Below are 55,045 nucleotides of genomic sequence, written 5' to 3' on the forward strand. Positions count from 1 at the left end.
TCCGCTAATCGCATTCTGCTGCAGCGCGCCATCGACCGTGGCGAGATTTCGGCGCACTCCGACATCGACAACCTCGCTCTGCTCAGCCAATCCATGGCCATCTATCGCGTTCTCGTGTTGCAGAAACCGGTCAATCGGGACTTCTTCATTCAGCTCATCGACGGCGTGGTGCTTCCCGCGGTCGGGCTAGGTCGCCCACTCCCCCCGGTTGACGGGTCGAACAGCGCGCCTGACACGTGACAGTGACCACAGAGACTCGCGTTCTCGCGGCCACCGAATGGCGAAGCCTCGAACAGGACCACGAACACCGCGCCGACGCGCTCACTCAGGCCAGGCGCGAGCGAGCGGCGACCGGCCAGACGCATCCGGTCGACGATTTTCTATTCACCTACTACCCGTTCCGGCCGGGGCTGTTGCGTCGCTGGCATCCCGGCGCCGACGTCGTATTGCAGGGCGCCGCCAGCCTGCCCCGTGCCAGCTGGAAGTGGTATCGCACCGAGGTCGCCGACAGCCACGTGGATGCCCCGGCCTTTTTCGCGAAGAATGAGCGCGTCATCCGCTTCATTGGAACACTCCTCACGGCCACGCGGCAACGGCCAGCCCACTTCGGCTGTTTCGGCCTGCACGAATGGGCGATGGTCTATCGCCAGGGGGAGCACCGTCACGTCGCGCCGCTGCGCCTCGGACAGAACGACACCGACGCTGTCGTCGCCGACAACCGCATCACATGCAGCCATTTTGACGCTTTTCGATTCTTCACTCCCGCAGCCCTGCCGCTCAATCAGCTGCAGCCCACGCGGGAGAACCAGCCGGTGCTGGAACAGCCCGGCTGCCTGCACGCTGGCATGGACGTCTACAAGTGGGTGATCAAACTCGGCCCACTGGTTCCGGGCGAGATCTTGCTCGACTCCTTCGAGCTGGCCCGCGACATTCGCCGGCTTGACATGGAGGCATCCCCCTACGACCTGAGCGACTGGGGTTGTGCGCCGGTCGAGGTCGAAACGCCCGCCGGCAAGGCTGAGTATGTGCGCCGCCAGCGCGGTTTCACTGAGCGCAGTAACCTGCTGCGCGACCGGGTCGTGAGCCTTCTGGTCTGAAAGTCCTTGCGCGATTGCTCGGGTGGAGCGGTTGCCAGCCTTTCCACAGGTTCCACAGCAGCAGCCAGCGGATGCCGCTCATGGCGGCGTTCTCATCGCGCCGCACGGAGTGCGCCGCCCATTTGAAACGTCTCGTGGCACCCATTTGGGGCACGGTGACCAAACCAGATCGTTCAGTGCTCCGGACCACTATTGCGGCCCGAGATCACATCGTGGCCGGAACAGAACATCGAATAGGAGCTCTCATGAACACGATCACGAAGCACACGAACATTCGCAAGATCACCGCGCTGGGTATCACCGGCGCCGCGGCATCCGCTCTCATCATCGGCGGTTTCGCTGCCCCCGCCATGGCTTTCGACGGCGATCGCACCAGCACGTCAACAAGCACGAGCACTGACAGCTCGTCCGAGGAAAACCGCCTCGACCTCATCGGCGACCTGTTCAACCTTTCCGGCAACGACTCGACCGGCAACGGTGTTCTCGGCAACGACACTTCTCTCGGTGGCGTGGCCAACGGCGGCCTGGTGAACGGCCCGCTCGTTTCAGACTCCCTCAACGGCGATGTCGCCTCGGGCAACGAGGTCGGCAACGACATCGGCAACGGCACGTCGGTCGGCAACGGCAACGACGTGGTCGCACCGATCGAGGCCCCCATCACCGCGCCCGTTGACGCCGGCAACGGCACCGACGTCGGCGGAGTCGAGGGTATCGACGGCGGCGACATCAACAGCGGCGATATCGACACTTCCGTCGACTCGATCGTCAACGACGTTCTCGGTGGCCTCGGTCTCGGACTCGGCCGCTAACCAACCCACCAACAGCAAGGGCGCCTCCCACTCGGGAGGCGCCCTCTTTGTGTGCGGTCGGTACCGGGGGCAGTCAGTCGCGCGGGAACGACTCGATGATCTCGCGCATACGGGGCAGGCCGAACTGGTCGGCGATGGCGATGCCACTGTGCGTGCCGAGGCTGGGGTCGGCATCCGCTTCGAGGAGCAACCGCAGAATTGCCTCGCTGTTACGAAAGACCGCGCACGAGATGGCGGTCTGGCCCATGGCATTCACAACGGATGCGTCCGCCCCGCGCCGCAGAAGCTCCGCGACCGTCTCCGGGTGCTGCTGGTACGCCGCGACGATCAGCAGGGTGTCGCCGCGCGGGTTGAGAACGTTGAGGCCGACTCCGGCATCGATCATCTCGCCCAGCGGCTCGGTCTGGCCGTCGCGGGCGAGGTCGAAAACGCCCTCGATGACCTCGGGGCTGAGCCCGGATGTGTTCTCGTTCACTGCACTGCTCTCGCTCGATTTACCGTTGGCCCAGCGTAACCGGCGCGGAGCGGTGGTGAGCGATTGTGGTAAAACCGGGGCGGAAACATCCGTGGTGAAATAGGGGGATGTTGCACCGAACCGCGCCCGAGCACCGTTTCGTTCCGTCCCTGGACGGCGTGCAGTTGGCTACCTATGAGCTCGGCGATCCCGAGAATCCGACCGTTTTCGTCGTGCACGGCTTCGCTTCGAGCGCGATCGCGAACTGGCACGCCACCGGCTGGACTCGCGATCTGACCCGCGCCGGCTTTCATGTGATCGGCATCGACCAGCGCGGCCATGGCGCAAGCGACAAGCCGCACTCCCCCGACGCCTACACGATGGAGCTGCTGGTCGGCGACGTCGAGGCCGTGCTCGACGCCTACCTGCTCACCGAGGTGCGCTACGTCGGCTACTCCCTCGGCGCCCGCGTCGGCTGGCAGGCGGCGCGCGAAATGGGCGGCCGCATCACACACGCGGTGCTTGGCGGCATTCCCGACGGTGATCCCCTGAAACGTTTTCAGATAGCGGATGCCCGCGCCCACCTCGAGCACGGCACCGAGGTCACCGATCGCCTCACCGGCATCTTCCTCGAGATGGCGAAGGCCCAGCCGGGCAACGACCTCGCGGCGTTGGTCGCCTTGGTTGAGGGCATGCGTGGCGGGCCGCAGCCCGGACCGACCAACGCGCCGACCCAACCGGTGCTGTTCGCGACTGGAAGTGAGGACAGCATTCTCGACGCATCCAGGGCGTTGGCCGAGGCCACACCGAACGGTGGTTTCTTCGAGATCCCCGGTCGCAATCACTTCAATGCGCCCACGTCGCGGCCGTTTCGCGAGGCGGCGATCGAGTTTCTGAAGGCTTAGACGTTAGCCCAGCGACACGGTTCCGTCGTCATCGACGTGCCAACCGGGGTTGTGCGCGATCTCCCAGATGACACCGTTCGGGTCGGCGACGTGGCCGTGAAAGATGCCGCCGAAGCCGCCATCCTGGGCGGGCTTGAGCACGGTTCCGCCGGCGGCTTCCATCGCCGAAATCGTAACGCTGACGTCGCTCCGGCTTCCGAGATTGTGCGAGAGGGTGATGCCGGTGGCACCGGTGGTCGTGTGTTCGCGTTGTAAGTCTTCGTCGAACTTCCGAGCGTCGAACAAGCCGAGCATGAGTCCGGGTCCAACCTGGAAGAAGACAATCTCACCGGGAACGTCCACGAGGGGAGTCCAGCCCAGTCCGTCACGATAGAACCTGCGGACCGCGTCCAGGTCGCCGGTGGCCAGGGTGATGAAATTTACGCGTTGTTCCATGAGACCAGTCTTTCAGAGGCACCCGTGTTTTAAGGGGCGCCCCGAACTAGGCCCGCGGCGTGACCGCGGTCGACCGATTCCAGACCGGTCCGAGGCCAACCCTGCTGGCCTCGGCCACATCAAAGGTGTACGCAGTGCCGTTTTTCAGCCCGGTCACCACCGCCGATTGCACCCGCCCGACCACGAGTTTGGTGGTCGTCGAGACGCGGCTGGCCGACGAGTTGGGACGGGCGATCGCCTGAGGTTCCGCGTGTCACGGGTTGGTGACCTTTGCCTTGGTTCGCACTGGGTCGACTTCTCATGCGCGTACCAGGGGCGAGGGCGTCACAGCGCGGACGAGCGCGGTGTCGAACCTCGGCGGTGCCCTAGGCTCGAAACGAGTCCGGTTCCGCGGGGGCCGGTCAGGGGCACGTCGATTTGTGGCAGAGGATGCTGATGCCGACTTTGCGGGTGACTGATTCGGTGCTGGACGACCTGTCGACGACCCTGTCCGGGGCTGCTGCACAGCTGAGCTTTTCCGACTGGATATTTCGGTGGCCGGAGGGTGCCCTGCAGAGCGACTCGGTCGCGGCTGCCTTGCGCGACGCGACGTCCCAGCAAAGCGCACGGGCCGACCTGGCCGCGCTGGCCCTGACCGCGCTCGGCGACTTCCCGAGCACCGTGGCTGAAAATTTTCACGCGACCAACTCCGCCCTCGGCCGGCAGGCGAACTGACCATGTGGACAGCCGATTCAACCACTAACTACGCCGACTTCTCCTACGAAGACATCCTGCAGGTCGCGCAGGGCACTGGTGGAGTCGGAGGCGGCAAGCTCCAGTGACGACTTCCACTTTGGTGCGTTCTATCAGGGCCCAGAGCCCGCGTACACGAAAGATTGGCAGGGGGCACCCATACTGAACTTCGGAGTGTTGACGGAGAACCACAGCCTCGTTGCCGCGGACGATGCGAACAATATCGACGTGCTTGTGGACCTGGAAAGGTGGATTTACCGTTGAAACCGATGATTCTGGCCCGGTTGGGCGCTGGTGTGTTCGTCGTCACCCTGGCGCTGACGGCTTGCGCAGCGCCTCAGAACTTGCAGAAGGAGACCAGCATGGACCTGCAGACCGCCGAGGGAATCGCCCTCGCGATGGAGGACGAGATCGCTGCTCTGCTTCCCTCCGAGAACGTCGGCGACCAGACACAGCAGCAGACTTCTCCACTGCTCAAGTGCGCGGACGACCGATACCGCTGGTCGGGCCGAACCGTTGTCACGTTCACCGGCGAGGTCGATACTCAAGGCATCGTCGACGGCATCGCGGCGGCCTGGAAGCTCGAGGCGGGAGTCAACGTTGAGGAGGGTGACGCCACCGGCGATGATGCCGAAGTCGACCTGCGAGTTGTGGATGGTGGGTCCTACAACGCGGCCATTTGGAATTCGGGCACGCAGCTCTACATCACTTCTTTCTCGCCGTGTTTCGAGCTGGAGGAGGGGCAGCATCCGTCGGATGAATATTGACCGGATACGACCCTTCATCTACCCGCGCTGACGGCGGCAGGGAGCGGATGCGGCGGCCGCCGCATCCGCTTTCACGGTCGCCGGACGAGCCTTTACGCCGCGGGCGAACTCTTCGACTACCGTTGTACTATGACCGCACCAGACACCACAGCGCAGAACGAGGCAGAAACTGCCACTGCAACCAAGACATTTGCCGATCTCGGACTCAATGACGCCATGCTCAAGGCGCTTAAAGTCGTCGGCTACGAAACCCCCTCGGCCATTCAGGCCGCCACAATTCCCCCACTGCTGGAGGGTCGCGACGTCGTCGGACTCGCCCAGACCGGTACCGGAAAGACGGCCGCGTTCGCGCTGCCGATTCTGAACCGTCTCGACCTGTCGCAGAAGAACCCGCAGGCACTCGTACTCGCGCCTACCCGCGAGCTCGCCCTGCAGGTCTGTGAGGCCTTCGAGAAGTACGCCGCCCACATGCGCGGCGTGCACGTGCTGCCCGTCTACGGCGGACAGGGATACGGCCAGCAGCTGTCGGCTCTGCGTCGCGGGGTGCACATCGTGGTCGGCACACCCGGCCGCATCATGGATCACCTGGCCAAGGGCACCCTCGACCTCACCGAGCTGAAGTTCCTGGTGCTCGATGAGGCCGACGAGATGCTGAACATGGGCTTCGTCGAGGACATCGAGACTATTCTCGCCGACACCCCCGACGACAAGCAGGTCGCCCTGTTCTCGGCCACGATGCCGGCGCAGATTCGCCGCATCTCCAAGAAGTACCTGCACGATCCCGAAGAGATCACGGTCAAGAACAAGACCACGACCAGCGCCAACACCACCCAGCGTTACCTGATGGTGTCGTACCCGCAGAAGCTCGACGCGCTCACCCGCATCCTCGAGGTCGAGAACTTCGAGGGCATGATTATCTTCGCCCGCACCAAGAACGAGACCGAGCTGCTCGCTGAGAAGCTGCGCGCCCGCGGCTATTCTGCCATGGCGATCAACGGCGACGTGCAGCAGGTGCAGCGCGAACGCACCATCAACCAGCTCAAGAGCGGCAAGCTCGACATCCTGGTCGCAACGGATGTCGCCGCTCGCGGCCTCGACGTGGAGCGCATCAGCCACGTCGTCAACTACGACATCCCGATCGACACCGAGTCGTACGTGCACCGCATCGGCCGCACCGGCCGGGCCGGCCGCTCGGGCGCAGCGATCAGCTTCGTGACCCCGCGCGAGCGTCGCCTGCTCACCGCGATCGAGAAGGCTACCCGGCAGCCGCTGACCCAGATGCAGCTGCCGAGCGTCGAGGACGTCAACGTGACGCGCCTGACCCGTTTCGACGATGCCATCACCGCGGCCCTCGACGAGACCGACCGTATCTCGAAGTTCCGCGACATCATCGCGCACTACGTCTCGCACCACGATGTGCCCGAGGTTGACGTGGCCGCGGCCCTGGCCGTGGTGTCGCAGGGCGAGACCCCCCTGCTGCTGTCCGCCGAGGATGTTCGCGCCCAGCAGCGCATCGAACGCGACGAGCGCGTGGAGCGCTCGGAGCAGCGCGGCGATCGCCCGGAGCGTGGCGGACGGTCCGACCGCCCCGATCGTTTCAATCGCGATGACCGTGGCGCAAACCGCGAAGACCGCGGCAGCTACGGCGCCCGCGACGACCGTCCGGTGCGCAGCGAACGCCCGGTGCGCTCCAGCGGCAAGCCGATGGCGCAGTACCGCATCGAGGTCGGCAAGCGTCACAAAGTGGAGCCGCGTCAGATCGTCGGCGCCCTCGCCAACGAGGGTGGCCTGAGCCGCGACGACTTCGGTCACATCAAGATTCTGCCGGAATTCTCACTGGTCGAGCTGCCCGCCGACCTGTCGGGCGACGTGTTCTCCAAGCTGGAGAACACCCGCATCAGCGGCAAGCTCATCGAGCTGCGTGCCGACAAGGGCGGCGCTTCACGCTCCGCCGAGCAGAATGATCGCCCGCCGCGCGCTCCGCGCCGCGAGTACTAAGACCTGGCAGAAGACGCCCCCACGTTGGTTCAACGCGGGGGCTTCTTCGTGCTCGGGTCAGTTCGCGGATACGTCGATGAGTACCTTGCCGGTGGCGCCGTTCTCGACGAGGGCGTGGGCATCCGCTGTCTGCGCCAGGTCGAAGCGGTGCAACGGTAGACCGGCATCCGCTCCGATGGGCAGCGCGCCGTCGACGAGCGCTTCGTTGATGGTCGCCGCGGCCTGCTGCACGACGTCGATGCCAACCGTGTAGAGCAGCAGAAACTGGTAGCGCACGTTGAGGCTGAAATGCTTGCGCACGTCGAGGGTCATCAGGTCGCCGCCGTTGTTGGCGTAGACGGCGATCGAGCCGCGGTTGCGAATGACCTTAAGGTCGAGGTCGGAATTCTGGGCCGGGGCCACCTCGACGATGAGGTCGACTCCGTCGGGTGCGATGGCTCGAATTTCAGCGGCGACATCAGAGTCGGTGTAGGTGACGACGTGGTGGGCGCCGGCGGCTGCCGCGAGGGTCGCTTTGGCCGGCCCGCTCACCGTCGTGATCACCGTCGCTCCGGCCCAGCGAGCAAGTTGGATGGCGGCGTGACCGACGGCGCCGGCGCCGCCCGCGACGAGCACGATCTTGCCGTCGAGCGCGCCCGGATGCAGACGCCGCGGCCCGTCCTCGGCCACGGTGAGCGCGCGGTAGGCGGTGACGGCCGGCACTCCGAGGCTGGCGCCCTGGTCGAAACTGGCCGCGGCGGGCAGCAGAAACACACGTTCCGCGGGGACTACCGCGTATTCCTGGGCGGTGCCGCTGTTGGCCCGCTGATAGGCGGCGAGGGCGAGCCAGACGCGATCGCCGACGGCCACGTTCGACACTCCGGCGCCGACGGCGTCGACGAGTCCCGAGCCGTCCTGATTCGGCACCACGTCGGGAAAAGCCAGAGCCTCTCCCGATTGTGAGCCACGGCGCGACTTCCAGTCGGTTGGGTTCACCCCGCTGACCAGGATGCGCACGCGCACTTCGCCGGCTCCGGGTTCGGTCACCATTCGATCGACAAGGTGGAGCACGGAGGGGTCACCGGTTTCGCTGTACACAATGGTCTTCATGTGAGACCCAACGCGATGCGCGCCAGATTGTTCCCTCTACTCGGTCACGGCGAGACGTCGACCCATTCCTGACCGAGCACTTCCAGGGCAGCACCCCCGGCCGTTGCCTGGGCTACCAGCGCCCTCAATCGCTCGGCGTCATCGTCAGCCAGGCGCAGCACTGCTTCCCGACCGTAGTCCGTACACAGGATGCGCACACCGTATTGGCGCAGTTCGGCTTCGATGCGTCCGGCCTCCGCGTGGGCCAGGGCAAGGCTGAACAGGTCCCTGCGTTGCCGCGCCACAAGGAGCCCTCGGGACTGCGCATCGTCGATCGTGGTCAGAACCGCATCCGAGTAGGCGCGCACCAGTCCGCCCGCCCCGAGCAGCGTGCCACCGAAGTAGCGGCTGACCACGGCCACGCTGTCGACGAAGCCCCGTCCGGCGAGCGCCTCGAGCATGGGCCGGCCAGCGGTACCCGAGGGTTCACCATCGTCATTGGAGCGACGCACCTGGTCGGGGGCGCCAGTTGGCCCGATCACGAATGCTGAGCAGTGGTGACGAGCACTCCCGTGTTCTTTGCGAGCTTCGTCGACCACAACGCGCGCAGCTTCCTCGGTTTCGGTTCTGACCAGGCGGCAGAGAAACCGCGACCGTTTGACCTCGATCTCGGCATCGACACGACTTCCCGGGCCACCCTGCAGAGTGAGATCGACCATCCCTCCAGTCTCTCTCAATTCGCCCATATCATGCGCCACCTCAGGGGGCCGGTGAATTCGACTCCGGTTCGGCGGTCTCGGCCGCTTGGGCGCTGCGCACACCCTCGGGCCGCCCGGACCGCACCCAGATTTGATGCAGGACGGCCGATACCACCAGCGCCGCTCCGAGGCTGAGCAACGGCAGCCCGCGCGACAGGTTCATGATCAGGGTGAAGAGTACGACCAGGGCACCGACCAGATTCAGCATGAGGGAAGCAGGTCGGCGCTCGCGAAATGAGAATCGGGCCATGGCGAGCAGACCTCCCAAAAAACTCAGGAACACGGCGACGGCATAGTACAAGACGAGGCTCTGATCGTCACCGCCCGCAATGATCGTGATGGTCACCCCGAGCACCGCGAACAACGCCACTCCCCAGATCGGTGTGTGTCGACTGTTGGTGCGGGCCAGGGCCGCGGGGAGGATACCCACGCGTTGCCCGTCGGCACGGGCATGGCGAGCGAGGGCTTTGAGCATTCCCGGCCCGGCTTGGAAAGACGAACTCGCGGCGGCGAGCAGCAGCAGAGCGGTGGCCAGCTGGAAGGCAGCGAACAGCGGTGCCGGTGCGGCTACCCGGGCGAGCTCGGCGATCTGGGTTGTGTCGGGCCCGGGGATGCCGATGCGCAAGTGCACCAGTTCCACCGCGAGCCCGATCGTTGTGGTGCCGACAACCGCCAGGGTGAACCACAGCGTGAGCCGTCCGAATCGCCGCCGCCCCGCGTCGTCCAGCTGGCCGAGTTCGGCAATCGCCGTGGACGGGGCCTCCACACCGGTGGCCAGGGCCATGGCCACCGGAAAAGCGAGCAGCACGGCCACGATGGGCAGGTGGGGAACGGTCTCCGTAATTGTTCCTTGTGCCTGCGGGGTGACCCCGATGCCGTAGATAAGAACGGCCGCCATGAGGGCGATGAACGTCAGCGTCATGACAGCGAAAATGACCCGACCCAGATGGCCGAACAACGTCGCAACACCGACGACCAGCAACAAGGCCACGGCAATCTCCATGCGCCACGGAGCCAGCGCTGGAAAGTAGGCGATTGCAGCAGATGCCCCGGCCGAGACACTCACCGCAATCGTCAACACGAAGTCCACTACCAGGGCGCCGATGGGGATGAAGGACCAACCGTCGCCGAATGCCTCACCGACAGCGGCTGAGGCGCCGCCGCCCTTCGGGTACCGCGAGATGAGTTGGCGGTAGTTCACGATGACGAGGGTGATGATCGCCACCACGAGACCCATCGTCGCCAGCAGCAGAGACAGATCACCGCCCAGTGCCCGCAACGCCGCTTCAACCGCATAGGCGACCGAGGATACCGGGTCGGCCATTACGGAGAAGGCAAAAGCGATGAGAAGCACACCCCGGGAGGCGAACATCCGGTGAAACCGGGTGAATGGAGGGCGACGGGGCGATCGGACGAATTCGGGCACGAACAACCCTCCAGTTGACGCTCAGCCCTGCAAGCTTAGGACTCTACGACAGGGAACTGGAGCCATTGCATCCGCTTAGTTCATTGTGAACGCGCGCGGCGGCGTTCCCGCCAAGTCATGGCGGCGAGCGCCGCGGCCTCGCGTTCCCGCTTCAGCCGGGCCTCCTCGATGCGGGTAGCTCGGCGCTCCCGCCAGAGCACGAGCTGTTCGTCCACGTCCCGAGTTGGCGTGACGACGGGCGGCCCGCCCTGTAACTGCCGCCGTGCCGCCGCCACTCGGCTGTTGAAATCCCTGAGGATCTCGGTGACCGCAGCCTCAGACTGCGCGCTGTCCAGCCGCGCGTCGAGTTCGGCGTTCTCGGTGCGCAGGATGAGGGCCGACAGCCCGAGCCCCATGATCTTCTCGCTCTCGATCTTCTGGCGAATCCACCAGTCCGGGTCATACCCACGATCGAGGTTTGCGAGCGGCTTGCCCGCACCCGGCAGGTCGTCGAACTCGCCGCGACGAATGGCCTGCTGGATGGCCATTTCCACTTACTGGGCGCGCGCTTCCATCATGGATTGCCCGGCGGTTTTCGGCTCGGGGTCGTTGTCGGTCGGCGCGGGCGTGTCGGCCGGATCGGGCGGAAGGATCCGCTTGAGTTGGTATCGAGCCACGGTCAGTCGGGCGTCGGTGGGTGACCCGTCGTAACGCTCCTTCCCTTCGACCTCCGCAATCGGTTCGTGAACGAGCTGTCCTCCGGGCAGACCCAGTTACTGGCGGTGGCCACGGCCCTCGTGCGGCCCTTCGACGTTCTCATCCTCGACGAACCGGAGCAGCGGCTGGATGCGCACCGCCGGGATCTCATTGCCGCGGCGGTGCGCCGAGAAATCGACCGCGGCGCATCCGTTGTGATCGTCAGTTACAGCGCAGAGCTGGTGGCCCACCACCCGCAAAGCGGGGCGAATGGTATGTTATTGAAATGAGCGAGATCAGCGTGCCGAGCCCAGCGACGCTTCCCTCGGGCTGGCTGCGACTGGACCGGGCCGGTTGGTGGGGCACCTTCGCGGTAACTCCGCTGAACGGCATCATGCTGGGCATCGTGCCGATCAACCTCGGTACCACGACCGCTCGAAGTTTCGATATCTCTATCTGGTGGGGCTTCCTGATGGCCCTTGGAGCCATCGTGCCGGTGTTCCTAGTGCTCTACCTCGTGCAGCGACTGCGATATCCACAGCCCTGGGTGAATTTCGACAGGAATGAACTGCGGGCCGGCCGCCGAGTCGTGCCTCTGACCGACATCGTGTGGGCCCGCCTCGATATGTTCGACCGACAGCGAGCCCACACCCGCATGCTCGCGCTACGGTTCGGCGCGGAGGGCGGTCCACGGGCATCCGTTCGCCTGCGCGGTCGTACAGGGCAGACACTCCCCGCCGAGGTGACCGCGGTCGTTGCGGAGATCATCCGCCGGTCGTTGGTTGCCGTGCCGCAGACCCCCAATGACCCGAGCGGGCGCTTTGCCCGCTACAACTATCCCGGTTCGCTCGGCCGTGCCAACGCCCTCGAGGTCGTGCTGAACCCGCCGACCATCGACGACCGAGCCCCGGTGCTGATCGCCTAAGCGGATGCGGCGGCCTTCGCCTCATCAGAGGCGGCGGCCGCGTCGCCGTGCCCGTCGCCGTGCCCGTGCGGCAGTTCCGGCTCGTCCGGCGGCAGCGCCTCGGCGGCCAGTTCGACGCGCTCCTCACCCACAGCGGCGATGCCACCCAGAATCAGGAGTCCGCCGAGCAACTGCAGCGGCGTCAGCACTTCGCCCAGTAGAAGCCAGGCGAAGAGCGACGCGAAGATAACCTCGAGCAGACCAACGAACGAGGCGAGCCTCGACCCGAGAATTCCCGCAGCCGTGATGCCGGCCGCATAGGCGATCGCGGTACTGATAATCGCCAGGGCGAGCAGCGGCACCCACCACGGCACGACCGTGCCGAGCAGGGACAGGTTACGAAGCGATGCGGTGAACGGGAGCAGGCCCGTCAGGCCGAGCAAGCCCAGCACCCCTCCCCCGACCAGCAGCCCGAAGGCTGCCAGCGCGATCGGCGGCAGGCCCTGAGCTGGGCGGGCGGCCACCACGAAGAACACCGCGCAGGCGATGGCCGCGCCGAAGGCGAACAGCACCCCCACCGGGTCGACGGCCCGAATGGCACCGGGTCCGATTACGAGCAGCAGCCCGGTGACGGCGAGAGCCGAGCCGAGCAGAACCGTGCGGCGCGGCATCCGTTTTGACGTCACCCAGACGAAGCCGACCAGGATTAGCGGTGCGAGAAATTCGATCAGCAGCGCGGTCGAGATCGGAATGGTCTGCAGGGCGGCGAAGTAGGCCAGTTGCGTGCACGCGACACCGACGATGCCCATTCCGAGCACCCGCCAGCGGCCCAGCCACAGGGCCGCCCAACGCCCGCGCAGCGAATATAGCGCGAGCGGCAGCAGAATGAACCCGGCGGTCAACGCGCGGGCGGTCACGGCGGCCGTGGGTGACCAGCCGGCCTCGAGCATGGGCTTGACCAGTGCGCCCGAGGTGCCGAACGAAATGGCAGAGCCGGCGGCGACGATCAGGCCTCCCGGCAGGGACGAGATCTTCATGCTTCTCCTTCGGACGACACGGGCCCGTCATGGTCTAAACTGGCCTGTGCCACTGACAGTAGAACCGTTTTGTTAAGGAGTCAACTTGCATTTTGCCCCTGACACCGAGGAAGCTCTCGAATTCGTGGTTCTGCTTGGCGACACGGATCCCGGGGCTTCGCGCAGCGGCCGTGACGAACTCGAAACGCTCGCCGACTTGGCCGCGCTGCTCGCGCCGATTCCGTTCACCGGTCGCATCGACGGCGACGACGCAGAACTGTTCGACGTGCGGCAGACCCGGGCGCTGCTCCGGCGGGTCTGGACCCTCGACCGCGATGATGCGGTCACCGAGGTCAACCGCATCCTGCGTGAGGCCAAGGCTCTCCCCCAGCTCGCCCGCCACGACGTGTCGGACTGGCACCTGCACGCGACGGTGCCCGAGGCGCCCCTCGGCGAGCGGATGCGAGTTGAGGCTGCCCTCGCACTGATCGACGTGATTCGCAGCGACGAAATGCGGCGCCTGCGCATCTGCGAAGCGGATGACTGCACCGGCCTGGTTCTCGACCTCTCCCGAAACGGGTCCAAGCGTTTCTGCAGCGTGCGCTGTGGCAACCGCATGAACATGATCGCGTTCCGCGAGCGTCAGGCCGCCGGGACTGCTGCTGAGGTCACTCCTCGCGCACAAGAATGACGACGTTACCGATCTTTTGGCCGGCCGCCACGTACTCGTAGGCTTCACGAATCTGCTCGAGCGGGTAGCTTCGATCGATCACCGGCCGAAATTCACCCGAGGTGACCAGCCCCTGCAGGAACAGGGCGTCCTCGCGCATGTCCCGGGGAATGGGAAACAGCACTCGCTTCCGGCGCAGCAGGGGCGTTGTAAGCGCCAGAACGGGGTTCTGCCACAGAGTTCCGAGCTCCGACGAAACATAGATTCCGCCCGGAACGAGGATGCGCCGGCACCGTCCGAAGGAACTCTTGCCGACAGCGTCGAGTACCACGTTGAATTCATTGTCGAGAGTGGTGAAGTCCTCCCGAAGGTAATCCACGACTCGTTCGGCTCCGAGCGATTCCACCTGGGCCAGGTGGGCGGTGGCGCAGACCGCCGTGACGCGGGCGCCGAGCTGCACCAGCAGCTGCACGGCGGCTGACCCGATGCCTCCCGTGCCGCCGTTGACCAGCACATTCTGCCCGGCCGTGACACGTGCCGCGCGAATCATGTTGAGCGCGTAGTGGGCACCCTCGATGATCGGCGCTGCCTGCTCATACGATGTCGCGGCTGGGATCTCGGCGACGAGGCCGGTCTCGGCGATAGTCAGGTACTCAGCGTGGCCGCCGAATTTCACGCCGTTGTAGCCGAACACCCGCTGGCCGACCGCGAATGCACTGACGCCGGTACCGACGCCCACGATCTCGCCGGCGAATTCGCAGCCCAGAATCGTCGCCCTGGGCGCTCGCAGTCCACTGAACAGCCGCACCACGAGGGGCTTGCCACTCAGAAACCCGCAGTCCGTGCGGTTGACCGTGCCGGCAAAGACCCGCACGCGCAGCTCCCCAGTCTTCGGCGTCGGAGGCGACGCATCCTCGACGTGCACGAAGCTCGGGGGTCCGTAATGGCGGTACACGGCGGCTTTCATGCGGCACAGCGTACTCTCGAACGACAAATCGCTCCCGATCAGCCTCGGGAGCGACGCCGGCACATCCGCTAAAGACACGATTTCGTTGGCCTTTAATTGCTTTTGGAAGGAATTACGCGAACCTCGTCGATAGAACATACCGAACTTCCCGCGCTAACCAATCGGCCCGTTGCCACCTGGTCACTCATGGTTTTGATGCTCATCGTCGTGGCGCTCATACCGGACTGGACCGAATCGGGAGCGAACAGACCCCTCTGGCTTTTTGTGGTTCCCATCGTTTTGGGTTTGGGCGGTGCGGTGTTCGCTGTGCGCGCCCGTCACTTCTGGTGGGCCATTGTTTCCGCCGTCTGGGGATTCGCCCTGCTCCAAGGCCTGATCCTCGTTGTCACGCTGGTCAGCGGCCCCTGACTCGCGTCACCGCCGCACGCGTGGCGACGCAAGCGTAGTCTGGACAAACTGCCCAAATGCCCACCCGACAGACAAGGCTTCACATGCTCCCGCTCACCGAAACGGATATCCGGGCCGCGTTCATCAACGCTTCCCTTAGTGAGCGCAAGGCCGTGACCCTGCCGTCGAACCTGGCAACGCTCGCCTGGGACAAACTCGACTATCTCGGCTGGCGTGACCCCAAGGCACCCGGAATCGGCTACATCATCGCCCGGCTCGATGACGACCCGGTCGGGCTACTGCTGCGAGAGCGCAAGGGAAAGATGACTACGCGGCCGCAATGCTCGTGGTGCAATGACGTGCAGTTGCCCAACGATGTGGCGTTCTTCAGCACCAAACGCGCGGGGCAGGCCGGGCGAAATGGCGACACCATCGGCATTCTGGCCTGTACCAATTTCGAGTGTTCGGTGAACGTTCGTAAGCTTCCCTCGGTCGCCTACATCGGATTCGACGTTGAGGCCGCTCGGCAACAACGCATCGAAGCGCTGGGCGAGCATGTGCGCAACTTTCTGCAGGACGTGCGGGACGGCTAGCGAGTTTCGGAGTTCTTCGGGCTGACCTTGAGCCTGTCGCACTGGCCGGGCATGAGTGCAGGCTGAGCCGAATCGTCGGAGTGACGGCGGGGTTGGTCGCGAGTCGACTCAGCAAAATCTCCAGCCGCGGTCGAATATTGCACTCGGGCATCGGCGACGCGGAATGGCAGCGATGCTGGTGCGCGGAGACGTAGGACATGCGCGAACTCGCGGCACGTACTTGTGACTAGAAATCGCTTATTTCTTCGATACCGCCACATCGGCACTCAATCGCTGCTGTTACGAAATACGAGATGCTACCTACATTTGTCTCGTAGCAGTGGTACCAGTCTCGACGAATTCGGATCAGGCGGTCATACTTAGTCCTGGAAACTTAGCTGAGTTTCTCTCGCTTTTGTGTTCTATTGGCGGTAGAATGGGTGTCAAGGAGGCAATGGCGCCCATGTTCATGGAAAACCCGAGCGAGTCCGGTTCGAACCCCGTCATTGTGGCGGTGGAGCAGGCTCGGGATGCACTGCTGGCGGCGTTGGGCGGGGTGTCGTTCGGGTTGCTGGGCGATGAAGAATCCCTGACCGTGCTGCTGGCGCTGGAGAGCGTGGGCCGGGTCGTTGACGGTGCCCGGGTGCTCTCCACGACCGACGTGCTGCGCCGCTCCGAATACTTTGATGCTGCCGCAGCGAAAGCCGCAGCCCAGGCGGCTGTTGATCAGAGTGCCGCCGCCCCGGGCGGTGCGGGTTCGAACAGTGCTGGTGCGGACAGTGCTGGTTCGGACACTGCTTCTGCGGAATCTGTGCCCCTTGAGTCTGCTGCGGCTGCTGCGGCCTCGCCGAGCGTGGCGGGTGCCGCGGCGGCTCTGGCTGCGCCGACGCTGGCCCGTCGGCTGGGCTGCCGCAGCGGCGTCGAACTGGTCTGCACCCTCGCCCGACTCTCCCGCAGCGAGGTGCGTCAGCGGTCCGCGCTCGGTGAGAAAGCCGGCCAGCGGATGCTACTCGGCCGCCCCCTCAGTCCCACCTATCCTGTTCTCGGGAAGGCGCTGCAGGGCGGGGCGCTCGGGCTGGAGCAGGCCCGCGTGATCGTGCAGGTGCTCGACGGCCTGCGCTCCGAGGTGTTGCCCCCGGACCTCGACCGGGTCGAACGCTCCCTCGTGGCGAGCGGGTCCGGGGCGATCACTCCCGAAACTGAGGGACTGCCCGGTGCCGGCATCGCCTTTGCGCCGGAACTGCTGCGGCAGCAGGGCATCCAATGGAAGGCGCGCCTCGCCCCCGACGGCACCGCACCCGGCGAAACCCCCACCGAACGGCGCAGCTGGCTCACCTTCGGCGGCCTAGCCAACGGCGGCTATAGCTTGAACGGCTGGTTCACCACCCTCGACCGCGCCATCATCGGCAACGTCTTCGATGCGTACCTGTCCGCCGCGGCGGCCAACCCGGTTCCCGGCGCCGACAGCGCCGCGACCCGGGCGACCGGCACCACCTCTGGCACGGCGTCCGGCACGAGTCGAGTTTCCAAGACCACCCCGCGGGCACGGGTCGCGTTCCGGGAGACCGAACCCGATCACGCAGACGACACGGACGAGTTCGGCGATGTCGAATCTGAGGTCGGACCTGACGTTGACGCTGGCGTCGCCGGCGCGCACCGCGGTATCGACGGCAAGAACGGCCGGAACTACAACAGCGAAGCGGCACCAGAATCGACCAGCGAGGCGCGGGACGCCTCGGCCCAGGCCACCGAAATTGGCGAGGCCCACGACTCCCTCGAGGCGGGCGTGAAAATGGAGGCCAGCGAGGCGCTCGGCACCGACCCACCCGACCCACTCAGCTCCGACCGGCTCAGCTCCGACCGGCTCAGTCCGTGCCCGCAGCAACCCGACGACACCCGCTCCCGCAGTGAAAAACAAGCCAGCATCCTGCGCGCCGTGTTCGAAGGCGCCGCCCGGCACCCCGGCACCCCCACCATGGGCGGAGCCGCCCCCACCGTGCTCGTACACATCAACATCAACGACCTCCTCGACGGCCGCGGCACCGGCTGGATCGACGGCATCGACGGACACCTCACCACCAGCCAAGTCGACGAACTGATCTGCGCCGGCGGCTACCAACCCGCGCTGTTCGGCCAGAACGGCCAAATCCTAAACCTCGGCCGCAGCAACCGGTTCTTCACCGCCACCCAACGCCGAGCCCTCGCCGCCCGAGACGGCGGCTGCGTCATCCCCGGCTGCACCGTGCCACCACACCTGGCACAAGCGCACCACGTCATCCCCTGGCAAAAAGGCGGCCCGACCGACATCGACAACGCCGTGCTGCTCTGCAACGCCGGCCATGCCAGCATCGACACCTCCGGCTGGGAGATCGACATGCGCGACGGCCGCCCCTGGATCCGCGGCCCGCTCGTATTCGACCCCACCCAAACCTGGCGCCCCGCCGGCCAAAACCGCGCCGCCACACCCGCCGAGAAACCCCACTGGGACAAGTAGCGCGAACTGCACTCGGCCGACGGAATGGCTGGGCACCGCAGACAGCCACCGCGGGACTACGGCGGTCTCGACAGGCTCGACCAGCGGGATGCCAGCGACCGCAGACCGACTCACGTTGCACGGACGGCGGTCTCGACAGGATTGCTCAGCGGGTTGGGGGCGTATTAGTAGCTCTGGAGCCTAGCCGCGCCGGCGCAAGCGCACCGTGGGAAGAGGCGGTGCCGGAATCGGGCCGGGTTGTCCGGCGGGAAAGCTGCCGAAGCGCGGCTCGAGGGCCACACCGTCGACCACCCCGACATCAGCTACGCCGACCGCCCAGTCGACCGTCCCGACATCAGCACCGACGACCACGCTTTCAGCAGCGCTGATCTCCGTCTGCCACCGGGCGCGGTAGGCGACGATCTCTTCGTGGCTGCATTGCCAACCTCTATCTGGCGTTCCAGGACGATGTGCTCGCCTTGCAGGACCAGATTGAAGGCCGGGCCCACTAGGTGCTGTGTCAGGCGAATTTTTCACACTCGACGAATTCGATGGTGTGCGCGCACCACGGTTCTCGACGGTGTGTTCGGCCCCGGATGGCCGCGTGTAGCTCTGACCGTTGCGAATTTCCGCGACGATCTCTGAGCCGTCGGCGTTGATCACGTGCATGGTTGCGCTCACGAGGGGCACAACCACATATTCATATTCGTGCACGTGCATGGGAATGGCATCGCCGGGTTCAATCGTCCACTTGGTCGCGCGAAAAATTTCATTGTCGATTTGCGTCTCACCGGTGGCCATGAGTTCCCCTTGCTCGTGCAGCGGACAGTACGACGATCCTACTCAGGGTAAGACGGGAACGACGCGGTCTACGCGGCGCCAGCGGCGGCATCCGCCCGTACCGTGTTGGTATCGGCGGGGTCCTTCTGGCGGCGACTGGCGAGCAAAAACGGCAAGCCGACGAGCTGAACGACCGCGCCGATCACGAGCGAGGCACCGTAGCCCTGCAGGTCGGCCGCACGGCCGAGGGCGGGCTGAATGAAGACCCCGCCGAGGCTGCCGAACAGGGAGTCGAACGACAACACGGTCGCGCGCTGCTTCGACGGGATCATGTCGTTGAGGTAGGCCTGCCGCACCGGCCCGGCGACGGCGAACACGAAACCCCAGATTACGAGGAGAATGACCGCGAGCCAGAACAGGCGATTCAGGCCGAGTGCCACGAGCGTCCCGACGCTCACGATCGACGCGACGAGCACCATGCTCGTGCGCTTCGCGAACAGAGAGCGGATGCGCGGCGCCAGCAGTCCGCCGCCCACTTGGGCTAGAGACAGCACGGCCGCCGCCAGCCCGGCGATGGAGTACGCGGTCGGGTCGCCGTAGAGCTCAAGCAGATACGGCTGCAGCGCGTAGAACGCGTAAATGCCGACCCCGCCGGCGAACGGTGCGGAAAAGATGACGTAGCGCACCGAGCGCTTGCGCAGGCCGTGTTCGATCGACTGGGTGAGTACGTTGCGGGTGGCCGTCAGCGGGCCAGCCGACCGGTCAGGGGTGAACCCGAGGTCCTTCATGACTACGTAGGCGAAGACGAACATGACCACGAGCACGCCAGCACGCAGCAGGAATGGCACGCCGAGGTTGGTGGCCTGGGCGATCACCCCGCCGAGCACCGAGCCGGTGAACATGGCGATTCCGGTCACCACGAGGCCACGACCGAACACGGCCTCGAGGCTGCCCGTGTATCCGGTCGAGGCCAGGGCGTCGACCAGCCAAGCTTCCACCGCGCCGGAGAAGAAGGTGAAACCGAGCCCGAGCAGCACCGACACGAGCGCCCACCACACGAACGGCGCGTGCCAGAGCCACAGCATCCAGTAGAGGCCGGTCGTGACCGACAGTGTGATCGTGCCGAGGAGATAAGACGCCTTACGGCCGACCGTGTCGGCGACCACCCCGGTGGGAATCTCGAAGACGACCATGCCCACGGTGAAGAATGCGTTGGCGGCGAAGGCTTCGAAGTTCGACAGCCCAGCGTCGAGCAGAAACAACGTGTTGATGCCCCAGATGAACGATGCGGCCAGGGTGTTGCCGAGCATCAGGGTCAGATACACGCGCTGCACGCGTCGCGCCGCCTGGTTCACGATCAGCTCCGGCCGATGCATATTTTCACAGAGCAATCATCGACCCTGTTCGAGCGGATGGCTACCCGCGACGCGCTCGGGTCAGGTCATGACGGCCATCGGCGGGAGATGCCGGACACCAAGCACGTCGTGACCCTGTGATGAGGGCATGTCGATGCCGGTTGTGGCTACGAAGCTCTTCATTCCCGCTCGTCGACCACAGGTCGTGACTCGTCCGCGCCTGATCGAGCGCCTGCACGAAGGCCTGCGGGCCGGGCACAAACGAACTCTGATCTCCGCCCCGGCCGGGTTCGGCAAGACGACGCTCCTGAGTGAATGGATCGCCGCACTGCCCGAGCCGGCGGGCAGGATGGCCTGGGTCTCGCTCAACGAGGCAGAACGCGATCCGGCCCGGTTTCTGAGTTATCTGGTCGCCGCCGTGCAGATCGCCGGCGTCAGCATCGAAGCGGATGCCCCCGCCCCCGCCGGTCAGCCGCGCTCCGCCGAGCAGACCATAACGGCCCTCATCAACGCCGTGGCGCGCGCCGGGCACGAAATCGTCGTCGTGCTGGATGACTTCCACGTGGTCTCCGGTGGACCGGTCACCGACCTGGTGACTCTTCTGCTCGACCACCAGCCGTCGAACCTGCACTTGGTCATCGCCGGCCGCGCCGATCCCCCGCTGCCGCTGGCGCGCCTGCGCGCCGTTTCGGTGCGAGCACGACCGGGATCAGCTGTCCGCCGGCTGCTGGCCCAGGTAGGCGTCCGGCCCCTTCTCGGCGGCGACCGGGTCCATCCACAGGGCGCTGAACTCGTTGCCCTCGGGATCCTGAAAGTCGCGCGCGTACATGAAGCCGTAATCCTGGGGCTCGCGCGGCTCGGTGGCGCCGGCGGCCAGCGCCTTCTCGAGCAACGCGTCGACCTCGTCGCGGGAGTCTCGGCTGAACGCGGTCTGCGTCATCACAGAGATACGCGGATCGGCGATGGGCTTGTCGGTGAAAGTGGCGAAGAAGTCCCGGGTGAGCACCATGAGGTAGAGGTTCTCTTCGATCACGATGCAGGCGGCGTTCTCGTCGGTGAACACCGGGTTGACGCGCCAGCCGAGGGCCTCAAAAAAAGTCTTCGACCGGTCGAGGTCACTCGTGGAGAGGTTGACGAAGATGCTGGTAACCATGCTGACTCCTATGTCGGTCAAAAGCGATCCGTCGATCTGCGGTCCTGCCAACATACTGGTTGAAACACGCAGGCTGTCAAGTGACAAGTTCAGTCCCGCAGGTGACCATCCACGTCGGGGTCCACGAAATCGCCGGCGTCACGGCGAAAACCGGTCAGCACGCTGATCAGGTTCTGAACCTCACCGGCACCCAGGCCCGGCTGCGTGAACACTCGAGCGTTGAGTTCGTCGGTGGCGGCGAGCACGCTGGTCTGGCCCAGCGGCGTGAGCTCGATCAGCGTGGCTCGCCCATCGGTCGGGTGCGCCACCCGTCGCACGAGTCCGGCCGCTTCAAGCCGGTCGACCGTGTTGGTCACGCTGGTGGGGTGCACTTGTAGCCTGGCGCTGGCCTTGGCCATCGGCAGCGCCTTGCTGCGGGTGAAGCTCAGCAGCGCGAGCAGTTCATAGCGGGCAAAGGTGAGGCTGAGCGGCTTGAGAACCGTATCGATGCGGGCGAGCATGATCTGCTGGGTGCGCATGATCGAGGTGACCGCGGCCATTCCGTCGGCGGCGTCTGCCCAGCCGTGCTCGACCCAGTGGCGGCGCGCCTCGAGGATGGGATCGGTCTGCAACGGGGGTATTGAAGACATCGGTCCTCCTAACTGGCGAGCGGATGCCCACGGCTATGTTCTCACGCGCCAACGCGGCGCAGAAATGGCCAACCCAAAAAATACTAGGAAGCCCTAGCAATTACTAGGGCTTCCTAGTATCTTGGTCGGAGACAACACAACGTCGTTTTTATCCGGCGTTGCGAGGAAGCAGGCGGAGCATGTTCCAGCTCAGTGAAGACCAACGCGACCTGGTGGCGATGGTGCGCGATTTTGCGACCTCCTCGCTCGCCCCGCACGCGGTGGAATGGGACCAGACCAAACATTTTCCGATCGACGTGCTCGAGGAGGCAGGGAGCCTGGGCATGGGCGGCATCTACGTGCAAGAAGATGTGGGCGGCTCGGGCCTCACCCGCAGCGATGCCGCGCACATCTTCGAAGAACTCGCCAAGGGCGACCCCACCATCGCCGCCTACATCTCTATTCACAACATGGTCGCCTGGATGATCGACAGTTTCGGCAACACGGACCAGCGCAAAAAATGGGTTCCCGACCTGGCCGCCATGACGTCGCTCGGCAGTTACTGCCTCACCGAACCGGATGCCGGTTCCGACGCGGGTGCCCTCCGCACCAAGGCCGTGCGCGACGGCGATGACTACGTGCTCAACGGCGTGAAACAGTTCATCTCCGGAGCCGGATGCTCGAGCGTCTATGTCGTCATGGCGCGAACGAGCGACACCGGCAACCAGGGCATTTCCGCGATCGTGGTACCGGCCGAAACACCCGGGCTCTCCTTCGGCCCGAACGAGAAGAAGATGGGCTGGAACGCCATGCCCACCGCCCAGGTGATCTTCCACAACGTGCGCGTGCCGGTCGGTAACCTGCTCGGCGCCGAGGGCGACGGATTCGGCATCGCCATGAAGGGACTCAACGGCGGGCGCATCAACATGGGTGCCTGCTCCCTCGGCGGCGCCCAGTGGGCGCTCGACCAGACCGTGGCCTACCTGAAGGAGCGCAAGGCTTTCGGCAAACCGCTGATCGATCAGCAAGCCCTCGTGTTCGAACTCGCCGACATGGACACCGAGCTCGAAACGGCCCGCACCATGATCTGGCGGGCAGCGGATGCCCTGGACCGCGGCGCCCCCGACCTCGTGAAACTCTGCGCGATGGCCAAACGCGTCGCCACCGACGCCGGATTCTCGGTGGCCAACCGCGCCATCCAGCTGCACGGCGGCTACGGCTACCTCAGCGAATACGGCATCGAAAAGGTCGTGCGCGACCTGCGCGTGCACCAGATCCTCGAGGGCAGCAACGAGATCATGCGCCTCATCATCGGGCGGACCCTGGCGGATGTCCACTGACCGCCGGACGCACCGGTTGAAGATAGTCCTGACCACCACACCCTGAAGAAGGAAAACAGATGAGCAACCGAATAGCCTTCATCGGCCTGGGTCACATGGGCGGCCCGATGGCCGCCAACCTGGTCACGGCCGGACACACCGTCATCGGCTACGACCTCGTGCCCGCCGCCCTCGACGAGGCTCGCGCGAACGGCATCACCGTGGCCGAGTCGGCGGCGGCCGCCGTGGCCGACGCCGAGATCGTGATCACCATGCTCCCGAGCGGCCGGCACGTGCTCGGCGCCTACCAAGGCGACGGGGCTACTGCCGGACTGATCGCATCCGCGGGGCCGCACACGCTCTTTCTCGAATGCTCCACGATCGACGTGAGCGACGCACGCGCCGCACGCGACCTGCTCGTCGCGGCCGGACACCGCGGCTTGGACGCGCCGGTCTCCGGCGGAGTGGGCGGCGCCACGGCCGGCACACTCACCTTCATGGTGGGGGCCGACCCTGCAGACTTCGAATCGGCACTGCCGGTGCTGCAGATCATGGGCGGCAAGATCGTGCACTGCGGCGAATCGGGCGCCGGGCAAGCTGCCAAGGTCTGCAACAACATGATCCTCGGAATCTCGATGATCGCCGTGAGTGAGGCGTTCGTGCTCGCCGAGAAGCTCGGCCTCAGCCACCAGGCCCTGTTCGACGTGGCCTCCGCGGCCTCCGGGCAGTGCTGGGCCCTCACCACGAACTGCCCGGTGCCCGGACCGGTGCCGACCAGCCCGGCCAACCGGGACTACCAGCCCGGCTTTGCCGGAGCGCTCATGGCGAAGGACCTCGGCCTGGCCGTGAACGCCCTCGAAGCCACCGGCGTTGCGGCCGAACTCGCCCCGCTCGCCGCCCAGATCTACCGCCGCTTCGCCGACGCGGATGGCGGTGGTCGGGACTTCTCCGGCATCATCACCGAGATCCGTGCCAACTCCGAGCACACCTAAGCTGAAACCATGACTCAGGTTTCCGAAATTTTCGATCCGTCCCTGTGGAAGCCGGTCGACGGCTTCTCCGCGCTGGCCGACATCACCTATCACCACGACAACGCCGGCCGGGTCGCCCGCGTCGCCTTCAACCGGCCGGAGGTGCGCAACGCCTTCCGCCCGCAGTCGGTCGATGAGCTCTACCGGGTGCTCGACGACGCCATGCAGAACACCAAAATCGGCGTCGTTCTGCTCACCGGCAACGGACCCAGCCCCAAAGACGGCGGCTGGGCGTTCTGCTCCGGCGGCGACCAGCGAATCCGCGGCCGCGATGGCTACCAGTACCGCGACGGAACCGTGAGCACCGGTCGGTTGCATATTCTCGAGGTCCAGCGACTTATCCGCTTCATGCCCAAGGTCGTCATCGCCGTCATTCCCGGCTGGGCGGCCGGCGGCGGACACTCCCTGCACTCGGTCTGCGACCTGTCGATCGCCAGCAAGGAACACGGCATGTTCAAACAAACGGATGCCGACGTCGGCTCGTTCGACGGCGGTTACGGCAGCGCCTACTTCGCCCAGCACGTCGGGCAGAAGTTCGCCAGGGAAGTGTTCTTTCTCGCCCGCCCGTACGACGCGCAGCGCGCCTATGAGATGGGCGCCGTCAACGCGGTGGTGCCGCACGCCGAACTGGAGACCACCGCGCTGGACTGGGCCAACACCATCCTCACGAAGTCGCCGACCGCGATCCGCATGCTCAAGTACTCCTTCAACGCCATCGATGACGGACTGGTCGGCCAGCAGCTCTTCGCTGGCGAGGCCACCCGCCTCGCCTACGGCACCGACGAAGCCGTCGAGGGCAAGGAAGCATTCCTCGAACACCGCGAACCCGACTGGTCCCCCTTTCCCTGGCAGTTCTAGCCGGCATAACAGGCGAGACCAACGGGCTCGCAGGAGGTAGCTCATGAAAATCATCGTTCTGGTCAAGCAAGTGCCAGACACCTGGGGAGACCGTACCCTCGACCTCAGGACGGGGTGGCTCGATCGAGGGTCGAGCGACTCCGTCATTGACGAGATCAATGAGCGTGCTCTCGAGGTGGCGCTGAGCTACCAGGACGGCAACGACGCCGAGGTCGTCGCGCTCACCATGGGTCCAGACTCGGCCAAAGACATACTGCGCAAGGCGCTGGCGATGGGAGCCGACTCGGCCATCCACCTGCTCGACGGCGGCCTGGCCGGAGCCGACCTGCTGCGCACCTCCGAGGTCATCGCCGCCGCAGCCACCAAGGCCGGGTTCGATCTGATCATCGCCGGCAACGAATCCACCGATGGCCGCGGCGGAACGCTCCCCTCACTGATCGCCGGCCGGCTCGGCGTGGCGCAGGCCACCTATCTCGACTCCGTCGTCATCACAACGGATGCTGTCAGCGGCCACCGCGCCACCGAAAACGGGTCCATGACCCTGCACTCCCCGCTTCCCGCCGTCGTATCGGTGACCGAGCAGTCGGCCGAACCCCGGTTCCCCAATTTCAAGGGCATCATGCGCGCCAAGAAGAAGCCCGTCACGGTCTGGTCCTTGGCCGACCTCGGGCTGGACGCCGCCGCGGCATCCGCTCATTCCGTGATCACCCAGACCAGCCCCCGTCCGGCCCGTGTGGCCGGCACCAAGATCGTCGATCGGGGCAACGCGGGCGTTGAACTCGCGGAATTTCTCGCCGCCGGCCGTCTGATCTAGGAAGGCACACAATGTCGAATATTCTCGCCCTCATTGAAATCTCGCCCGACGGCGTCATCGCCAACACCGCACCGATGCTGCTCGGCGCCGCAGCCCGTCTGGGCACACCGGTCGCCGTCGTCGCCGCCCCGCCCGGCATCTCGACCATCCTCACCGAACAGCTCGGTGCTCTCGGAGCCGAACAGGTCTACGTCGGCGAAACCGACCAGACCACGGCCGTACTGCTGACCCCGCAGATTGAAGCCCTCGTGGATGCGTTCACCACGCTCGGACCGGCCGCCGTTCTCGTGGCGCACTCCATCGACGGTCGCGAGATTGCCGCCCATGTCGCGCTCCGCACCCGGGGCGCCCTGCTGACAGATGCCGTGGACCTACACCGGGACGGCGACGCGATCGTCGCCTCGCACTCCGTTTTCGGCGGCGCGTACACCGTCGATTCGACCGTGCAGGGCGGCCCCGCCGTCGTCACTGTGCGCCAGGGCGCAGTCGACGGTCGTGCCGAGCCGAAAACGGCGACCGTCACGCAGGTCACGCTCGACCTCGACACGTCCCGATCGACCCTGATCGACAGCGTTGAGGCCACCTCGGTGGCCGCGGACCGGCCCGACCTGCGCGGTGCCAAAACCGTGGTGTCCGGCGGTCGCGGTTTGCAGTCGCAGGAGAAGTTCGTGCTGGTGGAGCAGCTGGCGGATGCCCTCGGCGCCGCGGTCGGCGCTTCCCGCGCCGCCGTCGATGCCGGGTTCGTGGCGCAGACGTCTCAGGTCGGCCAGACCGGTGTCACCGTCTCGCCGCAGCTCTACATTGCGCTGGGAATCTCCGGCGCCATCCAGCACCGCGCCGGCATGCAGACCGCCAAGACCATCGTCGCCATCAACACCGACGCCGACGCCCCCATCTTCGACATTGCCGACTTCGGAATCGTCGGGGACGTCTTCACCGTCGTCCCCCAGCTCATCGACGCGATCGGCAAACGAAGCAGCGCGCAGTGACGTCCTCGGGCGGCCGCCTCGCCACCCTTGCCGGAAACCGGTGGTTCAAGCTGGTCTGGATCATTCCGGCGGGCATCGTGGTGCTGGCCGTGGTCGTACTCGCAGCCAGGGGCATCCGTTCGCTGCCCGACGTGCAGTCCTTCCTCACCGATTATCCAGGAACGACGACTCTGCCCGACTCCGCCCCGGTGGGGATTCCGGCCTGGCTCGCCTGGCAACACGGCCTGAACGCCTTCTTCATTCTGTTCATCATCCGCTCGGGCTGGCAGATCCGCACCACCAAGCGCCCCACCATGTTCTGGAAACGAAACAACACCGGGCTCATCCGCACCGCGACCCCGCCGATCAAGATCAGTCTGAACCTCTGGCTGCACATCACCTTTGACACACTGTGGGTGGTGAACGGAGTGCTGTTCTACGTTCTGCTCGTTGCGACGGGGCAGTGGCTTCGGCTGATCCCGGTGACCTGGGAAATCTTTCCGAACGCCCTCTCCGCCGGGCTTCAGTACGCGTCGCTGAACTGGCCGGTCGAAGACGGCTGGGTCAACTACAACGCCCTGCAGACCATCAGCTATTTTCTCGTCGTGTTCGTCGCGGCGCCTCTGGCCCTGGCCACCGGGCTGCGCATGTCACCCTCGTGGACCTCGAAGCGACTGAGCAAGTTCTACCCCATTGCAGTGGCCCGTGCAGTGCACTTTCCGGTTATGGTCTTCTTCGTGGCCTTCATCGCGGTGCACGTCATCCTCGTGTTCGCAACCGGGGCCCTGCGCAACCTGAACCACATGTATTCCGCGCAAAACGCTGACGGATGGCTCGGGTTCTGGATTTTCGCCGGCACCCTCGCCCTGATGATCGCCGCCTGGTTCGCCGCCCAGCCGTTCGTATTGCGAGCGATCGCGTCACTCACCGGCACCGTGTCGCGCTAAGCGGATGCGTCCCACCAGGCCAGCACGCGGGTGCCATAGAACGTGAGCCACTTCGACGGCTCACCGGCTGCCGCGTCTACTTCGAAAGTCCGCCGGAAAGTAGGCGCCGCCCGTCCACTGGCCATCGGTATCCTGCAGCGCCAGTAGTCGCGCCCCAAAGCCTTCCGTGTTCACCCTCGCCCTGGTGGCCTGCCACACCTCGGGCGATGCATCCGCAAGGTCGCGTTCGACTCGCCAGCGCAGGGCCGGGTCGGAGTCAAGCAACCACTCGAGAAGTTTCGGGTCGGTCGTCACTGTCAGCACGTTACCCGCATTTTCGCCTTGCGCAGCCGCCCAGAACATATATGATTTGAGAAACAATAATAGAACACGTCGTTCTATTATCGAACAGACTTGATAATGGCCACACTCGTTTTGGCCACACAGAAGTTGTAACCGCAGAGAAGTTTAACCACACAGAGAAGTGAGGAAGCCGTGCAGTTTCACCACCACGGATACGTGTCCACCGATCCCCGCACCCAAGATGCGGCCGGAGTTGGCATCGATCGCCCCGACGAGCTCCCCGACAACGTGGACGTACTCATCGTCGGAACGGGCCCGGCCGGCATGATCACCGCTGCCCAGCTCTCCCAGTTTCCCGGTATCACCACCCGCATCGTGGAGCGCCGTGGCGAACGCCTCACGATCGGTCAGGCCGACGGCATCCAGGCCCGCAGCGTCGAGACTTTTCAGGCATTCGGCTTTGCCGAGCGCATCATCGCCGAGGCCTACCGCATCACCGAGATGGCGTTCTGGAAGCCAGACGCCGCCAACCCGGCCAACATCATTCGCACGGCCCGCGCCATCGATGATCCCACCGGCATCAGCGAGTTTCCGCACCTCATCGTCAACCAGGCGCGCGTGCTCGACTATTTCGCCGAGGTCATGGCGAATTCGCCTACCCGCATGGTGCCGGACTTCGGCTACGAGTTTGCCAGCTTGACCAACACCACGCATGAGACCAACAGCGTTGGCGACTACCCCGTCACCGTGACACTCGTACACACCACCGGCCCCAAGAAAGGCCAGGAGCGCATCGTTCACGCCAAGTATGTGGTCGGCGCCGACGGTGCCCGCAGCGGCGTGCGCGATTCGATCGGCTGCACCCTCGCCGGCGACCAGGCCTTCCACGCCTGGGGCGTCATGGATGTACTGGCCGTCACCGACTTTCCCGACATTCGCACCAAGTGCGCCATCCAGGGGACTACCGGAAGCATCCTGCACATTCCGCGCGAGGGCGGCTATCTGTTCCGCATGTACGTCGACCTCGGCGAAGTCGCCCCCGATGACAACGGAGCCGTGCGCACGACGACGATCGACGAGATCATCGTGAAGGCGAACGAGATTCTGCACCCGTACACACTCGACGTGAAGAACGTGGCCTGGCACAGCGTCTACGAGGTCGCCCACCGGCTCACCGATCGGTTCGACGACGTGTTGCCCGATGAAATTGGTATCCGCTCGCCACGCGTCTTCATCATGGGTGACGCCTGCCACACGCACAGCGCCAAGGCCGGCCAGGGCATGAACGTCTCGATGCAGGACGGCTTCAACCTCGGCTGGAAACTCGGCTACGTGCTCGACGGTCGCAGCCCCGAAAGCCTGCTCAGCACCTACTCGGCCGAGCGTCAGGTCATCGCGAAGAACCTGATCGACTTCGACAAGGAGTGGTCATCACTGATGGCCGCCAAGCCGGAAGACCTGAAGGTACCGCTCGAGGACTTCTACACCCAGACGGCCGAATTTCCGGCCGGGTTCATGACCCAATACCCGCCGTCGATGCTGATCGGTGAAGCAACCCATCAGGCGATCGCCACCGGATTCCCCATCGGTAAGCGTTTCAAGTCAGCTCCGGTGGTGCGCGTCGCCGACGCCAACCCGGTCGAGCTCGGCCACCACCACCGGGCCGACGGCCGCTGGCGCCTCTACGCGTTCGCTGACGCCGCTAACAGCTCCGCGCTCACCGCCTGGGCCGAGTGGATGCGCACCGCTGACGATTCCCCTCTGCTCGCCCACACTCCGGCCGGCACCGACATTGACAGCGTCTTCGACGTCAAGGTGATCTACCAGGACGCGCACACCGAGGTGGACCTCGGCCAGGTCGACCCGGCGTTCCTGCCGAAAACCGGCCCGTTCGGGCTGATCGACTACGAGAAGGTCTACGCCGCGGACCCTGCACACGACATTTTCGAGCAGCGCGGTATCAGTAGGAGCGGTGCTGTCGTGATCGTGCGCCCGGACCAGTACGTCGCGCACGTGCTGCCACTGACCGCCACCACGGACCTGGCCGCATACTTTCGGCAGATGCTGCTGGTTCGGTAGGTCTCACCGAGAACGGGTTCTGGGTCCCGTCCCTAGTCGGCCGCGGGCCGCTTCCGGTTGCGTTTCGTCGCTGAGCGCTGCTGCTTGACCGCGAGATGCCGCCGGGCCGAACCCCGCGTGGGTTTGGTCGCGCGGCGCGCGGCCGGTTCCGCGGCCAGGCCGGCGGTCACCAGGTCGGCGAGCTTGCGCAGGGCGATCTCGCGATTGCGCAGCTGGGAGCGTTGCTCGCTGGCGGCGATGGTGACCACGTCGGAAACGAGACGGTGCCCGAGCCGGGTGAGCAGCAGCATCCGCTCGTCGTCGGAGAGCACGCTCGACTCGGCGATATTCCAGAACAGTTCGACCCGGCTGTCGGAGGTATTGACGTGCTGACCGCCAGGGCCCGACGACCGGGAGAACCGCCAGCCAAGTTCGCGCTCTGGAATCGTCAGCGCCGGCGATACCTCTAGATCCATGCCCCAAGCGTCGCACAGAGTTGGCTCAGAATCCTTCCGATGCGCGGAAAACGCTGACCTCAGACGACGTCGGCCGCTCGAACCAAATCACGCAGAAATCCAATTTCTCAACGCGTCCATTGGTAGGGCGAAGTCGTCGATACCTTGACGAGTCCGCAACGTTCCAGACCCGTGCGGCCGCACGAGCGGTCCGTGCACTTAGTCCAGTGCTGACGCGCACCACCGACAATGGAGGCGGGCGCGAACGACAGTCAGAACAGCGGCCAGGCCACCGCGGGCCTCTCCCCGCTTTAACCGAATGTGGACAACTTCTCAAAAATGTATCTGTGGAGGAGGGCAGTCTGGGACAAGATCAGCGGATCTGCGGCCAGTCCGCCGGTCCCTGGCTGCCGGCCGGGTAGTCGTCGAGCGGCACGGCATCCGTGCGCCACGCCTCAAGCACCGGCGCCACGATGCGCCAGCATTGCTCGGCCGTGTCACTGCGCACCGACAGCGACGGATCGCCCTCGATGATGCCCTCGAGCACTTCACTGTAAGCCAGGAGCTGGCCGGGCCCGAAGGTAGCGCCCAGGCTCACGCGTTCGAGTTGGTGCGGGTCGCCCGGGCCGTTGATGTTCAGCTCGAGCGCCATCTCATCGGGCGCGAGGAAGATCCGGAGGACGGTGGGATCTTCTTGCCCGAGCAGGCCGGTCGGCAGATGCGGCACCGGTTTGAACGTGATCACGATCTCCCGGCGTTTAGCTCCGAGTCCCTTGCCCGAACGCACGGTGAAGGGCACGCCGGCCCAACGCCAGGTGTCGATCTCGAAGGTCACCTCCGCCAGGGTCTCGGTCTTGTTCGCCGGGTCCACTCCTGGTGCGTCGACATAGGAGACAAGCTCGCGCCCGGCAACCGTGCCGACGGTGTAGCGCCCGCGCCGGCTTGACTTCTCGGGAGATCCCCCTCGAACCCGAGTTGCCCGTAACACGGCTCCCTTGGCATCGCGCAGATCCGCAGCCTCCACTGTCGACGGTGGCTCCATCGCCACGATGGACATCACCTGGAGCAGGTGGCTCTGGATCATGTCGATCAGGGCACCGGCGTGGTCGTAGTAGCCCGCGCGTCCCTCGAGTCCGATCTGCTCGTCGTAGACGATATCCACCTTGGCGATGTTGTCGCCGTTCCAGAGCGGTTCGAAGAGCCGGTTGGCAAAACGCAGTCCAAGCAGGTTGAGCACTGTGGATCGGCCGAGAAAGTGATCGACTCGGTGGATCTGGTTTTCGGGCACGAGCTTTGCCAGCCCGGTGTTCAGCTCAACGGCACCCGCCTCGTCGACACCGAACGGCTTCTCCAGCGCAAGTTGAGTGCCCTCGGGAAGCGTGACCTCCGCGAGTGCGTCGCACACCCGCGCGGTCACAGCGGGCGGAAGCGCGAAATAGATCGCCGGCGTGCCGGAGCACGCAGCGAGCAGCCGCTTCATTTCAGCCGGCTTCGTGACATCAGCGTGGTGGTACTCGGTCGTGGCGAGCAGTTTCTCCACAGCCGAACCGGTCGCCTCCGAGGTCTTGAAGGCCCCCTCGACAACGTCACGCCAGGCCTCAGGCGTCAACTCCTCTTGGCCTGCGCCGACGAGCTGCAACCCCAGGTCGGGCTGTTTGGTGAGCAGCTGACCGAGCGCGGGAAGCAGCAGGCGCGCGGAGAGATCCCCACTGGCACCAAGAATCAGAATTGTCGAGGCGGATTGCGTCATCGTTCCACCGTAGAACGACACATTCATCCTGTCGACCATCTGGAGCGCGGACACCGGCAAAGTCGAAGTGATCGACCTGATGTCGCATGCCTCATGGCGATAACCGAGCGGATGTCGCGCGTTCGGTGCGCGGGCTCCGTCCACATGATCCAGGACCTCCGCATCCGATTCGGCAATGCCTCGACCGTCCCCTGGGTCCGTCAGCTGCAGCACGAACCCGGGCACGGCCTCATCGCCATTGCCAGGCCTGACGCGACTAACCCGCGCCTTCTAGATCGCAATGCGAGTTCAGCTGTCCTCACGGCGCAACGGCAGCGTGCGCACGCTGGCAAACTGCCGCAGTTTTCCGTCGATCGGGTCGGTGAAGCGCACCCCGTTCGCCAGCAGCTGCAGGGGGTGGGTGAAATCGTCGATTGCAATATCCCGCACGACCGGATAGATCGGATCGTCACTGATCGGAATCCCCAGCCCGAGCATGTGCATGCGCAATTGGTGGGTGCGGCCGGTGCGCGGCGTTAGCGAATAGACGCCCAGGTCGTCGATCACCGAGTCGAGTTCGATCAACGACTCCGCGTTGGCCGGCGCGTCGGGCAGCACTTGGGCCTGCCACCGGCCACGGCTCGTACTGAGGTGATTGCGCACCGTCACGGGCAGGTCGAGGCCTGAGAGCAGCGGCGCCAGCGCCCCGTAAGTCTTGGCGACCTCCCGTCGTTGGAACATCGACTGATACGCCCCGCGCCACCGCCGCTCGGTCGCCAGCACCACCAGCCCCGACGTCACCCGGTCCAGGCGATGCAGCGGCGAGAGTTCTGGAATATCCAGCTCTGCGCGCAGGCGCACCACCACGCTTTGCACGACGTGGCGCCCGCGGGGAATGGTCGAGAGAAAGGGGGGCTTGTCGATCACGACGATGCGATCGTCGCGATAGACGACGTGGATGGCCCCCGGAACAATAGTCTCCTCGGCCAAATCGCGGTGGAACCAGACAAAGGTGTGCGGCCGGTATAGGTCTCGACCAGTCACCGCAACGCCGGTCTTGTAAACGAATCGCCCGTCGGCCAAAAATCCCGGGAGGTCGACGAACTCCGACAAGCGCTCATCGAGCCACTCCCCCATGGTCTCCCACAGCGGATGCTGCGCCCGTTCCGGCGTGCAGACCCACGCGGCATTGAGCCCGTGACGTTGCGGGAGCGGAGAACGCGGGGGCATCCACTGATGGTACGGGGCATGGCTTCATAATTCTTCGTTGACATCGCCGGGAGATTCCAATAGCGTTCCTCGTGAAAGCTCCAACTCGCATCAGCGCATCCCGCAGCGTCAACGGACGACAGGCCTTCGGCCTCGTCTGGCCTTCGACCGGAACCCTCGGCGGCACACGTGCCCGCACTGCTGCCTGATCGATACTTCGCCCCCGCGCGGCTTGCGGCCGCGGCGCCCTCGCCTCCAACCGAACATTGGACAGCCATGACCACCTCAGAACACCCCGAGCAGTACGACCGGAATGCCACGACCATCGCCGGACCCGACTTCCGGCGCCGCCAGCTCGACATCTTCCGGCAGCGCCAGCACGAGCACGAGCCCGACGAGTCGCGCTAGGCCGTGGCTGCACTCCAAGAGTCGCTCGGGTCGCGCCACAGCAAGATCTGAGTCGGCGGAGCGACGGTCGCGTCATACGCGAGGTAGGCGTCCCGTAGGACTCCACGGCACCCAAGTGGATGCCGCCCGCTTCGACCGCGAGTCATAAAGCGTTCGGCGCAGGAAGGCTCATGATCGCTCCAGTAAGACCTGACATCAATGTGAGGGGCAAGCGATCGATGCGAATTGGCGAACCTGCTGGCACCTCACACTGTTTCGGTTGAACTCGCCGAATGCGCCAATCGTAACTACGGATCGATCTCTGGGAGTCAGGGCGGGAAGCGTAGGGAAGGGAAGCTGCTGACCCGATGGGGGCCCTAGGCTTCACAGCATGATCGAGCCTTCCGACACGAGCGCCACTCGCCTGGCTTACGACACCGTTGCCGTTGACTATGCCGAACTCCTCCGAGACGAGCTGGCGAGCAAGCCCATCGATCGCGCCCTACTCGCGGCCTTTGCCGAGTTAATCCGGGCCGACGGAAACGAACCTGTTGCCGACGTCGGCTGTGGCCCGGGCAGAGTGACCTTCCATCTTCACCGTCTCGGTCTCCAGGCATTTGGGATTGACCTCTCGCCGGGAATGATCCGAGTCGCGCGACAAGCTCACGCCGCGCTTCGATTCGAGGAAGGGTCGATGGAAGCACTTGACCTTGCGGACGAATCCCTTGGCGGCATAGTCGCGTGGTACTCCATAATCCACACGCCGCCGGAACGGCTGCCTCTCGTCTTCGCGGAGTTCGCTCGCGTGCTCGCCTCCGGAGGGCACCTGCTGCTTGCCTTTCAAGCCGGGGACGAGCCGCGGCACTTGACTCACGCCTACGGCCACAACATCGCACTCGACGCCTATCGACTGCCGCCTGAGCGCATCACCACTATGTTGAATGACGCCGGACTGGCCGTGCGGAGCCAACTGCTCCGCGCACCGGACGAATCAGAAAAAGCACCGCAAGCGTTTCTCCTCGCACGCAAACTCTAGGTCGCCCAGAGCGTCCGACAGTCGCTGTCGGCGTGTGACAGCATGTCCAGGTGTCCACCTGCGTGCTTTCCGAATCGAAGCATATCGCCGTCACCGACCTCGTGCGTCTATACGCCAGGGTCGGGTGGTCAGCGTATGTGAGCGACCCGGATTTCCTCGCCCGCGCCCATTCGGTGGGCGGTCGCCCGCTCGTGGCACTTGTTGGATTTCGCGGCACTCCTACCAACGAGTGCCGGCTTCCCGAACAGGTGCCACGAGGCACGACCAGCTCCGGTGATCGGCCCGACGCGGCGACGACCGCCTCAGAAGGACACTCCGCAGACCAGCGCCGCATTGGCGAACGGCGTCGCCTCCCCCGTGCGAATGAACAAGTTCGCCGTGGCAGAGAACGCCTTCAACTCCGCGTGGCTGATGTACTCGATTTCGCTGAATCGTTCGGCCAGCCAGGCTCCAGCGGGGGCGGTTTTGGCTTCCTCCGCCGCAACGCACCTCTGGAATACCATCTCATCGAGCAGGGCGTCGAGAACCTGTTCGAACCGCGGAATACCGTGCACCAGAGCCAGGTCGATCACGGGAATCCCGCGCGGAATCGGCATGCCGCAGTCCGCAAGCAGAACGACATCCGTATGGCCGAGCCGGGCCAGGGCCCCCGACAGCTCGGCGTTTAGGATGCCTCGCTTTTTCATGCGTTCACCGTCGGCAGCACGTTCGACACTCTCTGATACGAGGTCTGCGTTCCGCGGATCTGCACCGCGAACGCCCCGACCCGCGCGGCCGGGCGAACTGCCTGGAGAAGGCTCCCGCCGCCAGTCAACGGAGTGCTCAGCGCTCCCACGAATGCGTCGCCAGCACCCGCACTATCAACGGCGACAATCGTCGGGGACGCCACGGCGTTGGTACCCTCCCGGTCGGCGCAGATAGCACCCTTGCCGCCGGGCAAGAACTTCATCGACGTTCCGATGAGGGTCTCGCCCGGCTTCGGGTGACGCTGCACGCGGATCAGCTGATCGACGTTGATAGATCCAACGACGACGACGGAACCGGGCAGAGTGGTGGCACTACTGGCAAGGTGACTCACTTGGCGAAGTCGCCGACATTCGTCTTGGTGACGGAGACGACCTCGACCGGAACGGTCTTCGCGATCGTCTCGCCCTTGATGGCCTTGATGGCGGATTCGACGGCAAGCTTGCCGAGTTCGGCCGGCTGCTGCGCGATCGTGGCGACCAGGGTGCCCGCCGTGATGGCGTCGAGTCCGTCGGTCGTGCCGTCGAAGCCGACAACGAAGACCTCGGAGCCGGCCTTATCGCCCAGCGCCTGGATGGCGCCAAGGGCCATTTCATCGTTTTCGGCGAACAGACCCGTCACGCCCGGGTTGGCCTGCAGCAGGTTGGTCGTGACATCGAGCGCGGCGGCGCGGTCGAAGTTGGCCGTCTGCGTTGCAACAACGGTGATGTCGGGGTAGGCCTTCATGCCCTCGTCGAAGCCGGCGCCGCGCTCTCGGCTGGCTGACGTTCCCGCTACGCCTTGCAAGTGGATGACAGTGCCCGTTTCGCCCATGGCTTTGGCGAGCTCGTCAGCGGCCTGACGACCACCGGCGACGTTGTCGCTGGCGACGAGCGACGCCAGGTCTACGCCGGTGACGGTGCGGTCGACTCCGATGACCGGAATACCGGCGGTGATCAAAGCATCCACTGCCGAAGCGGCAGCATCCGAGTCCACCGGATTGACGATGACGGCCTTGGCACCGCTTGCGGCAGCGGTAGCGAGCTGGTTGGCCTGCGTGGCCGAGTCGTTCTGGGCGTCAACGATGCTCAGCTCTACTCCAGCCTCCTTGGCTGCAGCCTGTGCACCGTCGCGCAGTTCCACGAAGAACGGGTTGTTCAGGGTGGAAATGGCCATCACGATTTTATCGCCGGGAGCCTCCCCTCCGCCGCGGCCACAGGCAGTGGTTCCGACCAGAATTAGGGCCGCTGTTGCGGTCACTGCCGCGATTTTGAGGAACGAGGCTGACTTCATTGTGTTTCCTTTGGGTGAGGCGAATGGAATGGAAAGTTTGCTGACAGCGGTCAGCTGTTGCGGGTCTTGCGGCGCAGCACGTCGATACCGACTGCGAGGGCAATCACGAGACCAATCACGACCTGTTGCCAGAACGAGGTCACATTGAGCAAGTTCAGGCCGTTGCGAATGACGACCAGAACCAGGGCTCCCACGAGGGTGCCCGAAATTCTGCCGAGGCCTCCGGAGAGGGATGCTCCTCCGATCACGACGGCCGCAATGGCGTCGAGCTCGTAGCCGGCCGCGGCCTGGGGCTGCGCTGAATCGAGGCGTCCGGCGAGCAGCAGCCCAGCGAGGGCGGCGAAGAGTCCAGCCAGCGCAAAGACGGTGACGAGGATGCGCTTGACCGGCAGACCCGAGAGCCGGGCCGCCTCTGCGTTGCCGCCGACGGCATACATCGACCGGCCGATCACTGTGCGGTTGAGCACGAACGAGGCAACCAGGGCGCTGATCACGAGAATGACAATCGGCATCGGTACCGGTCCGAGGCTGCCGCCGAGAAAGGAAACCTCGGGCGCAGTCTTGATCGGCCGACCGTCGGAGATCACCAGGGTCAGTCCGCGGGCCACGCTGAGCATGGCGAGGGTCGCAATGAACGACGGCAGCTTTCCGTAGGCATTCGCCAAACCATTGATCATTCCGGCGAGCGCTCCGACCACCAGACCAATCACGAGGGCGAGCCAGCCGGGGAGACCGGCGCTGACGAACATCCAGCCCGACGACATCGCCGACAGTGCAGCCACGCTGCCGACGGACAGGTCGATCCCGCCGGCCACGATGACAAAGGTCATGCCGAAGGCCAACACGGCCACGGTGGAGACCTGGATACCGATGTTGAGCACGTTCTGCCCGGTCAGAAAGTCCGGGGTAGCGATGAACAGGGCGAGGCAGAGCACGACGAGGCCGACCAGTGCGCCGTTGTTGGCGAGAAACTTCTTGTAGTCGAGACCGCGGCGCGGCGTCGGGAGGGTGGTGGTGGACATGATGTTTCCCTATCTCTGTTCGTGGGTCTCGTCGACATCGCGGGCAGCGAGCGTCATGACTGCGTCTTGGGTTGCCTCGGCGGCGCTGATCTCGCCGGCGATCCGGCCGTCGCGCATCACCAGGATGCGGTCGCTCATTCCGAGAATCTCGGGCAGCTCACTGGAGACCATGACAATCGCTCCCCCGGCCGCCGTGATCGTGTTCATCAGTTCGTAGATCTCGACCTTGGCACCCACGTCCACACCGCGGGTGGGCTCGTCGAGCAGCAAGATCGTCGAGGCGGCGATGATCCAGCGACCGAACACGGCCTTCTGCTGGTTGCCGCCGGAGAGTGCGCCGATCGGCTGGTCGATGGTGTGCATTCGTATGCGCAGTCTCTTCGCGACCGCGCTTGCCCGGCTGCGCTGGCCGGCGAAGTCGACCAGTCCCAGCTTCGCGGTGGAGGCGAGGGTGGCGTAGCCGAGGTTGTTATTAACGGATGCGTCAAGCACTAGTCCCTGTGCCTTGCGGTCCTCCGGCACATGCCCGATACCCGCCGCGATCGCGGCTTTGATGTTGCCCTTTGGCAGGTGCTGCCCGCGCACGGTGACCGTGCCGGAGGTGTACCGATCGGCCCCGGCGATGGCCCGAATAAGTTCGGTGCGTCCCGCGCCGACCAGTCCCGCGACGCCGAGCACTTCGCCCGCCTTGACGGTGAAGCTGATGCCGCTGAACAGCCCGGTCGAAGTGAGATTCTCCACGGTGAGCACCTCGGCGGCCTCACTCAGGTTTTCGGACACCCGCGGGAACTGGTCCTCGATGCCGCGGCCCACCATCAGCTTGACGAGCTCGTCTTCGGAGGTTGCGGCCGGAACCTCTCCGATAAATTCGCCGTCGCGCAGCACGGTGACGGTGTCTCCGATCTCGGCGATCTCGTCGAGGTGGTGGCTGATGAACAGCATGCCGACGCCCCGCTGGCGCAGGTCGGCCATGACAGCGAACAGGTTTTCGGTTTCGTGTCGGGTGAGAGCCGCGGTGGGTTCGTCAAGGATGAGAATGCGGGCTTTGATACTCAGTGCCTTGGCTATCTCGACCAGCTGCTGTCGGGCGATGCCCAGTTCTCCGACCAAGGTGTCAACGTCGATTTCCAACCCGATCAGGGCCAGAGCGGCACGGGCCTGCTGGCGCAGGGCGCGACGGTCTACGAGACCGTGCCTGGTCGGCATCCGTCCAAGCATGACGTTCTCGGCAATGCTCATGGTGGCTACCAGGTTCAGTTCCTGGTGGATCGTGGCGATACCCAGCGCCTCCGCCGCGCGGGTGTTCGGCAGGGTGACCGTTGTGCCATCAACGACGATGTGGCCGGAGTCCGGCTGGTAGACACCCGCCATCATCTTGATCAGCGTGGACTTGCCGGCGCCGTTCTCCCCGAGCAACACCTGAACCTGGCCGGGGTAGACACTGACCGTGACGTCGTGGATGACCGTGACGGGTCCAAAGACCTTCCCCACATTCTGCAGGGTCAGCAGTGGTCGTTGAGTCATGTCAGTTCTTCCTTCGGCTGGATGCAGGCAGGATGGGCAACGACGATGAGCCACGGATGACGAGTTCGCTGGGCAGCACCACCGATTGGGGTGAGTTGCCAGCGATGACCTCGAGCAGCATGTCGACGGCGATCCGGCCCATGTCCTCGACACTGTGGGAGATGACGCTGAGTGCCGGGTCGAGCAGGGCAAACCATTCAATGTCGTCGAAGGCGACCAGCGCGAGGTCCGTTCCGATGCGCAGACCCAACTTGTGCAGAATGGCAATGGCTCCGACGGCCATCAGGCTGTCCGCGGCGAGCAAGGCTGTTGGCGGGTCGTGCAACTCGAGTAAGGCGTGCAGGCCGGCCGAGCCACTCGCCGCCTGGAAGTCTCCGAAGTAGACCAGGTCGGGGTCCTGGCTGAGACCGGCGTCGGCCACGGCCGCCGCGAAGGCGGCAAACCGGTCGCGGCCGGTGGAGGTCGCCTGCGGGCCGGAGATGTAGCCGATCCGGGTGTGCCCGAGGGCGGCGAGGTGGTCGATGGTCTGACGGATGCCTACTGTGCTGTCTGTGGTGACGCTCGGCACGTCGATGCCGTCGACGGTGCGGTCCACGAAGACCGTTGGAATCTCGCGCTCGATCAGAGAACGGATGCTGCCGCCCCCGTCGCCGAGTGGCGCCACGATGATGCCGTCTACCCGCCGAGAGATCAGCGTATCCAGGTACCGGTCCTGCTGTTCCTTCTGCTCGTTGGCGTTTCCGAGCAGGGTGACATAGCCCTCGGACAGGGCTGCTTGCTCGACGGTATGGGCGAGGTCGGCGAAGAACGGGTTACGTACGTCCGGTACCAGCAGCCCGATGGAATCACTGCGGGTCGAGCGCAGGGCCCTGGCCTGGGCGTTGGGCCGATAGTCAAGCTCGATGACCGCCGCGGCGACCTTGTCCCGCGCCTGGGCGGAGGTGGCCGGATTACCGGAGAGCACTCGGGACGCGGTGGCCGCCGAAACGCCAGCCAGTGCGGCCACGTCCTTGATTGTGATGTCCGCCATCTTCTTCACCTCATTGTGGTCATGGAATCGATTCCATGGAATCGATTCCATACTAGGTCGTGAAGAGAACGTGTGTCAAAGTGCCCCGGTGTAGGGGACACACGTCTGCACCGGGCTTCGGATCGAAGCCTTCACCCGCCCTGCTCCTGCCCGCGCGATCAGCGGATGCCTTGGGTAGGTCAGACAGTGCCACGTTCCAGCCTCGACCAGATCCGTGGCACGGCGTAACGTTGCGTGAGCGGATGTCACCGTCGACACGTGCCACGGCACGGGGTTCCCCCGCATTCCACCACCGGCACAGAAAGTTTTTTCTATGACGACCACCGTTCCTGCCCTCGCCGCCCCCGCGGCCAACCAGCCCCTCGTTCGCACCACGATCGCCTTGCGCACTCCCGGCGCTCACGACGTCGCGATCGATATCAAGTTCGCCGGCATCTGCCACTCCGACATTCATCAGGCTCGCGATGAGTGGGGCGTGGGACTGTTCCCGATGGTTCCCGGACACGAGATCGCCGGCATCGTCTCCGCCATCGGCAGCGACGTCACCCGGTACCGCGTCGGCGACCGGGTCGGCGTCGGCTGCTTCGTTGATTCCTGCCGCGAGTGCGCCAACTGCCTCGCTGGCGAAGAGCAGTATTGCCTGAAAGGCGAGGTCGGTACCTACAACGACCGTAACCACGACGGCACCCCCACCAACGGCGGCTATAGCACCGCGATCGTCGTCGACGAGAACTACGTGCTCGGCATCCCCGACGGCATCGAGCTCTCCGAGGCTGCTCCCCTGCTCTGCGCCGGCATCACACTGTTCTCCCCCCTCACGAACTGGAAAGCCGGCCCCGGCAAGAAGGTCGCCATCCTGGGCATGGGCGGCCTCGGACACATGGGTGTGAAGATCGCCCACGCGCTCGGCGCCGAGGTCACCGTTCTCAGCCAGACCCTCAGCAAGAAGGAAGACGGCCTGCGATTCGGCGCAGATCACTACTACGCCACCAGCGACCCGACCACCTTCACCGAGCTCGAGAATCACTTCGACCTCATCGTGAACACCGTGGCCGCGAACCTCGAACTGGAGGGCTACCTCAGGCTACTCGCCCTCAACGGCACGCTCGTGCACGTTGGAATCCCCACTGAGCCTGACAGCGTGAAGATGTTCTGGCTTGCCGCCCAGCGTCGCTCCATCGCCGCCTCCAAGATCGGTGGCATCCGCCAGACCCAGGAGATGCTCGACTTTTGCGCCGCTCACGAAATCGGCGCCGACATTGAGATCATTTCGGTCGATCAGGTGAACGAAGCATACGAGCGCGTTATCCGCAGCGACGTGCGCTACCGTTTCGTCATCGACGTGGCCACGTTTGCCAACGAGACCCGCGCCGACGCATAGGCGCCCCGACCGGCGCTATAGACACCGCCCAGGTCGATAATAAACCCAGGCACGAACCGCCCCGGGCCGCAGTTGTCAACGCGGCTCGGGGCATCCGTCGTTAATCGTGCACCGCTTCGAACACGTCATTCCCCTTACAGCGATGCTTGAAGCCTGCACTGCCTGGTGCGCTCTGGAAAGCTCGATCTCGTGCCCTGCGCCGACAAGCGCGCCCGCCTCGGGGCGCCGAATCTTGGCCCGAAGGATTTGACGCGTCAGAGAGAAGACTCGAGCGCGGCGGCATCCGTCTGACCTGCACGCCAGGAGGCCAGGATGCGCAGCGCGTCGCTTGAGGCAGACGTCGGCTGGGTGCTGTAGACGAAGAGTTGCTGGTCTGGTTCGCCCGGAACCGGAAAGGTCTCGTAATCCACGTCGACCCGGCCCACGATCGGGTGCATGAAGCGCTTCACGCCGAAGGTGCACTCCCACACCCGGTGCTGACTCCACCACGCACGAAATTCGTCGCTCTTGACGGTCAACTCACCGATCACTTCGTTGAGAGCCGAGTCGTTGGGGTGGGACCGCGCGTCGTGACGGAGCATCGCCGCCACATCGCACGCCACAATCTCCCAGTCCACGTAGAGTGTGCGCGCTGACGGGTCGAGGAATGTCCACCGGGCCATGCTGCGCCCGAGTCCCGAGCTCTTCGTGAAGTCTTTCAGCAGCAGCTTGGCGAGGTCGTTCATGGCCAGCACATCCATGCCGACACCGAGCACGAAGGCCGGCTGTGCGGTAAAGGAATCCATTATGGTGCGCACCGAGGGTCGAACCGCGTGCGTGCGCCGCCGCTGCTGGCTGCGGCCGCGGGTCGACGCGGACAACAGAGAGAACAGGTAGCTGCGTTCCGCCTCGTTCAGGTGCAACACTCCGGCGAGCGCATTGACAACGGCGTCGGATGCCTGGGTAACCCGGCCCTGCTCCATGCGCGCGTAGTAATCCACGCTCACGCCGGCCAGCCCGGCTACTTCGTCACGGCGCAGTCCGGGTACCCGCCGTGCGGCCGCGTGGGGGTTCACCGGCAGGCCGACATCAGCTGGCGTCAGTCGTGCCCGGGCTGAGCGCAGAAAATCAGCGAGGGTATCTTTGTCGTCCATCCCTCCAGTATCTCCCGACCAGGCGCCGTCGCCGGTGGGCCGCAACCGACAGCTAGATTCAGCGTCACCAACTGAGAGACCGGTCGGGCCTCGCGGCACGGGTTTCGGCACCTGGCACTGGTTGCGACACGGGCCAACGTGCCCAACATGTGCCGTGAGCGCTCAGCGCAGGCGTCGAGCCCGTACCACGACGTCGTGGGTGTGGTGTGCTCCGGCGCCGGTCGCCACGTGGCGAGGCCTCGTCTCGTCGACCTCGATCTGCCAGCTGTCGTCCAACAGGGCAGCAACCAGGGCCGGGCTCACATAGTCGTCGGGATTGAAGCCGTGGGCCTTGGCCTCATCCGTTGTCGGAGCCGGATGATGCACGATCAGCAGCACGCCGCCCGGGGCGACCGCCGACAACAGCGAGTGCTCGGCAACGTTCTCCTCGGTGCGCAGAAGCGCGGGGTACTGAGCCGAGACGAGATCGAAGGATGCCGTCGGCAGCGCGGCCTCCACGAGGCCGGCGTGCAGCCAGCGCACGCTTACTTCGCGAAGCTCGGCCTGGGCGGCAGCTCGGTCCAGGGCCACCCGGGACACGTCCAGCGCAGTGACATCCCACCCGCGTTCAGCCAGCCAGAGGGCATCCGCTCCCTCGCCGCAGCCGACGTCCAGTGCGCGCCCGGCGGGGAGATCCTGCACCTCGGCAACCATCGTGGCATTGGGCTGCCCGCTCCACAGCTGCGACAGGTCGGCGTAGCGGTCGTCCCAAAATTCCTCTACCGCGCCCGGATCGCGCGGCGCATGCTCAGCGGATGCTGCCTCCCCGGCCCCGTGAGCGGCATCGGCGTGGCCGTGTAGGTTCTCGTGCGTGTGCTCCATGGTTCAAGCATCCGACTTTCACGAGTGCACGACAAATTCAGTCGCCGTCGGTCGACCGGTTGCCACGGTGAAACGCTCCCTTCACCCGGGCCAGACCCTCGGCGGCGAGAGCCTCGGCAGAATCGCGGATGACCGCGAATTCGTTCGGGTCGCCCTTGAGCAGAGCTTTGGCCGTATTGACCGCATACTCCGCGGTAATGTGCGCGGGCAATGGCGGTACGCTCTTGCTCACGTAGGCATCGATCAGGGTCACCCCGGAATGGGCAAAAGCCTCGTCCAGTGCCGCGCCGACACTGTCATCGGAATGTATCCGGATTCCCTTGAAGCCAAGCAGTTCCGCCCAGCCGGCGTAATCCACGGTTTCGACATCCTGAGACGCAGGCCACACCGGATTCCCGTCTTCCGTGCGCATTTCCCATGACACCTGAGCGAGGTCGTCATTGTGCATCACGATGATGACGAATTGCGGGTTGCTCCATCTGCTGAGATATTTCTTGATCGTGATCAGTTCGTTCATCCCGAGCATCTGGAAAGCACCATCACCGATGGTGCAGACCACCGTGCGCTCCGGGTAAGCGAACTTGGCGGCAACGGCGTACGGCATAGCTGCGAGCATCGTGGCGAGCAGGCCCGACAGGTCGCCGCGCATACCGCGGCGGAGCCGAATGTGGTGACCGTACCAATCGGCGGTGGTGCCGGCATCCGCTGTGACAACGGCATCGACGGGAAGCCGTTTGTTGAGTTCTTGGAAAACCCGGCGCGGGTTGGCACCCGTCTCGAACTGCACCAGGGCCTGGGCTTGCATCTCATCTTCCCAGCCGCGCATCTCGTCGATGATGCCACGCTGCCACGACAGGTCGTTCTTCTGCTGCAGGAGGGGCAGCAGCGCAGTGAGTGTGGCCTTCGCATCGCCCCACAGGTTGAGTTCGGTGGGGTAGCGCAGTCCGAGGTGCTCAGGGCTGAGATCGATCTGGATGGCGCGCGCCTGTCCCGTTTCGGGCAAAAACTCACCGTACGGATAATTTGTGCCGATGAACACGAGAGTGTCGCACCGATGGATTTGGTGCAGGCTGGGCAAAGAGCCCAGCAGGCCGAGTTGCTGTGTGTGGTGGGGCACGTCGGACGAAACGACATCCTTTCCGCGGAGAGCGGTGATGATGCCCGCTCCAGAAAGCTCAGCCGCGCGCAGGATTTCATCGGCAGCGCCGCGGGCACCGGCACCGACGAGAAAGGTGACCTTCTCACCGGCATTGATGATCTCGGCCGCTTTGGCCAGCTCGTGGAGCGGTGGCACGATCGCCGTCGACGGAGCACCCGTGCCCGACCGCGAGACCCAGTGGGCCGGAGTCGGATCGACCGCAGTCATCGCCTGTATGTCATGAGGAAGCACGATGACGGTCGGCTGCCGTCTCGTGATGGCAATGCGAAACGCCGTGTCGATGACCGCTTGCGCCTGCTCGGGAGTCACGATGGTCTGCACGTACGCGGCGACGTCGGCAAATGCGCGTTCGAGGTTGTTCTCCTGCTGGTTGAAAGTACCCAGCGAGGCGAGGCCCTGCTGTCCGACGATGGCCACGACGGGCTGGTTGTCCATCTTGGCGTCATAGAGGCCGTTGATCATATGGAAAGCGCCGGGGCTGGACGTCGCCACGCAGACACCGACCTCGCCGGTGAATTTTGCATGGGCCGTCGCCATCAGAGAACAGACTTCCTCGTGGGTGGGCCGAATGTAGTCGAGTCCGTCACCGCGACGCTCGGCCCGGCCGAGGGCACCGTCGAAATCACCGATGCCGTCCCCGGGAAACCCGAAGACACGGGTGACGCCCCATTCCCTCAGCCTCTGGATCACGAAGTCGCTCACGGTCGTCTTAGTCATACGTCATCCCTCATCGTCGGCACGCTTCGCGAAAAACCTACCCAGAAAGGCTCACGCCAGAAGAGATTCGCTCAGATTAGAGGCGACTGCGCAGCCACGATGGGGCAGCAACTGAGTCCTCTCCCCCACTCCCGGGCGGTCCAGGGACCATCGACCACCTGCATCGGTGCGGCTCAACCCCAGCAGTCGACATCGCACGTGTCAGCGGTCGGTTTCGGCTTCGCAGGGTAGGCACTGCCGGCAATCGTCACGATCAAGATCCCGTCGGCCCAGTTCGACTGGCGATTCTCCGGCACCTGACGGGCTGAGTTGCCTCGGCCACGTCGCACGGCGCAAACTAGACGTACCGGATCGCGACTGAGTCTTCCGCCTGTGGCTAAGGAGCTCACCATGACTGAACCGAACGATGCTCGCGTCGGCCTCTATATCGACTTCGACAACATCGTCATCTCGCGCTACCAACAGTTGCACGGGCGCAACGCCTTTCAGCGCGACGGCATCCGCGATTTCAATAAAAAGAGCCCGGATGCCGACCCCGAGATCGCCGCACGGCTCGCCTCGGCGACCGTAGATTTCAATGCCATCATCGATTTTGCCGCGTCCTTTGGAACCCTGGTGGTCAATCGTGCCTACGCCGACTGGTCGGTTCCGGTCAACGCGAGCTACCAGCGGCAGCTGATGTCGCGCGCGGTGGACCTGACCCAGCTGTTCACCACCACCACCCGCGGAACCAAAAACGGGGCGGACATCCGCTTGGCCGTCGACGTGGTCGAAGACCTCTTTCGCCTGCCCGACCTCACCCACGTGATCATCATCGCCGGCGACTCGGACTACATCGCGCTCGCCCAGAAGTCGAAGCGGCTGGGTCGTTTCGTGGTCGGCATCGGTGTTGCGGGCTCGACGAGCACCTCGCTGGCGGCCGCCTGCGACGAGTTCGAGGACTACGACTCGCTGCCCGGAATCGGCAAGGCCGCCGCGATCGCCGTCGTCGAGGCACCGAAGGCGACCAGGAAGGCGGCCGAACCCGCCGCCACTGTGCCGGATGCAGCTCCCAGCCGCGCTCGTCTGCTCACCACGATTCCCATGTTCTCGCACACCGAGGATGCGCAATTCGACGAGCCGGAGGCTGAAGACATCGACCCGCAGACGCTGGCCACGGAGCTGCTGGTTCGGGCACTGCAGATCGGTCATGCCAAGGGCGACGCCGACGAGTGGCTCAACACCGGCACGATCAAGAACCAGATGCGCCGCATGGACCCGTCGTTCAACGAGAAGCCGCTCGGTTTTCGTTCCTTCACCGACTTTCTCGCCTCGCGCAGCGAGCAGGCCGAGCTGAAAGAGGATGGCCCGCAGCGCCTCATCCGGTCGCGGCCCTAGGCCGAGTTGCGGCACCAGCCTCGTCAGCCGGAGTCGCCTAATCTTGCGTCAGACCAGTACGACGTCGTCGCCGACCGACACGAAACCGGGGCTGATGACCTCGGCATAGACGCCGAACATGATGTCACTGCCCTGCAGCCGATATCCGGCGAGAGTTTTCAGTAAATTCGTTCCGCGCACACCGATCTCGGGGTCGATGTCGATGACCGCACACCGAGGAATGCCGCCCTTCACCAGCAGGCGGGCTCCGCCCAGGTGAAGCTCGCGGCCGGCCCACTCGTCCTCGAGGTGCGCCGCGGCGTCGCCGGTGTCGAGGGTGAAGGTGGAGCGAAAGCGCCGTGTGTCAACCTTGATTCCGCACTCGTGCGCGAGCCGGCCGAGCGAGCTCGTCGTGGAGATCGTGACCGAATCGGCGTAGACCGCTCCCCCGGTGACGAGACTGCGGGCGAGCACAACGTCTCGGCCCAGCAGGCGCGAGAATTCGCTCGCCCAGGGGCCGTCGAGCACCTGCATCGGCGTCTGGCGGCCCCAATAGTCGAGGTCGACGGTGGTGCTGCTCGGCACGGGAACCGCCGCGACTCGACGTCCGTCGATCGTCGCCGAGAGTACCCCGTCAGCCCAGTCGGCCTCGCATGCCACCAGCGCGGGGTTTTCGACCGTTCTCAGGATCTGTCCGTTCTTCAGATCGACGACGGCGAAGTCTCGATCCCCGACCGGTCCGTCTGCGGTGAGACGGATGCCGTCCCGCGGCTGGTGTCGGCAGCCCTTCAGCGTTGACACGCCGATGTCTCGAATATGCATGATGCTGTCTACCCTAGCGAGGAGCCGTGGGCCGCACGGGGCGAGCCCCGGTCATCCGCTGACCCGGGCACGATCTACGGCCGGTGCCGTTGTGTTCATTCGACCGCTCATAAGGCGGTAAGCTCTTACAGTTGTCTTCCGCAGGTTTTGCTCGCTGAAATCGCGTTGTGGAAGCGGCGGGCTGTGGCGCAGCTTGGTAGCGCACTTGACTGGGGGTCAAGGGGTCGCAGGTTCGAATCCTGTCAGCCCGACCAAAAGTCCCGGAAACTCAAGGGTTTCCGGGACTTTTTAGGTTGAAGATTTGATTAAGCCATCACTACCCCATCACTTAGAGCGTTTTGGAGCCGGTGATTCGGCCTTCGCGTGCGAGTTGCCGTGGTCGGTTTCGGTACCTCCCGATCGTCCGGGATCGTCGTGCGCACCTTCTGGGCATGAGTATCCACGACGACAAGCTGACCTCCCTTCCCACCGACGGCTGGGGGCTCGAACCCCTGATGGATGTTGCCGAGCTGGCCGCCTACCTGGGCATCCCCATCTCCACGGTCTACGACTGGCGAGTGCACGGTAAAGGGCCAACGGCCTACCGGTTCGGCAAGCATCTGAAGTTCGCCATCTCCGACGTGCGAGCCTGGATCGCCCAGCAGCGCGAGCCCTCCCCCAGCGAGCCCCGGCGCCCCGATCGGCGTTCTCTTTCAGCCGAGCCAAACAGACCCGGGTCGTGTTGCGGCTGGCATTGGAACTGGCCGTGCAGCACGAAGTACTCCCCCGCAACCCGATGCACCACGTCGCCCGCCTCTGCCGCGAGCCGCACGTGCCCAATGCCCACACCGCCCCAGAGGGGAACGTCATCCGCGCGGCGATCGCGCACTGGGAGAGCGTCGCCAACCACATCTCTGGCCCCAAACCCGACGGCGAGCTCGGCGCGATCATCGAGGTGATGCTCGGCACCTCGGCCCGCATCGGTGAGGTTCTCGCCATCCGACGTCGGGACATCGACATCACCGGCGCCGTGCCCTCCATTCGCCTGACCGGAACCATCGTCAGTCGCAACGGCGAGCTGCCCTCCGGCAAGACCATCCCAAAACCGCTACGTTTACCCGTGTTGTGGCACAACCGACATCACCAAAAGCCGCCTCGCCGGCTTCACACCACCGCACGGTCGACTCATTCACGTCGCTGTTTGACCGGTACCGCGCCGAGAAACTCATCCCGGACGCTGCCATCCGAGAAAGACTTCATGCCGTCCGGGTACGGGGACGGTCGGTGCGGCTCAGTCCGCCGGTCCTCCCGAAGCAGTGTCGTTATCGCTCCCGGCCGTACCATCACTCTGCGAGCCGTCAGGGAGTGATTCGGTCTGTGCCTTCTTCTCGTCATCGACCTCGGTGGAACCATTCAGCTTCTCGCTAGCGTCTGAATTCATGACGCCACTATAGGCACTTACTTGGCAAATTACGCGGAACATGCACCGAAGCCGCTACGTCGGAATGCGAACTATCCAGCCGGCGATCGTTCCAAGGTGGGCGGGCGGCTGGCGGAGCCCTTGCTCGGTGGAGCCAGCCAGCCGAGCTCGCCCCGCATACGTCTCCCTGGCATCGCCCGAATGGAGCTTCGTTGTCGGTGCAAACCTGAACGTCGACGGCGGAATACCGATCCCCTAGGCGTCGAGCGGAACTCCAGCCAGTGTTGACCCTACGTGTCAACCCTTGAGAGGGGGAATCCACCAAGCGTAGGTTGACGGTATGACGAGCGAAGCGCCCAACCCCGATGTAATACTCAACGCTAACGGGGAAGGAGACACGAGCACCGATGCTCCGGACACCGCGTCGGGCGGATCCGCTGATCGTCAGGCGGATCCGCCGATCATCCAACCGATCGAGCGCCGGGAACGGACGAGCCCGACAGGTCTCCGGTCAACGATTCGTCAGGCAGCTGATGCTCCGCGAATCGCGGACGGATTCCCTTTGGAAGGCACCATCGTGAATGCTGCAGATTCGCCCGACGAAGCACACCGCAGACCCGACGGTGTTTCGGACGCTACAGTGGAGGCGCTGGGGAAGCTGTCCGAAGCCCTCGAAGTCGTCGAGCACGCGCGTGGTTTGCTTTATGGCTTCCACCGGCTCACCGGTAAAGCGGACCTCGCCCTCGGAGCGGCGGTCGAGCTGATGCGTGCGGCAGGCCATGCGGATATCGCCGACCGTTTGAACGCGATCATCATCGGGCGCAATGTTATCGATGGGCGCTGGACCTTCCAGATAGTCGAGGACTACGACGAGAACTATTACTCCGCGTTCGTCGATGAGGAACGCGCCGCTCGGCAGTCGCTTGTCGAAGGGAAGAAGCATCTCTTCGAAGCCGAAATGAAAGAGAACCGTCGAACCCACGACATGCCGCACCACGAGGCACGGCCGACCGGCGTCTGAATAAGATGATCGAGGGGTTCCGGGCGCATTGAACGAGGTCTCAGCCGCGCCGCCAACCTCGCTAGCCAATTCCGGGATTGGCTCCATGATGAGCAGCAGTAACCTAAGTTATCAATGGGCAACTTTAAGAGCGAACGGTTATCCCTCCGCCGACCGGCGTTGAACTGTACTCGTCCGTCGATGGTCCGTCTGCCACGGCCACTGACCCGTGATCTCTAACTCCAAAGACCAGCTGAGGAAGGTGCGAATAAGTACGATCCCCGCTAATACGCCCACGCTTTCCAGCGTCGGCGTCACCGCCACAGTGCGGATGATATCTGCCGCCACTAAGAGCTCAAGCCCGAGCAGAATGGAGCGACCCAAAAACCGTCTGAATCGTCCGTAGACCTCACCTTTTTTGCGCACGATCCGCGTTATGGCGAACACGGTTGCCAGCACAGCACCCATTACCACCGCAAGGACGCCCGCAGCATCAACAGCGCGACCGGCTGCCTCAATCCAGTCTTGGTATCCCACTCAGCTCCTCTTTCCCACCGGGAGTCCGACGACAACCCATGCGACCGCCACCATGTGCGTGACATTAGCGTAAATTCCCTCAGTTGACGGCGACGCCATGATCGACGCGAGACGACAACTTCGTCGTCATATATACCCGTAGTATGTCGCCATGACCGATCATCCTTCGCGCGCTGCTGCCGTGGTTTACAACCCGGTTAAGGTGGATCTCGCCAAACTTCGTGACGCGGTTACGCAAGAGGCTACTGCCGCGGGATGGGCAGAAACACGCTGGTTTGAGACGACTGCGGATGACGCCGGTCAAGGTGCGACCAAGAAAGCCTTATTGCAGAACGTGGACCTCATTATTGCGGCGGGTGGGGACGGAACTGTTCGGGCGGTTGCCGAGGCGCTTCGAGGCCACGATGTGCCTCTGGCCTTGCTGCCGTCCGGTACGGGAAACTTGCTCGCGCGTAACCTGAAACTGACGTTGGACGCCTCACCTGAAAGCATTCGCACGGCCTTTACCGGAGTCGAGCGCAAGGTCGATCTGGGAATGATCAGCATCGAGCGAGAGGATCACACCCGAGACGAGCACGCCTTTGTTGTCATGGCCGGCCTTGGCCTCGACGCCAAGATGATCGCAAACACCGACGAGGACCTTAAAGCCAAAGCCGGCTGGGCGGCATACGTGAAGGCCATCGTCGCATCGCTACGAGACCCCGCGGAACTTCACCTCCGGTTCCAACTCGACAACGGGCCACTCACCCGTCGAACAGTCCACACGCTCATCATCGGAAATTGCGGGTCGCTGCCCGCAAACATCCTGCTGATGCCCGATGCAATTGTCGACGACGGACTATTCGATCTCATGATGACGCGGCCCACGGGAGTGGTGGGCTGGGTACGGGTCTGGTTCAAGGTCGCCTGGACCAACGGTGTCGTTCGTCGCACCAAGGCTGGACGAGCTATCGCGGGAGAGCATAGAAACGATCACGATCTGCACTACGAAACAGGGTCAACCCTCCGGGCCCGTTTGACTCGACCCGATGAAATCGAACTCGACGGCGACGGCTTCGGAAAGGCCGCAGCATTTAAAGCCTGGATGGAACCCCAAGCGCTCCGCATCATGACCCCCACACCCGCACACTAAAGTGAAGACTCAGGCACGTGGCATCTCGCTGGACTCCGTCTAGAGAAAGTACGCACTAGTACTAGTAGTTGTAGTGAAATAGCTCACTAAAAGGAATACGAGGATCACAGTGCCGGCTCCGACGACGCAGTTGACCTGCTCATCGCGGCCGGTTTCGACGTGTCCGTGCGTTCCGACCAGCGTCGGGGCGTTGACCTTCTTGTGAGCCGCGACGGCGAAACCGCTGCCGTGCAAGTGAAGCTGCGGCAAGAGACGCCAGCTTGCTGCTGACCGCATTCCCCATAGCGGCAGCCATCATCCGGCGAACAACATGGCTAGATGAGATGATCGATCCGGCCGCGGTCCCAGGTGGCGAAGGGGTGTGTTGTCGGATAGCGTCGAATTTATTTCGCGGTTCGCGGGCTTGTCCATCTGTGGGGGCGCGCGCGCAAACACTTCCTTGGCTACGGTTGTAACGAGCACAGTGATTGAGAGCGTGATGACGTACAGCGTAATTCGAGTTCGCGCGACGCCTGGTGCCTCGCGCTCAGGGTACATGGGTGGCATGGTCGTGGTTGCTGGTATCGCGGTGGCCGCGTGGATCTCTTTCGGCCGCCACCTCTTCGGGATCGGTGGCGACCTCACCATCATCTACGCGGCGACGCTGGGTGTGACTTTTGCCGCCTTGTTGGTGTTCACGGGGCTCGCGGTACGACGCACGGCACGTCGAGGGTTTGAAACGCGCGCGATTACATACGCGTTTTTCCTCGTATCGGGCGTTATCGGACTCTTGTTGGGACTCACGCTTCCAGATTCAACACCTCGCGGTTTGCAGACAATCATCAGCGGACCCACACAGCCTGCTTTGGATATCACTATTGGTATCGCGAACCCCCTGGGCGTTATCGGAATCGCGACCGCGATCATTGCGCTCGTGCTTTCGATTCGCGATTCGCGCGGGCGAATCACGCTTCTTGAGTCTTGGGGTGACGAGGATGACGGCGCCCTTGTCGACCCCGCGTAGCGGCAATTCGTTGCATCGACGCCGCTCCCGAAAGACCCACGTGCAGCGCGTCAGGCCGGAAACACCGACTAAGCGACAGCCCCCACCTAGGCTGAGCAGCATGACGGTCGAACAGGTTGAGCAAGGGCCTCGCCAAGTCGCTCGCACTGTTGCGGTGCCGGCTTCGGCCGAAGACGTCTTCGCGTTGGTGGCTGATCCGCACCGTCACGGTGAGCTGGACGGTTCGGGAACCGTCGGCGGTACGGTGTCGGGACCGCGGCGGCTCATCCAGGGCGCAAAATTTTCGGTAGCGATGAAGCAGTTCGGCGTCCCGTATCGCATCACCAGCACGGTGACGCGCATCGAAGACGGTCGGCTTGTAGAGTGGCGTCACCCCGCGGGACACCGGTGGCGCTGGGAACTCACGCCGCTCACGCCCACGTCTACGCGCGTTACTGAGACGTTTGACTACAGCACCGTCCCAGCCGTTCAGGGAAAGGTCTACGAGCTGCTCGGCTTTCCTCGGCAGAATGCCGTCGGCATCGAAGCCACCCTTCGCCAACTCGCGTCCCGCTCCGCCCGCGCTTGACGTGAGGCCACGGGCCGGAGTCGGTTACGCGGCAGCGCCACCGACTCGTCGGTCGTCCGGCTCAGGCGCCAGACCGCATGGTGGCGAGGTGCTCAGTGACTAGACCCCGCTGAGCGCTTCCGCATCCGCATCCGCGGCAACATTCTTCTGCACGGCGAACTGGGTCCGGTGCAATTCTTCGTACCGCCCACCCACAGCCAGCAGTTCCTCGTGCGTACCGCGCTCCACGATCGAGCCGTCCTCAACCACGAGGATCAGGTCCGCGCTGCGGATGGTGGAGAGTCGGTGTGCGATCACCATCGCCGTCCGTCCTTGAAGCGCCTCGCTGAGCGCCGCCTGCACGGCGGCCTCAGACGTCGAGTCCAGCGCCGCCGTCGCCTCGTCGAGGATGACGACGCGCGGCTGGGCGAGGAGGAGCCTCGCGATGGTCATCCGCTGACGCTCACCACCGGATAATCGGTAGCCACGTTCGCCCACCATGGTGTTCAGCTGGTCGGGCAGCGACCGGATGAGCGGCTCGAGCCGCGCACGGCGAACGGCATCCCACACCTCATCGTCCGACGCTTCCGGCCGCGCGAGCCGCAGATTGGAGAGGATGGTCTCGTGGAACAAGTGGCCGTCTTGCGTCACCATACCCAGAGTGTGCCGCATGGAGGCGAACGTGACATCGCGGACATCCGTCCCCGCGAGACGCACGGCGCCGCTGTCGACGTCATACAGGCGCGAAAGAAGCTGCGCAATCGTGGATTTGCCGGCACCGGACGAACCAACGAGGGCAACGGTCTGACCCGGCTCGATCCTGAAGGACACGCCGTGCAGCACCTCCTCGCCGCCGCGGGTGTCCAATGTGGCAACTTCCTCGAGAGAGGCGAGAGACACCTTGTCCGCGGACGGGTAGGCGAAGCGCACGTTGTCGAACTCGACAGACACCGGGCGTTCGGGCACGGCGACGGCGTCGGGCTTCTCCTTGATGAGCGGGTCGAGGTCGAGCACCTCGAAGACGCGCTCGAAGCTGACCACCGCGCTCATGATCTCCACCCGTGCGTTGGCGAGGCCGGTGAGCGGCGCGTAGAGGCGGGTGAGGAGAAGCGCCAGGGTGACCACGTCGCCGGTGTTCAACTGGCCGGCTAGTGCGAGGGCGCCGCCGAGCCCGTACACGAGCGCGAGGGCGAGAGCGGAGACGAGCATCAGGGCGGTATAGAAGACGAACTGCAGCATCGCGGCCCGCACACCGATGTCGCGAACACGGGCGGCGCGGACACGGAACTCCTCGGCCTCCTCGT

Annotated in this window: 57 protein-coding genes, 1 tRNA gene and 5 pseudogenes (2 of these 63 only partly in view); 34 read left to right on the forward strand and 29 right to left on the reverse strand. The window is 64.7% G+C overall.

Annotation, left to right across the window (positions count from 1 at the left end; genetic code table 11):
• The 3 genes from QMF22_RS12205 to QMF22_RS12215 all read left to right on the forward strand — a co-directional run.
• Window positions 1–240 carry the 3' portion of a TetR/AcrR family transcriptional regulator gene (locus QMF22_RS12205; protein ID WP_283453931.1) on the forward strand. 435 nt of this gene lie to the left of the window's left edge, so 240 of the gene's 675 nt are visible here — the last part of the coding sequence; the start codon falls outside the window, past its left edge; its stop codon occupies window positions 238–240.
• Window positions 237–1,097, forward strand: a complete 861-nt coding sequence (locus tag QMF22_RS12210; RefSeq protein WP_502846949.1) for a 3-methyladenine DNA glycosylase — start codon at window positions 237–239, stop codon at window positions 1,095–1,097. The genes QMF22_RS12205 and QMF22_RS12210 overlap by 4 nt, the downstream gene beginning before the upstream one ends.
• A 245-nt stretch (window positions 1,098–1,342) precedes the next feature.
• On the forward strand, window positions 1,343–1,906 hold the full coding sequence (locus QMF22_RS12215; RefSeq protein WP_283453935.1) for a hypothetical protein: 564 nt from the start codon (window positions 1,343–1,345) through the stop codon (window positions 1,904–1,906).
• 73 nt (window positions 1,907–1,979) lie between these two features.
• Here the strand turns inward: QMF22_RS12215 and QMF22_RS12220 are convergent, their stop codons facing one another.
• Window positions 1,980–2,381, reverse strand: a complete 402-nt coding sequence (locus QMF22_RS12220; protein WP_283453937.1) for an ankyrin repeat domain-containing protein — start codon at window positions 2,379–2,381, stop codon at window positions 1,980–1,982.
• Window positions 2,382–2,488: 107 nt separating this feature from the next.
• On the opposite strand from QMF22_RS12220, the gene QMF22_RS12225 reads away from it, so the two are divergent.
• Window positions 2,489–3,265, forward strand: coding sequence for an alpha/beta fold hydrolase (locus QMF22_RS12225; RefSeq protein ID WP_283453939.1), 777 nt, complete (start codon window positions 2,489–2,491; stop codon window positions 3,263–3,265).
• Between the two features lie 3 nt (window positions 3,266–3,268).
• On the opposite strand, the gene QMF22_RS12230 is transcribed toward QMF22_RS12225, so the two are convergent.
• Window positions 3,269–3,700, reverse strand: a complete 432-nt coding sequence (locus QMF22_RS12230) for a VOC family protein (RefSeq protein WP_283453942.1) — start codon at window positions 3,698–3,700, stop codon at window positions 3,269–3,271.
• A 59-nt stretch (window positions 3,701–3,759) separates the two neighbouring features.
• Here QMF22_RS12230 and QMF22_RS12235 point away from each other — a divergent pair, with 59 nt between their 5' ends.
• From QMF22_RS12235 to QMF22_RS12250, 4 genes are all read left to right on the forward strand, one after another.
• Window positions 3,760–3,942, forward strand: coding sequence for a hypothetical protein (locus QMF22_RS12235; protein ID WP_283453944.1), 183 nt, complete (start codon window positions 3,760–3,762; stop codon window positions 3,940–3,942).
• Between the two features lie 208 nt (window positions 3,943–4,150).
• Window positions 4,151–4,414 (forward strand): hypothetical protein, encoded by a 264-nt coding sequence (locus QMF22_RS12240; RefSeq protein WP_283453947.1) that lies wholly within the window; start codon window positions 4,151–4,153, stop codon window positions 4,412–4,414.
• Window positions 4,415–4,692: 278 nt separating this feature from the next.
• Complete coding sequence (locus QMF22_RS12245; protein WP_283453949.1) at window positions 4,693–5,199, forward strand: hypothetical protein; 507 nt, start codon at window positions 4,693–4,695, stop codon at window positions 5,197–5,199.
• A 129-nt stretch (window positions 5,200–5,328) separates the two neighbouring features.
• Window positions 5,329–7,197: a DEAD/DEAH box helicase gene (locus QMF22_RS12250; RefSeq protein WP_283453951.1), complete on the forward strand. Its 1,869-nt coding sequence runs from the start codon at window positions 5,329–5,331 to the stop codon at window positions 7,195–7,197.
• A gap of 57 nt (window positions 7,198–7,254) precedes the next feature.
• Here QMF22_RS12250 and QMF22_RS12255 read toward each other — a convergent pair whose 3' ends face one another.
• From QMF22_RS12255 to QMF22_RS12275, 5 genes are all read right to left on the reverse strand, one after another.
• A complete protein-coding gene (locus tag QMF22_RS12255) occupies window positions 7,255–8,286 on the reverse strand; it encodes an NADPH:quinone reductase (RefSeq protein WP_283453952.1) in 1,032 nt (343 codons plus the stop codon).
• 44 nt (window positions 8,287–8,330) lie between these two features.
• Window positions 8,331–8,984 (reverse strand): IMPACT family protein, encoded by a 654-nt coding sequence (locus tag QMF22_RS12260; protein ID WP_283453955.1) that lies wholly within the window; start codon window positions 8,982–8,984, stop codon window positions 8,331–8,333.
• A 40-nt stretch (window positions 8,985–9,024) separates the two neighbouring features.
• The gene (locus QMF22_RS12265) at window positions 9,025–10,377 is read right to left on the reverse strand and encodes an APC family permease (RefSeq protein ID WP_283453957.1); all 1,353 of its coding nucleotides are present in this window, start codon (window positions 10,375–10,377) and stop codon (window positions 9,025–9,027) included.
• A gap of 152 nt (window positions 10,378–10,529) precedes the next feature.
• Entirely contained in the window at window positions 10,530–10,976 is a 447-nt protein-coding gene (locus tag QMF22_RS12270; protein ID WP_283453959.1) for a DnaJ family domain-containing protein, read from the reverse strand.
• 6 nt (window positions 10,977–10,982) lie between these two features.
• Window positions 10,983–11,105 carry a hypothetical protein gene (locus QMF22_RS12275; RefSeq protein WP_283453961.1) on the reverse strand — a complete coding sequence of 41 codons (123 nt, stop codon included), beginning with the start codon at window positions 11,103–11,105 and terminating at the stop codon, window positions 10,983–10,985.
• 63 nt (window positions 11,106–11,168) lie between these two features.
• Here QMF22_RS12275 and QMF22_RS12280 point away from each other — a divergent pair.
• Both QMF22_RS12280 and QMF22_RS12285 read left to right on the forward strand, forming a co-directional pair.
• Window positions 11,169–11,414 (forward strand): annotated as a pseudogene (locus QMF22_RS12280) (ATP-binding cassette domain-containing protein); the annotation flags it as partial.
• Entirely contained in the window at window positions 11,411–12,049 is a 639-nt protein-coding gene (locus QMF22_RS12285) for a hypothetical protein (protein ID WP_283453963.1), read from the forward strand. The pseudogene QMF22_RS12280 and the gene QMF22_RS12285, both read left to right, overlap by 4 nt.
• Here the strand turns inward: QMF22_RS12285 and QMF22_RS12290 are convergent.
• On the reverse strand, window positions 12,046–13,065 hold the full coding sequence (locus QMF22_RS12290; RefSeq protein ID WP_283453964.1) for an EamA family transporter: 1,020 nt from the start codon (window positions 13,063–13,065) through the stop codon (window positions 12,046–12,048). The genes QMF22_RS12285 and QMF22_RS12290 overlap by 4 nt on opposite strands.
• Before the next feature lie 85 nt (window positions 13,066–13,150).
• Here QMF22_RS12290 and QMF22_RS12295 point away from each other — a divergent pair, with 85 nt between their 5' ends.
• Complete coding sequence (locus QMF22_RS12295; protein ID WP_283453967.1) at window positions 13,151–13,735, forward strand: CGNR zinc finger domain-containing protein; 585 nt, start codon at window positions 13,151–13,153, stop codon at window positions 13,733–13,735.
• Here QMF22_RS12295 and QMF22_RS12300 read toward each other — a convergent pair.
• Window positions 13,713–14,681, reverse strand: a complete 969-nt coding sequence (locus QMF22_RS12300; protein ID WP_283453969.1) for an NAD(P)-dependent alcohol dehydrogenase — start codon at window positions 14,679–14,681, stop codon at window positions 13,713–13,715. The two genes, QMF22_RS12295 and QMF22_RS12300, sit on opposite strands and share 23 nt — an antisense overlap.
• Before the next feature lie 186 nt (window positions 14,682–14,867).
• Between QMF22_RS12300 and QMF22_RS12305 the strand changes: the two genes are divergently transcribed.
• The 3 genes from QMF22_RS12305 (at window position 14,868) to QMF22_RS12315 (ending at window position 18,134) form a co-directional block, all read left to right on the forward strand.
• Window positions 14,868–15,089: a hypothetical protein gene (locus QMF22_RS12305; protein ID WP_283453970.1), complete on the forward strand. Its 222-nt coding sequence runs from the start codon at window positions 14,868–14,870 to the stop codon at window positions 15,087–15,089.
• 83 nt (window positions 15,090–15,172) lie between these two features.
• On the forward strand, window positions 15,173–15,661 hold the full coding sequence (locus QMF22_RS12310) for an FBP domain-containing protein (protein WP_283453972.1): 489 nt from the start codon (window positions 15,173–15,175) through the stop codon (window positions 15,659–15,661).
• A 433-nt stretch (window positions 15,662–16,094) separates the two neighbouring features.
• Window positions 16,095–18,134 carry an HNH endonuclease signature motif containing protein gene (locus tag QMF22_RS12315; protein WP_283453974.1) on the forward strand — a complete coding sequence of 680 codons (2,040 nt, stop codon included), beginning with the start codon at window positions 16,095–16,097 and terminating at the stop codon, window positions 18,132–18,134.
• Between the two features lie 180 nt (window positions 18,135–18,314).
• Here QMF22_RS12315 and QMF22_RS12320 read toward each other — a convergent pair whose 3' ends face one another.
• Entirely contained in the window at window positions 18,315–18,914 is a 600-nt protein-coding gene (locus QMF22_RS12320) for a cupin domain-containing protein (RefSeq protein WP_283453976.1), read from the reverse strand.
• Between the two features lie 68 nt (window positions 18,915–18,982).
• Window positions 18,983–20,248 carry an MFS transporter gene (locus QMF22_RS12325; RefSeq protein ID WP_283453978.1) on the reverse strand — a complete coding sequence of 422 codons (1,266 nt, stop codon included), beginning with the start codon at window positions 20,246–20,248 and terminating at the stop codon, window positions 18,983–18,985.
• Between the two features lie 154 nt (window positions 20,249–20,402).
• Between QMF22_RS12325 and QMF22_RS17520 the strand changes: the two are divergent.
• A pseudogene (locus tag QMF22_RS17520) lies at window positions 20,403–20,837 on the forward strand (AAA family ATPase); the annotation flags it as partial.
• A 120-nt stretch (window positions 20,838–20,957) separates the two neighbouring features.
• On the opposite strand, the gene QMF22_RS12335 reads toward QMF22_RS17520, so the two are convergent.
• Window positions 20,958–21,401 (reverse strand): VOC family protein, encoded by a 444-nt coding sequence (locus QMF22_RS12335; protein WP_283453982.1) that lies wholly within the window; start codon window positions 21,399–21,401, stop codon window positions 20,958–20,960.
• A gap of 89 nt (window positions 21,402–21,490) precedes the next feature.
• Window positions 21,491–22,030, reverse strand: coding sequence for a MarR family winged helix-turn-helix transcriptional regulator (locus QMF22_RS12340; RefSeq protein WP_283453984.1), 540 nt, complete (start codon window positions 22,028–22,030; stop codon window positions 21,491–21,493).
• Window positions 22,031–22,209: 179 nt separating this feature from the next.
• On the opposite strand from QMF22_RS12340, the gene QMF22_RS12345 reads away from it, so the two are divergent.
• From QMF22_RS12345 to QMF22_RS12370, 6 genes are read left to right on the forward strand one after another with little or no spacing between them, the layout of a single operon-like run.
• Window positions 22,210–23,349: an acyl-CoA dehydrogenase family protein gene (locus tag QMF22_RS12345; RefSeq protein ID WP_283453986.1), complete on the forward strand. Its 1,140-nt coding sequence runs from the start codon at window positions 22,210–22,212 to the stop codon at window positions 23,347–23,349.
• Window positions 23,350–23,408: 59 nt separating this feature from the next.
• Window positions 23,409–24,320 (forward strand): 3-hydroxyisobutyrate dehydrogenase, encoded by a 912-nt coding sequence (gene mmsB / locus QMF22_RS12350; protein ID WP_283453988.1) that lies wholly within the window; start codon window positions 23,409–23,411, stop codon window positions 24,318–24,320.
• 9 nt (window positions 24,321–24,329) lie between these two features.
• Window positions 24,330–25,217 (forward strand): 1,4-dihydroxy-2-naphthoyl-CoA synthase, encoded by an 888-nt coding sequence (locus tag QMF22_RS12355; protein ID WP_092339566.1) that lies wholly within the window; start codon window positions 24,330–24,332, stop codon window positions 25,215–25,217.
• Between the two features lie 43 nt (window positions 25,218–25,260).
• Window positions 25,261–26,031 carry an electron transfer flavoprotein subunit beta/FixA family protein gene (locus QMF22_RS12360; protein ID WP_283453992.1) on the forward strand — a complete coding sequence of 257 codons (771 nt, stop codon included), beginning with the start codon at window positions 25,261–25,263 and terminating at the stop codon, window positions 26,029–26,031.
• An 11-nt stretch (window positions 26,032–26,042) separates the two neighbouring features.
• The gene (locus tag QMF22_RS12365) at window positions 26,043–27,020 is read left to right on the forward strand and encodes an electron transfer flavoprotein subunit alpha/FixB family protein (RefSeq protein WP_283453994.1); all 978 of its coding nucleotides are present in this window, start codon (window positions 26,043–26,045) and stop codon (window positions 27,018–27,020) included.
• On the forward strand, window positions 27,017–27,946 hold the full coding sequence (locus QMF22_RS12370) for a cytochrome b/b6 domain-containing protein (protein WP_283453996.1): 930 nt from the start codon (window positions 27,017–27,019) through the stop codon (window positions 27,944–27,946). Before QMF22_RS12365 ends, QMF22_RS12370 begins: the two co-directional genes overlap by 4 nt.
• A gap of 84 nt (window positions 27,947–28,030) precedes the next feature.
• Here the strand turns inward: QMF22_RS12370 and QMF22_RS12375 are convergent.
• A pseudogene (locus tag QMF22_RS12375) lies at window positions 28,031–28,240 on the reverse strand (squalene cyclase); the annotation flags it as partial.
• A gap of 180 nt (window positions 28,241–28,420) precedes the next feature.
• On the opposite strand from QMF22_RS12375, the gene QMF22_RS12380 reads away from it, so the two are divergent.
• Window positions 28,421–30,307 (forward strand): FAD-binding monooxygenase, encoded by a 1,887-nt coding sequence (locus QMF22_RS12380; protein WP_283453998.1) that lies wholly within the window; start codon window positions 28,421–28,423, stop codon window positions 30,305–30,307.
• A gap of 32 nt (window positions 30,308–30,339) precedes the next feature.
• Here the strand turns inward: QMF22_RS12380 and arfB are convergent, their stop codons facing one another.
• The 3 genes from arfB to QMF22_RS12395 all read right to left on the reverse strand — a co-directional run bounded on the left by arfB (window position 30,340) and on the right by QMF22_RS12395 (window position 33,700).
• The gene (gene arfB / locus QMF22_RS12385) at window positions 30,340–30,762 is read right to left on the reverse strand and encodes an alternative ribosome rescue aminoacyl-tRNA hydrolase ArfB (protein WP_283454001.1); all 423 of its coding nucleotides are present in this window, start codon (window positions 30,760–30,762) and stop codon (window positions 30,340–30,342) included.
• Between the two features lie 352 nt (window positions 30,763–31,114).
• Window positions 31,115–32,491, reverse strand: coding sequence for a glucose-6-phosphate dehydrogenase (locus QMF22_RS12390; RefSeq protein ID WP_283454102.1), 1,377 nt, complete (start codon window positions 32,489–32,491; stop codon window positions 31,115–31,117).
• A gap of 288 nt (window positions 32,492–32,779) precedes the next feature.
• A complete protein-coding gene (locus QMF22_RS12395; protein ID WP_283454003.1) occupies window positions 32,780–33,700 on the reverse strand; it encodes a pseudouridine synthase in 921 nt (306 codons plus the stop codon).
• A 255-nt stretch (window positions 33,701–33,955) separates the two neighbouring features.
• On the opposite strand from QMF22_RS12395, the gene QMF22_RS12400 reads away from it, so the two are divergent.
• Both QMF22_RS12400 and QMF22_RS12405 read left to right on the forward strand, forming a co-directional pair.
• Entirely contained in the window at window positions 33,956–34,087 is a 132-nt protein-coding gene (locus QMF22_RS12400; protein ID WP_283454005.1) for a hypothetical protein, read from the forward strand.
• A 370-nt stretch (window positions 34,088–34,457) separates the two neighbouring features.
• Window positions 34,458–35,102, forward strand: coding sequence for a class I SAM-dependent methyltransferase (locus tag QMF22_RS12405; RefSeq protein WP_283454007.1), 645 nt, complete (start codon window positions 34,458–34,460; stop codon window positions 35,100–35,102).
• 302 nt (window positions 35,103–35,404) lie between these two features.
• On the opposite strand, the gene rbsD is transcribed toward QMF22_RS12405, so the two are convergent.
• Genes rbsD through QMF22_RS12435 form a run of 6 tightly spaced genes read right to left on the reverse strand, consistent with a single transcriptional unit; the run spans window position 35,405 to window position 40,694 of the window.
• Complete coding sequence (gene rbsD, locus QMF22_RS12410; protein WP_283454008.1) at window positions 35,405–35,788, reverse strand: D-ribose pyranase; 384 nt, start codon at window positions 35,786–35,788, stop codon at window positions 35,405–35,407.
• Window positions 35,785–36,180 (reverse strand): PfkB family carbohydrate kinase, encoded by a 396-nt coding sequence (locus QMF22_RS12415; protein ID WP_283454010.1) that lies wholly within the window; start codon window positions 36,178–36,180, stop codon window positions 35,785–35,787. Before QMF22_RS12415 ends, rbsD begins: the two co-directional genes overlap by 4 nt.
• Window positions 36,177–37,118 carry a substrate-binding domain-containing protein gene (locus QMF22_RS12420; protein ID WP_283454013.1) on the reverse strand — a complete coding sequence of 314 codons (942 nt, stop codon included), beginning with the start codon at window positions 37,116–37,118 and terminating at the stop codon, window positions 36,177–36,179. The genes QMF22_RS12415 and QMF22_RS12420 overlap by 4 nt, the downstream gene beginning before the upstream one ends.
• A 50-nt stretch (window positions 37,119–37,168) precedes the next feature.
• Window positions 37,169–38,140: an ABC transporter permease gene (locus QMF22_RS12425; RefSeq protein ID WP_283454016.1), complete on the reverse strand. Its 972-nt coding sequence runs from the start codon at window positions 38,138–38,140 to the stop codon at window positions 37,169–37,171.
• A gap of 9 nt (window positions 38,141–38,149) precedes the next feature.
• Window positions 38,150–39,664 carry a sugar ABC transporter ATP-binding protein gene (locus tag QMF22_RS12430; protein WP_283454018.1) on the reverse strand — a complete coding sequence of 505 codons (1,515 nt, stop codon included), beginning with the start codon at window positions 39,662–39,664 and terminating at the stop codon, window positions 38,150–38,152.
• Between the two features lies 1 nt (window position 39,665).
• Entirely contained in the window at window positions 39,666–40,694 is a 1,029-nt protein-coding gene (locus QMF22_RS12435; protein ID WP_283454020.1) for a LacI family DNA-binding transcriptional regulator, read from the reverse strand.
• A 313-nt stretch (window positions 40,695–41,007) separates the two neighbouring features.
• Between QMF22_RS12435 and QMF22_RS12440 the strand changes: the two genes are divergently transcribed.
• On the forward strand, window positions 41,008–42,075 hold the full coding sequence (locus QMF22_RS12440) for an NAD(P)-dependent alcohol dehydrogenase (protein ID WP_283454022.1): 1,068 nt from the start codon (window positions 41,008–41,010) through the stop codon (window positions 42,073–42,075).
• Between the two features lie 254 nt (window positions 42,076–42,329).
• Here QMF22_RS12440 and QMF22_RS12445 read toward each other — a convergent pair whose 3' ends face one another.
• The 3 genes from QMF22_RS12445 to QMF22_RS12455 all read right to left on the reverse strand — a co-directional run bounded on the left by QMF22_RS12445 (window position 42,330) and on the right by QMF22_RS12455 (window position 45,945).
• Window positions 42,330–43,208, reverse strand: a complete 879-nt coding sequence (locus QMF22_RS12445) for a helix-turn-helix transcriptional regulator (protein ID WP_283454024.1) — start codon at window positions 43,206–43,208, stop codon at window positions 42,330–42,332.
• 162 nt (window positions 43,209–43,370) lie between these two features.
• Window positions 43,371–44,069 (reverse strand): class I SAM-dependent methyltransferase, encoded by a 699-nt coding sequence (locus QMF22_RS12450; RefSeq protein ID WP_283454026.1) that lies wholly within the window; start codon window positions 44,067–44,069, stop codon window positions 43,371–43,373.
• 37 nt (window positions 44,070–44,106) lie between these two features.
• Window positions 44,107–45,945 carry a thiamine pyrophosphate-requiring protein gene (locus tag QMF22_RS12455; RefSeq protein ID WP_283454028.1) on the reverse strand — a complete coding sequence of 613 codons (1,839 nt, stop codon included), beginning with the start codon at window positions 45,943–45,945 and terminating at the stop codon, window positions 44,107–44,109.
• A gap of 390 nt (window positions 45,946–46,335) precedes the next feature.
• On the opposite strand from QMF22_RS12455, the gene QMF22_RS12460 reads away from it, so the two are divergent.
• Window positions 46,336–47,322, forward strand: a complete 987-nt coding sequence (locus tag QMF22_RS12460) for an NYN domain-containing protein (RefSeq protein WP_283454029.1) — start codon at window positions 46,336–46,338, stop codon at window positions 47,320–47,322.
• A 48-nt stretch (window positions 47,323–47,370) separates the two neighbouring features.
• Here the strand turns inward: QMF22_RS12460 and QMF22_RS12465 are convergent, their stop codons facing one another.
• Window positions 47,371–48,123 (reverse strand): MOSC domain-containing protein, encoded by a 753-nt coding sequence (locus QMF22_RS12465; RefSeq protein WP_283454031.1) that lies wholly within the window; start codon window positions 48,121–48,123, stop codon window positions 47,371–47,373.
• Window positions 48,124–48,300: 177 nt separating this feature from the next.
• On the opposite strand from QMF22_RS12465, the gene QMF22_RS12470 reads away from it, so the two are divergent.
• The 5 genes and pseudogenes from QMF22_RS12470 to QMF22_RS12490 all read left to right on the forward strand — a co-directional run bounded on the left by QMF22_RS12470 (window position 48,301) and on the right by QMF22_RS12490 (window position 50,543).
• A tRNA-Pro gene (locus tag QMF22_RS12470) sits at window positions 48,301–48,377 on the forward strand.
• A gap of 240 nt (window positions 48,378–48,617) precedes the next feature.
• Window positions 48,618–48,758, forward strand: a pseudogene (locus tag QMF22_RS12475) (helix-turn-helix domain-containing protein); the annotation flags it as partial.
• Window positions 48,759–48,841: 83 nt separating this feature from the next.
• On the forward strand, window positions 48,842–49,471 hold the full coding sequence (locus tag QMF22_RS12480; RefSeq protein ID WP_283454104.1) for a site-specific integrase: 630 nt from the start codon (window positions 48,842–48,844) through the stop codon (window positions 49,469–49,471).
• 191 nt (window positions 49,472–49,662) lie between these two features.
• Window positions 49,663–49,781: pseudogene (locus QMF22_RS12485) on the forward strand (NAD(P)-dependent dehydrogenase); the annotation flags it as partial.
• A gap of 315 nt (window positions 49,782–50,096) precedes the next feature.
• On the forward strand, window positions 50,097–50,543 hold the full coding sequence (locus QMF22_RS12490; RefSeq protein ID WP_283454103.1) for a hypothetical protein: 447 nt from the start codon (window positions 50,097–50,099) through the stop codon (window positions 50,541–50,543).
• A 138-nt stretch (window positions 50,544–50,681) separates the two neighbouring features.
• On the opposite strand, the gene QMF22_RS12495 is transcribed toward QMF22_RS12490, so the two are convergent.
• Window positions 50,682–51,059 carry a DUF1622 domain-containing protein gene (locus QMF22_RS12495; RefSeq protein WP_283454033.1) on the reverse strand — a complete coding sequence of 126 codons (378 nt, stop codon included), beginning with the start codon at window positions 51,057–51,059 and terminating at the stop codon, window positions 50,682–50,684.
• A 151-nt stretch (window positions 51,060–51,210) separates the two neighbouring features.
• Here QMF22_RS12495 and QMF22_RS12500 point away from each other — a divergent pair, with 151 nt between their 5' ends.
• The 3 genes from QMF22_RS12500 to QMF22_RS12510 all read left to right on the forward strand — a co-directional run bounded on the left by QMF22_RS12500 (window position 51,211) and on the right by QMF22_RS12510 (window position 53,762).
• Window positions 51,211–52,191 (forward strand): diacylglycerol/lipid kinase family protein, encoded by a 981-nt coding sequence (locus tag QMF22_RS12500; RefSeq protein WP_283454036.1) that lies wholly within the window; start codon window positions 51,211–51,213, stop codon window positions 52,189–52,191.
• 544 nt (window positions 52,192–52,735) lie between these two features.
• On the forward strand, window positions 52,736–53,194 hold the full coding sequence (locus tag QMF22_RS12505) for a hypothetical protein (RefSeq protein ID WP_283454038.1): 459 nt from the start codon (window positions 52,736–52,738) through the stop codon (window positions 53,192–53,194).
• A gap of 100 nt (window positions 53,195–53,294) precedes the next feature.
• Window positions 53,295–53,762, forward strand: a complete 468-nt coding sequence (locus QMF22_RS12510) for an SRPBCC family protein (protein WP_283454040.1) — start codon at window positions 53,295–53,297, stop codon at window positions 53,760–53,762.
• 99 nt (window positions 53,763–53,861) lie between these two features.
• Here QMF22_RS12510 and QMF22_RS12515 read toward each other — a convergent pair whose 3' ends face one another.
• Window positions 53,862–55,045, reverse strand: the 3' portion of a protein-coding gene (locus QMF22_RS12515) for an ABC transporter ATP-binding protein (RefSeq protein WP_283454042.1). Its footprint extends 724 nt past the window's final position; the window shows 1,184 of its 1,908 coding nt (coding positions 725–1,908); its start codon lies beyond the right edge, outside the window — the gene reads right to left on this strand; it ends in the stop codon at window positions 53,862–53,864.

Origin of the sequence: Cryobacterium sp. PH31-L1, assembly GCF_030063145.1 — a bacterium.
Lineage (GTDB): Bacteria > Actinomycetota > Actinomycetes > Actinomycetales > Microbacteriaceae > Cryobacterium.

What these genes read in the sequence shown, in the direction of transcription:
- QMF22_RS12320 (WP_283453976.1), bottom strand. Translation starts at nt 18,914, where the DNA reads ATGGCCACCGGTGAGACGCAAATCGACAATGAAATTTTTCGCGCGACC.
- QMF22_RS12285 (WP_283453963.1), top strand. Translation starts at nt 11,411, where the DNA reads ATGAGCGAGATCAGCGTGCCGAGCCCAGCGACGCTTCCCTCGGGCTGG.
- QMF22_RS12255 (WP_283453952.1), bottom strand. Translation starts at nt 8,286, where the DNA reads ATGAAGACCATTGTGTACAGCGAAACCGGTGACCCCTCCGTGCTCCAC.
- QMF22_RS12405 (WP_283454007.1), top strand. Translation starts at nt 34,458, where the DNA reads ATGATCGAGCCTTCCGACACGAGCGCCACTCGCCTGGCTTACGACACC.
- QMF22_RS12420 (WP_283454013.1), bottom strand. Translation starts at nt 37,118, where the DNA reads ATGAAGTCAGCCTCGTTCCTCAAAATCGCGGCAGTGACCGCAACAGCG.
- QMF22_RS12250 (WP_283453951.1), top strand. Translation starts at nt 5,329, where the DNA reads ATGACCGCACCAGACACCACAGCGCAGAACGAGGCAGAAACTGCCACT.
- QMF22_RS12365 (WP_283453994.1), top strand. Translation starts at nt 26,043, where the DNA reads ATGTCGAATATTCTCGCCCTCATTGAAATCTCGCCCGACGGCGTCATC.
- QMF22_RS12300 (WP_283453969.1), bottom strand. Translation starts at nt 14,681, where the DNA reads ATGAAAGCCGCCGTGTACCGCCATTACGGACCCCCGAGCTTCGTGCAC.
- QMF22_RS12360 (WP_283453992.1), top strand. Translation starts at nt 25,261, where the DNA reads ATGAAAATCATCGTTCTGGTCAAGCAAGTGCCAGACACCTGGGGAGAC.
- QMF22_RS12335 (WP_283453982.1), bottom strand. Translation starts at nt 21,401, where the DNA reads ATGGTTACCAGCATCTTCGTCAACCTCTCCACGAGTGACCTCGACCGG.
- QMF22_RS12290 (WP_283453964.1), bottom strand. Translation starts at nt 13,065, where the DNA reads ATGAAGATCTCGTCCCTGCCGGGAGGCCTGATCGTCGCCGCCGGCTCT.
- QMF22_RS12310 (WP_283453972.1), top strand. Translation starts at nt 15,173, where the DNA reads ATGCTCCCGCTCACCGAAACGGATATCCGGGCCGCGTTCATCAACGCT.
- QMF22_RS12425 (WP_283454016.1), bottom strand. Translation starts at nt 38,140, where the DNA reads ATGTCCACCACCACCCTCCCGACGCCGCGCCGCGGTCTCGACTACAAG.
- QMF22_RS12340 (WP_283453984.1), bottom strand. Translation starts at nt 22,030, where the DNA reads ATGTCTTCAATACCCCCGTTGCAGACCGATCCCATCCTCGAGGCGCGC.
- QMF22_RS12430 (WP_283454018.1), bottom strand. Translation starts at nt 39,664, where the DNA reads ATGACTCAACGACCACTGCTGACCCTGCAGAATGTGGGGAAGGTCTTT.
- QMF22_RS12260 (WP_283453955.1), bottom strand. Translation starts at nt 8,984, where the DNA reads ATGGTCGATCTCACTCTGCAGGGTGGCCCGGGAAGTCGTGTCGATGCC.
- QMF22_RS12345 (WP_283453986.1), top strand. Translation starts at nt 22,210, where the DNA reads ATGTTCCAGCTCAGTGAAGACCAACGCGACCTGGTGGCGATGGTGCGC.
- QMF22_RS12315 (WP_283453974.1), top strand. Translation starts at nt 16,095, where the DNA reads ATGGCGCCCATGTTCATGGAAAACCCGAGCGAGTCCGGTTCGAACCCC.
- QMF22_RS12390 (WP_283454102.1), bottom strand. Translation starts at nt 32,491, where the DNA reads ATGACGCAATCCGCCTCGACAATTCTGATTCTTGGTGCCAGTGGGGAT.
- QMF22_RS12510 (WP_283454040.1), top strand. Translation starts at nt 53,295, where the DNA reads ATGACGGTCGAACAGGTTGAGCAAGGGCCTCGCCAAGTCGCTCGCACT.
- QMF22_RS12445 (WP_283454024.1), bottom strand. Translation starts at nt 43,208, where the DNA reads ATGGACGACAAAGATACCCTCGCTGATTTTCTGCGCTCAGCCCGGGCA.
- QMF22_RS12465 (WP_283454031.1), bottom strand. Translation starts at nt 48,123, where the DNA reads ATGCATATTCGAGACATCGGCGTGTCAACGCTGAAGGGCTGCCGACAC.
- QMF22_RS12395 (WP_283454003.1), bottom strand. Translation starts at nt 33,700, where the DNA reads ATGCCCCCGCGTTCTCCGCTCCCGCAACGTCACGGGCTCAATGCCGCG.
- QMF22_RS12455 (WP_283454028.1), bottom strand. Translation starts at nt 45,945, where the DNA reads ATGACTAAGACGACCGTGAGCGACTTCGTGATCCAGAGGCTGAGGGAA.
- QMF22_RS12505 (WP_283454038.1), top strand. Translation starts at nt 52,736, where the DNA reads ATGGTCGTGGTTGCTGGTATCGCGGTGGCCGCGTGGATCTCTTTCGGC.
- QMF22_RS12270 (WP_283453959.1), bottom strand. Translation starts at nt 10,976, where the DNA reads ATGGCCATCCAGCAGGCCATTCGTCGCGGCGAGTTCGACGACCTGCCG.
- QMF22_RS12305 (WP_283453970.1), top strand. Translation starts at nt 14,868, where the DNA reads ATGGTTTTGATGCTCATCGTCGTGGCGCTCATACCGGACTGGACCGAA.
- QMF22_RS12450 (WP_283454026.1), bottom strand. Translation starts at nt 44,069, where the DNA reads ATGGAGCACACGCACGAGAACCTACACGGCCACGCCGATGCCGCTCAC.
- QMF22_RS12460 (WP_283454029.1), top strand. Translation starts at nt 46,336, where the DNA reads ATGACTGAACCGAACGATGCTCGCGTCGGCCTCTATATCGACTTCGAC.
- QMF22_RS12400 (WP_283454005.1), top strand. Translation starts at nt 33,956, where the DNA reads ATGACCACCTCAGAACACCCCGAGCAGTACGACCGGAATGCCACGACC.
- QMF22_RS12435 (WP_283454020.1), bottom strand. Translation starts at nt 40,694, where the DNA reads ATGGCGGACATCACAATCAAGGACGTGGCCGCACTGGCTGGCGTTTCG.
- QMF22_RS12355 (WP_092339566.1), top strand. Translation starts at nt 24,330, where the DNA reads ATGACTCAGGTTTCCGAAATTTTCGATCCGTCCCTGTGGAAGCCGGTC.
- arfB (WP_283454001.1), bottom strand. Translation starts at nt 30,762, where the DNA reads ATGGATCTAGAGGTATCGCCGGCGCTGACGATTCCAGAGCGCGAACTT.
- QMF22_RS12230 (WP_283453942.1), bottom strand. Translation starts at nt 3,700, where the DNA reads ATGGAACAACGCGTAAATTTCATCACCCTGGCCACCGGCGACCTGGAC.
- mmsB (WP_283453988.1), top strand. Translation starts at nt 23,409, where the DNA reads ATGAGCAACCGAATAGCCTTCATCGGCCTGGGTCACATGGGCGGCCCG.
- QMF22_RS12500 (WP_283454036.1), top strand. Translation starts at nt 51,211, where the DNA reads ATGACCGATCATCCTTCGCGCGCTGCTGCCGTGGTTTACAACCCGGTT.
- rbsD (WP_283454008.1), bottom strand. Translation starts at nt 35,788, where the DNA reads ATGAAAAAGCGAGGCATCCTAAACGCCGAGCTGTCGGGGGCCCTGGCC.
- QMF22_RS12440 (WP_283454022.1), top strand. Translation starts at nt 41,008, where the DNA reads ATGACGACCACCGTTCCTGCCCTCGCCGCCCCCGCGGCCAACCAGCCC.
- QMF22_RS12225 (WP_283453939.1), top strand. Translation starts at nt 2,489, where the DNA reads ATGTTGCACCGAACCGCGCCCGAGCACCGTTTCGTTCCGTCCCTGGAC.
- QMF22_RS12215 (WP_283453935.1), top strand. Translation starts at nt 1,343, where the DNA reads ATGAACACGATCACGAAGCACACGAACATTCGCAAGATCACCGCGCTG.